48 protein-coding genes (1 of these 48 running past the window's edge) are annotated in these 56,939 nt (G+C 64.6%); 15 read left to right on the top strand and 33 right to left on the bottom strand.

The window, feature by feature from the left end; genetic code table 11:
• A protein-coding gene (locus tag WBF69_RS11515; RefSeq protein WP_424264267.1) for a TRAP transporter small permease crosses the window boundary here: on the bottom strand, nt 1-176 show its start. It extends 349 nt beyond the left edge of the window; only the first 176 of its 525 coding nucleotides appear in the window; the start codon lies at nt 174-176; its stop codon lies off the left edge, out of view.
• 190 nt (nt 177-366) lie between these two features.
• On the opposite strand from WBF69_RS11515, the gene ilvB reads away from it, so the two are divergent.
• Nucleotides 367-2,124, top strand: coding sequence for a biosynthetic-type acetolactate synthase large subunit (gene ilvB, locus WBF69_RS11510; protein ID WP_424264275.1), 1,758 nt, complete (start codon nt 367-369; stop codon nt 2,122-2,124).
• 35 nt (nt 2,125-2,159) lie between these two features.
• Here ilvB and WBF69_RS11505 read toward each other — a convergent pair whose 3' ends face one another.
• The 3 genes from WBF69_RS11505 to WBF69_RS11495 are packed head-to-tail and all read right to left on the bottom strand — an operon-like array spanning nt 2,160 to nt 5,507.
• A complete protein-coding gene (locus WBF69_RS11505; protein WP_424264265.1) occupies nt 2,160-2,918 on the bottom strand; it encodes an SDR family oxidoreductase in 759 nt (252 codons plus the stop codon).
• 22 nt (nt 2,919-2,940) lie between these two features.
• On the bottom strand, nt 2,941-4,398 hold the full coding sequence (locus tag WBF69_RS11500; RefSeq protein ID WP_424264264.1) for an aldehyde dehydrogenase family protein: 1,458 nt from the start codon (nt 4,396-4,398) through the stop codon (nt 2,941-2,943).
• Between the two features lie 29 nt (nt 4,399-4,427).
• Nucleotides 4,428-5,507, bottom strand: a complete 1,080-nt coding sequence (locus WBF69_RS11495) for a tartrate dehydrogenase (protein ID WP_424264262.1) — start codon at nt 5,505-5,507, stop codon at nt 4,428-4,430.
• A gap of 182 nt (nt 5,508-5,689) precedes the next feature.
• On the opposite strand from WBF69_RS11495, the gene WBF69_RS11490 reads away from it, so the two are divergent.
• Genes WBF69_RS11490 through WBF69_RS11480 form a run of 3 tightly spaced genes read left to right on the top strand, consistent with a single transcriptional unit; the run spans nt 5,690 to nt 8,452 of the window.
• On the top strand, nt 5,690-6,670 hold the full coding sequence (locus WBF69_RS11490) for a TRAP transporter substrate-binding protein (protein ID WP_424264260.1): 981 nt from the start codon (nt 5,690-5,692) through the stop codon (nt 6,668-6,670).
• 3 nt (nt 6,671-6,673) lie between these two features.
• The gene (locus WBF69_RS11485; protein ID WP_424264258.1) at nt 6,674-7,162 is read left to right on the top strand and encodes a TRAP transporter small permease; all 489 of its coding nucleotides are present in this window, start codon (nt 6,674-6,676) and stop codon (nt 7,160-7,162) included.
• A 12-nt stretch (nt 7,163-7,174) separates the two neighbouring features.
• Entirely contained in the window at nt 7,175-8,452 is a 1,278-nt protein-coding gene (locus WBF69_RS11480) for a TRAP transporter large permease (protein ID WP_424264256.1), read from the top strand.
• Between the two features lie 78 nt (nt 8,453-8,530).
• On the opposite strand, the gene WBF69_RS11475 is transcribed toward WBF69_RS11480, so the two are convergent.
• Genes WBF69_RS11475 through WBF69_RS11460 form a run of 4 tightly spaced genes read right to left on the bottom strand, consistent with a single transcriptional unit; the run spans nt 8,531 to nt 11,831 of the window.
• Nucleotides 8,531-9,532: a TRAP transporter substrate-binding protein gene (locus WBF69_RS11475; RefSeq protein ID WP_424264254.1), complete on the bottom strand. Its 1,002-nt coding sequence runs from the start codon at nt 9,530-9,532 to the stop codon at nt 8,531-8,533.
• 51 nt (nt 9,533-9,583) lie between these two features.
• Entirely contained in the window at nt 9,584-10,864 is a 1,281-nt protein-coding gene (locus tag WBF69_RS11470; RefSeq protein ID WP_424264252.1) for a TRAP transporter large permease, read from the bottom strand.
• A gap of 3 nt (nt 10,865-10,867) precedes the next feature.
• A complete protein-coding gene (locus WBF69_RS11465) occupies nt 10,868-11,350 on the bottom strand; it encodes a TRAP transporter small permease (protein ID WP_424264250.1) in 483 nt (160 codons plus the stop codon).
• Nucleotides 11,337-11,831, bottom strand: a complete 495-nt coding sequence (locus WBF69_RS11460) for a gluconokinase (protein WP_424264248.1) — start codon at nt 11,829-11,831, stop codon at nt 11,337-11,339. Before WBF69_RS11460 ends, WBF69_RS11465 begins: the two co-directional genes overlap by 14 nt.
• A 185-nt stretch (nt 11,832-12,016) precedes the next feature.
• On the opposite strand from WBF69_RS11460, the gene WBF69_RS11455 reads away from it, so the two are divergent.
• The gene (locus WBF69_RS11455) at nt 12,017-13,075 is read left to right on the top strand and encodes a LacI family DNA-binding transcriptional regulator (RefSeq protein ID WP_424264246.1); all 1,059 of its coding nucleotides are present in this window, start codon (nt 12,017-12,019) and stop codon (nt 13,073-13,075) included.
• A 105-nt stretch (nt 13,076-13,180) separates the two neighbouring features.
• Here the strand turns inward: WBF69_RS11455 and WBF69_RS11450 are convergent, their stop codons facing one another.
• Entirely contained in the window at nt 13,181-14,494 is a 1,314-nt protein-coding gene (locus WBF69_RS11450) for a short-chain fatty acid transporter (protein WP_424264244.1), read from the bottom strand.
• Between the two features lie 156 nt (nt 14,495-14,650).
• Nucleotides 14,651-17,293, bottom strand: a complete 2,643-nt coding sequence (locus WBF69_RS11445) for a DNA topoisomerase III (protein WP_424264242.1) — start codon at nt 17,291-17,293, stop codon at nt 14,651-14,653.
• Between the two features lie 64 nt (nt 17,294-17,357).
• Here WBF69_RS11445 and WBF69_RS11440 point away from each other — a divergent pair, with 64 nt between their 5' ends.
• Nucleotides 17,358-19,817, top strand: coding sequence for a GDYXXLXY domain-containing protein (locus WBF69_RS11440; RefSeq protein ID WP_424264240.1), 2,460 nt, complete (start codon nt 17,358-17,360; stop codon nt 19,815-19,817).
• Between the two features lie 16 nt (nt 19,818-19,833).
• Here WBF69_RS11440 and gluQRS read toward each other — a convergent pair whose 3' ends face one another.
• The 8 genes from gluQRS to WBF69_RS11400 all read right to left on the bottom strand — a co-directional run bounded on the left by gluQRS (nt 19,834) and on the right by WBF69_RS11400 (nt 29,643).
• A complete protein-coding gene (gluQRS, locus tag WBF69_RS11435; protein ID WP_424264238.1) occupies nt 19,834-20,748 on the bottom strand; it encodes a tRNA glutamyl-Q(34) synthetase GluQRS in 915 nt (304 codons plus the stop codon).
• A 20-nt stretch (nt 20,749-20,768) separates the two neighbouring features.
• On the bottom strand, nt 20,769-21,239 hold the full coding sequence (locus tag WBF69_RS11430) for a DUF494 family protein (RefSeq protein ID WP_424264236.1): 471 nt from the start codon (nt 21,237-21,239) through the stop codon (nt 20,769-20,771).
• A gap of 67 nt (nt 21,240-21,306) precedes the next feature.
• Nucleotides 21,307-23,337 (bottom strand): acetyl/propionyl/methylcrotonyl-CoA carboxylase subunit alpha, encoded by a 2,031-nt coding sequence (locus WBF69_RS11425; RefSeq protein WP_424264234.1) that lies wholly within the window; start codon nt 23,335-23,337, stop codon nt 21,307-21,309.
• A 10-nt stretch (nt 23,338-23,347) separates the two neighbouring features.
• Nucleotides 23,348-24,949, bottom strand: a complete 1,602-nt coding sequence (locus WBF69_RS11420) for a carboxyl transferase domain-containing protein (protein ID WP_424264232.1) — start codon at nt 24,947-24,949, stop codon at nt 23,348-23,350.
• 17 nt (nt 24,950-24,966) lie between these two features.
• Nucleotides 24,967-26,148: an acetyl-CoA C-acyltransferase gene (locus WBF69_RS11415; RefSeq protein WP_424264230.1), complete on the bottom strand. Its 1,182-nt coding sequence runs from the start codon at nt 26,146-26,148 to the stop codon at nt 24,967-24,969.
• 9 nt (nt 26,149-26,157) lie between these two features.
• A complete protein-coding gene (aceK, locus tag WBF69_RS11410) occupies nt 26,158-28,014 on the bottom strand; it encodes a bifunctional isocitrate dehydrogenase kinase/phosphatase (RefSeq protein ID WP_424264228.1) in 1,857 nt (618 codons plus the stop codon).
• A 4-nt stretch (nt 28,015-28,018) separates the two neighbouring features.
• The gene (locus WBF69_RS11405; RefSeq protein WP_424264226.1) at nt 28,019-29,197 is read right to left on the bottom strand and encodes an isovaleryl-CoA dehydrogenase; all 1,179 of its coding nucleotides are present in this window, start codon (nt 29,195-29,197) and stop codon (nt 28,019-28,021) included.
• An 11-nt stretch (nt 29,198-29,208) separates the two neighbouring features.
• Nucleotides 29,209-29,643, bottom strand: a complete 435-nt coding sequence (locus tag WBF69_RS11400; protein ID WP_424264273.1) for a MerR family transcriptional regulator — start codon at nt 29,641-29,643, stop codon at nt 29,209-29,211.
• Nucleotides 29,644-29,761: 118 nt separating this feature from the next.
• On the opposite strand from WBF69_RS11400, the gene WBF69_RS11395 reads away from it, so the two are divergent.
• Both WBF69_RS11395 and WBF69_RS11390 read left to right on the top strand, forming a co-directional pair.
• The gene (locus tag WBF69_RS11395) at nt 29,762-30,838 is read left to right on the top strand and encodes an MBL fold metallo-hydrolase (protein ID WP_424264224.1); all 1,077 of its coding nucleotides are present in this window, start codon (nt 29,762-29,764) and stop codon (nt 30,836-30,838) included.
• A gap of 41 nt (nt 30,839-30,879) precedes the next feature.
• A complete protein-coding gene (locus tag WBF69_RS11390; protein ID WP_424264222.1) occupies nt 30,880-32,103 on the top strand; it encodes a trans-sulfuration enzyme family protein in 1,224 nt (407 codons plus the stop codon).
• Between the two features lie 738 nt (nt 32,104-32,841).
• On the opposite strand, the gene WBF69_RS11385 is transcribed toward WBF69_RS11390, so the two are convergent.
• From WBF69_RS11385 to WBF69_RS11370, 4 genes are all read right to left on the bottom strand, one after another.
• Nucleotides 32,842-33,465 carry a thiol:disulfide interchange protein DsbA/DsbL gene (locus tag WBF69_RS11385; protein ID WP_424264220.1) on the bottom strand — a complete coding sequence of 208 codons (624 nt, stop codon included), beginning with the start codon at nt 33,463-33,465 and terminating at the stop codon, nt 32,842-32,844.
• A gap of 92 nt (nt 33,466-33,557) precedes the next feature.
• Nucleotides 33,558-34,250 carry an SPOR domain-containing protein gene (locus WBF69_RS11380; protein ID WP_424264218.1) on the bottom strand — a complete coding sequence of 231 codons (693 nt, stop codon included), beginning with the start codon at nt 34,248-34,250 and terminating at the stop codon, nt 33,558-33,560.
• Nucleotides 34,251-34,254: 4 nt separating this feature from the next.
• Nucleotides 34,255-35,937: an arginine--tRNA ligase gene (gene argS, locus WBF69_RS11375; protein WP_424264216.1), complete on the bottom strand. Its 1,683-nt coding sequence runs from the start codon at nt 35,935-35,937 to the stop codon at nt 34,255-34,257.
• Nucleotides 35,938-36,084: 147 nt separating this feature from the next.
• Entirely contained in the window at nt 36,085-39,792 is a 3,708-nt protein-coding gene (locus WBF69_RS11370; RefSeq protein WP_424264214.1) for a phospholipase effector Tle1 domain-containing protein, read from the bottom strand.
• A gap of 93 nt (nt 39,793-39,885) precedes the next feature.
• Here WBF69_RS11370 and WBF69_RS11365 point away from each other — a divergent pair, with 93 nt between their 5' ends.
• Together WBF69_RS11365 and WBF69_RS11360 are read left to right on the top strand one after the other, a co-directional pair.
• A complete protein-coding gene (locus tag WBF69_RS11365) occupies nt 39,886-40,230 on the top strand; it encodes a DUF1840 domain-containing protein (RefSeq protein WP_424264213.1) in 345 nt (114 codons plus the stop codon).
• A gap of 12 nt (nt 40,231-40,242) precedes the next feature.
• Nucleotides 40,243-40,560, top strand: a complete 318-nt coding sequence (locus WBF69_RS11360) for a hypothetical protein (RefSeq protein WP_424264211.1) — start codon at nt 40,243-40,245, stop codon at nt 40,558-40,560.
• 79 nt (nt 40,561-40,639) lie between these two features.
• Here WBF69_RS11360 and leuA read toward each other — a convergent pair whose 3' ends face one another.
• Nucleotides 40,640-42,343, bottom strand: coding sequence for a 2-isopropylmalate synthase (leuA, locus tag WBF69_RS11355; RefSeq protein ID WP_424264209.1), 1,704 nt, complete (start codon nt 42,341-42,343; stop codon nt 40,640-40,642).
• A 411-nt stretch (nt 42,344-42,754) separates the two neighbouring features.
• On the opposite strand from leuA, the gene WBF69_RS11350 reads away from it, so the two are divergent.
• Entirely contained in the window at nt 42,755-43,774 is a 1,020-nt protein-coding gene (locus WBF69_RS11350; protein WP_424264207.1) for a hypothetical protein, read from the top strand.
• Between the two features lie 18 nt (nt 43,775-43,792).
• On the opposite strand, the gene WBF69_RS11345 is transcribed toward WBF69_RS11350, so the two are convergent.
• From WBF69_RS11345 to WBF69_RS11320, 6 genes are all read right to left on the bottom strand, one after another.
• Nucleotides 43,793-44,860 carry an NAD/NADP octopine/nopaline dehydrogenase family protein gene (locus WBF69_RS11345; RefSeq protein WP_424264205.1) on the bottom strand — a complete coding sequence of 356 codons (1,068 nt, stop codon included), beginning with the start codon at nt 44,858-44,860 and terminating at the stop codon, nt 43,793-43,795.
• Complete coding sequence (locus tag WBF69_RS11340; RefSeq protein ID WP_424264203.1) at nt 44,857-45,960, bottom strand: PLP-dependent cysteine synthase family protein; 1,104 nt, start codon at nt 45,958-45,960, stop codon at nt 44,857-44,859. Before WBF69_RS11340 ends, WBF69_RS11345 begins: the two co-directional genes overlap by 4 nt.
• Before the next feature lie 3 nt (nt 45,961-45,963).
• On the bottom strand, nt 45,964-47,460 hold the full coding sequence (locus WBF69_RS11335) for a tripartite tricarboxylate transporter permease (RefSeq protein ID WP_424264201.1): 1,497 nt from the start codon (nt 47,458-47,460) through the stop codon (nt 45,964-45,966).
• On the bottom strand, nt 47,457-47,930 hold the full coding sequence (locus WBF69_RS11330) for a tripartite tricarboxylate transporter TctB family protein (RefSeq protein WP_424264199.1): 474 nt from the start codon (nt 47,928-47,930) through the stop codon (nt 47,457-47,459). The genes WBF69_RS11335 and WBF69_RS11330 overlap by 4 nt, the downstream gene beginning before the upstream one ends.
• The gene (locus tag WBF69_RS11325; protein ID WP_424264197.1) at nt 47,921-48,880 is read right to left on the bottom strand and encodes a tripartite tricarboxylate transporter substrate binding protein; all 960 of its coding nucleotides are present in this window, start codon (nt 48,878-48,880) and stop codon (nt 47,921-47,923) included. The genes WBF69_RS11330 and WBF69_RS11325 overlap by 10 nt, the downstream gene beginning before the upstream one ends.
• 88 nt (nt 48,881-48,968) lie before the next feature.
• Nucleotides 48,969-49,997, bottom strand: a complete 1,029-nt coding sequence (locus tag WBF69_RS11320) for a uroporphyrinogen decarboxylase family protein (RefSeq protein ID WP_424264195.1) — start codon at nt 49,995-49,997, stop codon at nt 48,969-48,971.
• Nucleotides 49,998-50,108: 111 nt separating this feature from the next.
• On the opposite strand from WBF69_RS11320, the gene WBF69_RS11315 reads away from it, so the two are divergent.
• Nucleotides 50,109-51,020, top strand: a complete 912-nt coding sequence (locus WBF69_RS11315; RefSeq protein WP_424264193.1) for a LysR family transcriptional regulator — start codon at nt 50,109-50,111, stop codon at nt 51,018-51,020.
• A gap of 17 nt (nt 51,021-51,037) precedes the next feature.
• Here the strand turns inward: WBF69_RS11315 and WBF69_RS11310 are convergent, their stop codons facing one another.
• Entirely contained in the window at nt 51,038-51,598 is a 561-nt protein-coding gene (locus WBF69_RS11310) for a hypothetical protein (protein ID WP_424264191.1), read from the bottom strand.
• A gap of 19 nt (nt 51,599-51,617) precedes the next feature.
• Between WBF69_RS11310 and rpoN the strand changes: the two genes are divergently transcribed.
• The 3 genes from rpoN to bfr all read left to right on the top strand — a co-directional run bounded on the left by rpoN (nt 51,618) and on the right by bfr (nt 53,813).
• Nucleotides 51,618-52,964, top strand: coding sequence for an RNA polymerase factor sigma-54 (gene rpoN, locus WBF69_RS11305; RefSeq protein ID WP_424264189.1), 1,347 nt, complete (start codon nt 51,618-51,620; stop codon nt 52,962-52,964).
• A 42-nt stretch (nt 52,965-53,006) separates the two neighbouring features.
• Nucleotides 53,007-53,258 (top strand): (2Fe-2S)-binding protein, encoded by a 252-nt coding sequence (locus WBF69_RS11300; protein ID WP_424264187.1) that lies wholly within the window; start codon nt 53,007-53,009, stop codon nt 53,256-53,258.
• 90 nt (nt 53,259-53,348) lie between these two features.
• On the top strand, nt 53,349-53,813 hold the full coding sequence (gene bfr / locus WBF69_RS11295; protein ID WP_424264185.1) for a bacterioferritin: 465 nt from the start codon (nt 53,349-53,351) through the stop codon (nt 53,811-53,813).
• Nucleotides 53,814-53,969: 156 nt separating this feature from the next.
• Here the strand turns inward: bfr and WBF69_RS11290 are convergent, their stop codons facing one another.
• From WBF69_RS11290 to WBF69_RS11280, 3 genes are read right to left on the bottom strand one after another with little or no spacing between them, the layout of a single operon-like run.
• Nucleotides 53,970-54,596, bottom strand: a complete 627-nt coding sequence (locus WBF69_RS11290) for a hypothetical protein (protein WP_424264184.1) — start codon at nt 54,594-54,596, stop codon at nt 53,970-53,972.
• Nucleotides 54,597-54,652: 56 nt separating this feature from the next.
• Entirely contained in the window at nt 54,653-56,260 is a 1,608-nt protein-coding gene (locus tag WBF69_RS11285; RefSeq protein WP_424264182.1) for a peptide chain release factor 3, read from the bottom strand.
• Between the two features lie 17 nt (nt 56,261-56,277).
• Nucleotides 56,278-56,910 carry a LysE family transporter gene (locus WBF69_RS11280; protein ID WP_424264180.1) on the bottom strand — a complete coding sequence of 211 codons (633 nt, stop codon included), beginning with the start codon at nt 56,908-56,910 and terminating at the stop codon, nt 56,278-56,280.
• Nucleotides 56,911-56,939: the final 29 nt, after the last annotated feature.

Genomic DNA, 56,939 nt, shown 5'->3' with positions numbered 1-56,939 from the left:
GCAAAGGACTCGCTGGTCAGGTAGCGCACGATCACATTGGCCATGGTGATGCAGGCCAGCGCGCCCAGACTGAGTACCGTCAACCAGTCTTCATAGTACAGCGGCACCCGCGTGGAGGGATCGGAGGGGGCGGCATCGGAAGGGCAGGCTGGACCGGCGGTGTGATCGTCTGGCATGAACTCGACAGCAATTGGAAACGAAAAACAGGGACGATAGAAGAATATTTTGCAATGAAGCAGTCATCCTACAGCGGAATCATGCGCTTGCCAGCCTGGGATATCCCTTGGGGGCGCATCAAGATAAACTGACTCTCATTCTTCAAGTTTCCATTAGGTCCTGCCCGTGAATGCCCCCGCCCCTGCGCCCGTGCGCGCCACCGCCCCTGTCGCCAGCCCTGCTTCAGGTCGTCATGGCGCCGAAGTCCTGCTGGATACGCTGATCGCCCTGGGGGTGGACACCGTGTTCGGCTATCCCGGCGGGGCGGTGCTGCCGTTGTATGACGCGCTGTACGCCGAACCGCGCATCCGCCACATCCTGGTGCGCCACGAACAGGCGGCCATGCATGCCGCTGAAGGGTTTGCCCGGTCCACCGGGCGCCCTGGCGTCGTCTTCGTGACCTCCGGGCCGGGCATGTCCAATACCACCACGGGCTTGCTGGACGCGCTGTGCGACTCCATCCCCGTGCTGTGCGTCAGCGGTCAGGTGGCCACCAGCGCCATCGGCACCGATGCGTTTCAGGAATGCGATGCCGTGGGCATTTCGCGTCCCGTCACCAAATGGAACGCGCAGGTGCGCCGGGTCGAAGATATTGCCGACCTGGCGGCCAAGGCCTTGCGTCTGACGACGTCGGGCCGGCCTGGGCCGGTGCTGCTGGACTTCCCCAAGGACTTGCAGATGGCTCTGGTGCCGCCCGGCAACGAGACGCCGGCGGCAGAACCCGACATGGGTACGGACACCCTGTCGCCTGCCGCCGAGGCTTCCATCAAGCGTGCCGCCGCGCTGATCGCCAAGGCCCGCCGGCCCGTGTTCTACGGCGGGGGCGGTTTGATCAATTCCGGCGTGGATGCCTGCCATGCCTTCCGGTCTCTGGTGCAGGAAACCGGCGCCCCTTGTACCCTGACGCTGATGGGTCTGGGCGCCTACCCTGCGGGCGATCCGCAGTTCCTGGGCATGCTGGGCATGCATGGCACGCTGCAGGCCAATCTGGCCATGCACCACGCCGATCTGATCATCTGCGTGGGGGCGCGTTTCGACGACCGCATCACCGGCAGGCTGTCGGACTTCTGCCCGCATGCCGACAAGATCCATCTGGACATCGATCCGGCCTCGATCAACAAGGTCGTGCGCGCCGACGTGTCGCTGGTCGGCGACTGCTATCCCCTGTTGCGCGCCCTGCACAAAGAACTGGGTCAGTACCCGCAGGAATCCGGCCGCCTGGACGAATGGTGGCAGCGCATCGGGGTCTGGCAGGCGCGCGACTGCCTGAAGGTCGAACCCTCTGCGGATGTCATCCTGCCCCAGGACCTGATGCAGCGCATCGACCGCCTGCTGGCGGGGCGCGACGCGGTTGTCTCTACTGACGTCGGCCAGCATCAGATGTGGGCGGCGCAGTACATCCGGATGGATCGCCCCAACCGCTGGCTGACCTCGGGTGGCGCGGGCACCATGGGCTATGGCTTGCCGGCTGCCATCGGGGCGCAGATCGCCCACCCGGATAAACCGGTGGTGTGCGTCAGCGGGGATGCGTCCGTGCTGATGAACATCCAGGAACTGGCCACCGCCATGCAGCACCGGGCGCCGGTGAAACTGATCCTGTGCAACAACGGCCACATGGGCATGGTGCGTCAATGGCAGGAACTGATACACGAGGGCCGCTACAGCCATAGCTACAACGCTTCGATCCCGGATTTTGTCGCCCTGGCCGGGGCATTCGGCTGGGGCGCGGCGCGGGTGGATCATCCGCGCGATCTGGATGCGGCGCTGGCGGCCTGCATGGCGCATGACGGGCCGTATTTCCTGGATGTGGCCGTGGTGCCGCTGCAGAACTGCTTTCCCATGATGCCGGCAGGCTACGGCCATCAGCAGGTGATGCTGTCCGAGGACACCTGGTACGTCGAAGAATAAGCGCCGCCGCGTCAGCGGGTGATGCCGGTCGGGAATTACACGCAGCGCCCGCCGTCTACTTCCAGGCAGGCGCCGGTGATGAACGAAGCCTCGTCCGAGGCCAGGTACAGACAGGCGTTGGCTACATCCTGCGGCGTGGAAAAGCGCCCCAATGGAATGCCGGCGGTGAATTTGGCGCGTGCTTCGGGGGTGTCGGGCACACCCATGAATTCGGTCAGCAGGCCGGTGGCGCCCACGACCGGATTGACGCAGTTCACCCGGATGCGATCCGGCCCCAGTTCGGCGGCCATGGATTTGCTGGTGGTGACGACGGCGCCTTTGGTGCCGTTGTACCAGGTCAGGCCGGGGCGGGGCCGGATGGCGGCAGTGGATGCGATGTTGACGAAGACACCGCCGCCACGTTGGCGAAAGTGCGGCACGAAGGTCTGGGCGCTGAGAAAGATGCTTTTGACGTTGATGGCGTAGATGCGGTCGAATTCGGTTTCCGAGACTTCCAGCAAGGGGCGGTTGCGGTGCGTGGCGCCGGCATTGTTGACCACGATGTCCACGCCCTCATAGTGGCTGATCGCCGCCGCCAGCAAATCCCGCATGCTGCCGGCGCGGGACACGTCCGTATGGGCGAACTGGGCCTGGCCCCCGGCGGCGCGAATCAGGTCCACCGTATCCTGCCCGGCGGCGTCGTTGATGTCGGCCACCACGATGCGGGCGCCTTCTCGGGCAAAGGTTTCGGCGATGCCGCGACCGAAGCCCGATCCGGCGCCGGTGACGATGGCAACTTTATTGTCCAGGCGCATAGGGTGTCTCCTGTGGGTGCATTCAATCGATCGTGCCGTGATGGATGGCGATGGTCTTGAGGGTGGTGAAGCCCAGCAGGGCCTCGAAGCCCTTTTCCCGGCCATAGCCGCTGGATTTCACACCGCCGAACGGGAGTTCGACGCCGCCGCCCGCCCCGTAGTTGTTGATGAAGACCTGGCCGCAGCGCAATTGCCGCGCCAGCCGCATTTGGCGGGCGCCGTCGCGTGTCCAGACACCGGCCACCAGGCCGTAGGCCGTGTCATTGGCCAGTGCCAGCGCCTCGGATTCCGTGCGGAAAGATTGCGCCGCCAGCACCGGCCCGAAAATTTCTTCCTGGATCAGGCTGCTGTGCTGGGGCACGTCGCGAAACAGGACCGGAGCCTGGTAGTAGCCTTGGGCGCAGGCGCCGGCTGCGACGCGGCCCCTGGCCGCCTCGGTCAGGCCTTCGGACTGCGCATTGGCCAGGATCTGGCGGACACGTTCGAACTGCTTTTGGTTGATCAGCGGCCCTAGATCCGGGCTGGCCGAGGCCGGCCCTGCGGTCAATGCGCGAAAGCGTTCCGCCAAGCGCGCCAGCAGCGTGTCGTAGCAGCCTTCCTGCACCAGCAGACGGCTGCCCGCCGAACAGGTCTGGCCGCTGTTCTGGATGATGGCGTTGAGAATCACGGGCAAAGCGGCGTCCAGGTCCGCATCATCGAAGACGATTTGCGGGGACTTGCCACCCAGTTCCAGCACGGCGGGGCAGTGATGGCGGGCAGCGGCTTCGGCCACCCGCTGTCCTGTGACCGTCGAGCCGGTGAATGAGATGTGCTGGATGCCGGGATGCTCGCAGAGCGCCGCGCCCGCCTCGTGCCCGTAGCCGGTGACGACGTTCAGCGCGCCGGCGGGAAAACCGGCGCGGGCGGCCAGTTCCGCCAGATACAGGGTGGACAGGCTGGCGTCTTCAGCGGGTTTGACCACACAGGCGTTGCCCGCTGCCAGGGATGCGCCGACGCTGCGCCCGAAGATCTGCATCGGGTAGTTCCAGGGGATGATGTGCCCTGTCACGCCGTGGGGTTCGCGCACGGTCATGACGGTGTAGCCCGTGTCGTAGGGCAGGGTTTCGCCATGCAGCTTGTCGCAGGCGCCGGCGTAGAACTCGAAATAACGGGCCAGGGCCAGCACATCGTTGCGCGCCGTCGGCAGGGTTTTGCCGGTATCGCGGGCTTCGATGCCGGCCAGTGCGTCGGCATGGCTGAGCACGGTCCGGCCCCAGTCGGCCAGCAGCCGTCCGCGATCGCGGGCGCAGGTGCGAGCCCAGGGGCCGTCCAGATGGTCGCCCATGGCGGCCTGCGCGGCCTGGACTGCGCGGTCGATATCGGCGGCGCCGCCTCGGGCGATCTGTTCGTAGACCTGGCCGTCGGACGGGTCGATGACCGGAATGATGTGCCCCTCGGCGGCGGGGTGCGGGGTGTTGGCAATGAAGTGATGGGCGGGCATGGCAGGGTTCCGTGTCGAGGCCGGCGCGTTCAGGCCTTGTCGATATGGTCGGCGATGGCCTGACCGACCTGGACGGTCGTGGCATTGCCGCCCATGTCCGGGGTGCGTGGACCGTCGGCCAGCACGGTCTCGATGGCCCGCATGACGGCCTGGGCCGCATCTGCGCAGGCCGGCTGCCCCTGGCTGAGATGGTCCAGCATCAGGGCGGCGGACCAGATCTGACCGACGGGGTTGGCGATGCCGCGTCCGGCGATATCGGGTGCCGATCCGTGGACGGGTTCGAAGAGCGATGGCCAGATGCGGTCGGGGTTCAGGTTGGCCGACGGCGCAATGCCGATGGTGCCGGTGCAGGCGGGACCCAGATCCGACAGAATGTCGCCGAACAGATTCGAGGCCACGATGACGTCGAAGCGATCCGGGTGTTGAACCAGGTGGGCGCACAGAATGTCGATGTGGAATTTGTCCCAGGTGACCTGGGGGTATGCCTGGCCGACGGCGGCGACACGCTCGTCCCAAAAAGGCATGGTGATGGAAATGCCATTGGATTTGGTGGCTGCCGTCAGGTGGCGGCGCGGTCGGCTGGCGGCCAGTTCGAAGGCATAGCGCAGCACCCGGTCCGTGCCGAAACGGCTGAACACGGATTCCTGGATGGCGATTTCCCGGTCGGTGCCGGCGAACATCCGTCCGCCCGCGTTGGAGTATTCGCCTTCGGTGTTTTCGCGCACCACCAGAAAATCAATGTCCCCGGGCGCCCTGCCGGCCAGCGGGCAGGGCACGCCGCGCATCAGCCGGGCGGGCCGCAGATTGACGTATTGGTCGAATTCGCGGCGGATGGTGATGATGGATTCCCAGATGGCGATGTGGTCCGGCACCCGGTCCGGCGCACCGACCGCCCCGAACAAAATGGCGTCGTGCTGCCCGATGCGGGCCTTCCAGTCTGGCGGCATCATGCGACCGGTGCGTTCGTAGTGGTCGCAGCCCCAGTCAAAGGTGTCGAATTGGAAGTCGAGCTGAAAGCGCCGGGCCGCCGCCTGCAGAACTCGCAGGCCTTCGGTCATGACTTCCATTCCGATGCCATCGCCGGGGATGACTGCAATCTTCTGATTCATGATCCCTGCATCCTATGGAAAACTTCAGTCATCATAAGACAGGGCAAGCGCGGCGGACATGGCCGAAAACTGGTGGATACCCCTATGATTACCCGCGTTGCGGGCCGGGATGGCTTCGTGTTAGAACTGCATGGGTCTGGAATCCGGCGGTCGTTCGGAAAGGTACATCATTGGGAGACATCATGCATCACGGAAAAAAATTGATCGGTTGGCTGACCGCTGCGGCGATCGTTGGCCTGACGGCAACAGCGCCGGTCCTGGCCCAGACCACCCTGAAAATGGCGTATGCCCTATCGGAAAACTCGCACTATGGGGCGGGCGCGACGGCGTTTGCCAAGAACCTGGAAGCCAGCATGCCAGGTGTCAAGGTCCAGCAGTTCCCCAACAGCCAGCTGGGCGGCGAACGGGAAGTGATCGAAGGCCTGCAATTGGGCACCATTGACCTGGCCATCGTGTCTACCGGCGCCACCTTGAATTTCGTGCCGCAGACCGGGGTGTTCGACATTCCCTTCCTGTTCCGTGATCTGGCTCATGCTCGCAAAGTGCTGGACGGCAAGGTCGGCCAGGACATGCTGGCTGAATTCCCCAAGCGCGGCCTGATCGCGCTGGCCTGGGGCGAGCAGGGCTTCCGTCATCTGACCAATAATGTTCGTGCGGTCAAAGAACCCGCCGACATCAAAGGCCTGAAGATCCGCACCACCGAAAACCCTATCCACATCGCGGCGTTCCGGGAACTGGGTGTGCTGGCCACGCCGATGGCCTGGCCGGAAGTCGCCACCGCCCTGCAACAGGGCACCATCGACGGTCAGGAAAATCCGCTGTCGGTGATCGTGTCGGTGAAGATGTGGCAGCTGCAAAAATACCTGTCCCTGACGGCGCACGTGTACGGGCCGGCGTTGGTGCTGATGTCGCCCTCGGTCTACAACGGCCTGTCCGATGCAGATAAGGACAAGTTCAAGGCGGCAGGCGTGGCCAGCGCCCAGGCCATGCGTCAGTTTGTCGATCAAGTCGAAAAAGACGGTCTGGAAACCCTGAAGGCCAACGGGATGCAGATCAATACGGTGGATCATGCCGCCTTCGTCAAGGCCGTCCAGCCGGTGTATCCGCAGTATTACAAACAGTTCGGCCAGGAATTGGTCGAATCCATTCGGGATACGCAGTAAAAGATGAGCGTACTGGGCCTGATCGATCGGGGACTGTCACGGCTGGTGTCCTGGGTGGCCCAGGGGCTGTTGTGGTCGTCCGTCGGGGCGGGTTTCTATCAGGTCCTGGCGCGCTTCGTGCTGGAATCCCCGTCCGCCTGGTCGGAAGCCTGGACGCGCGCTTCGATCATCTGGGCGGTCATGCTGGGCATGGCCCTGGCGTTTCGCCAAGGCGCCATGCTGGGCGTCGATCTGCTGCACAATCTGCTGGCGCCGCGCAAGGCGCGGCTGCTGGAACATCTCGTACTGTTGATCGTCGTCGGCTTTCTGGGCTTTCTGGTCTGGATCGGGGCCGACATGACCTGGCGGGTGCGGTTCCAGACCACGCCCAGCCTGGGGGTGTCGATTTCCTGGATTTACCTGTCCATTCCCACCGGCGCCTTGCTGGCCTTGTTCGGCGCCCTGGCCTATTGGGCCGAGGATTCCCGCGTCCCTTACGTTGAAACGGTCTAGGAGCCAACCACCATGTCGCAATTGATGGTTGTTTCCATGCTGCTGTTTTTTGGCCTGACCGTGCCGGTGGCGGTGTCCATCGGGCTGGCCACCATGGTGGGCGTGGGCTTCGATGGACACATGACCTGGCTGGTGATCGCCCAGCAGCTGTACGCCGCGCTGGATAAATATCCGCTGGTCGCCGTGCCGTTCTTCATCCTGGCCGGCAATCTGATGGAAGCCGGCGGCATTTCCGAACGCATGGTGGAATTCGCCAAGAGCGTGGTGGGCGGGGTGCAGGGCGGGCTGGCGTGCAGCTGTGTGCTGACCTGCATGATTTTCGCGGCGGTCGCCGGGTCCAGTGTCGCGACGACGTTCGCCGTGGGCGCGATCCTGATTCCCGCCATGGTCAAGCACGGTTATCCGGCGCCCTTCGCAGCGTCGCTACAAGCATCTGCGGCGGAACTGGGGGTCATCATCCCGCCGTCCATTCCCATGATTCTGTACGCGGTGTCCACGGATACATCCGTGGGCGAGGTTTTCATCTCCGGGATCGGTCCTGGGGTGTTGGTCGTGCTGGCCCTGATGGCGTACGTCTGGCTATACGCTCGGCGCAATGGCCTGGGCAAGCATGACGGCGATGGCCGCTTGCCGCTCTGGCCGGCGTTCAAAAAGGCCTGGTGGGCGTTGCTGATGCCGGTCATCATCCTGGGCGGTATTTATGGCGGCATCTTCACGCCGACGGAAGCCTCCGCCGTGGCGGTGGTCTATGCCCTGTTCGTGGGGGTCTTCATCTACCGCCGCCTGACGTTCGCGTCTCTGGGGCAGACCTTCCATCGGTCGGTGGTGTCCACGGCCATCATCATGTTCATCATCGCCAACGCAGGGGTGTTCGGTTTTCTGCTGAACCGGGCGGGGGTGCCGATGGCACTGGGCGAATGGCTCAGTCATCTGTTCGACAGCGAGATCACTTTCCTGCTGGGGGTGAACGTGGCGCTGTTCATCATCGGCATGTTCATCGAAACGTCCGCATCCATCGTGGTGCTGGCCCCGCTGTTGCTGCCGGTGGCGATCCAGTTCGGGGTGGACCCGGCGCATTTCGGCGTGATCATGGTGGTGAACCTGGCCCTGGGCATGGTGACGCCGCCCTTCGGCGTGAATCTGTTTGCCGCCTGCACGGTGGCCAAAGTCCCCATCGAACGTCTGGTCAGACCCCTGCTGCCCTTCGTGGGCGTGATCCTGGTCTGCCTGATGGCCATCACCTACTGGCCGGATCTGTCGCTGTATTTCCGCGACCTGGTGTACCGCTAATAAAACAGCCTGGCCCCGTGTCGGAGGCCAGGCTGTGAATCGAAGCGGCTTGCAAGCCGCAACGTCGGGACGGCTTGGTTAGCTCTTGCGGATTTCCGCCAGCTGGTCCTGCACGGCCTGCCACAGCTCGGGGCCGACTTCCTTCTTGATCTGCTCGTTGACCGGGGCGATCGTGCTGCGCATCCGCTGGACTTCTTCCGCGCTGACGGCATTGACCTGCATGCCGTCCGCCTTCAGCTGCGTCAGGGCCTTGTCGGCTTCCGCGCGGGTATCCTTGCGCTCGAAATCGCGGCTGACCTTGGCCGCCTGCATCAGGATGGTGCGCTCATCGGCGCTCAGGCTGTCCCACCACTTCTTGCTGGCCGTGACGATCCAGGGGCTGTAGACGTGGTTGGTGACGCTCAGGTATTTCTGGACTTCGTAGAACTTGCTGGACAGGATGGTGTTGTAGGGATTTTCCTGGCCGTCGACGGTCTTGGTTTCCAGCGCGGTGAACAGTTCCGAAAACGGCAGCGGCACGGCGTTGGCGCCCAGGCGCTGGAAGGTATCCAGAAAGACGTTGTTCTGCATGACCCGCAGCTTCAGACCACTGAAGTCTTCAGCGCGTTCGACGGGTTTTTTGCTGTTGGTCAGATTGCGAAACCCGTTTTCCCAATAGACCAGGCCGACCATGCCCTTGTCGCTCAGCTTGTCCATGATCTGCTGGCCGGTCTTGCCGTCCAGCACCTGGTCGGCTTCTTCGCCGGAATTGAACAGGAACGGCGTGTCCCACAGGGCCATTTCAGGCGTGATGCCCACCAGCGTGGCGGTGGAACCCACCATCATTTCCTGGGCGCCGCCGATCAGGGCCTGCTGCATCTGGATGTCCGAACCCAGGGCGGCGGCGCCGATGGCGCGGACCTTCATCTTGCCGTTGGACAGCTTGGCGACTTCGTCGGCAAAGACCTGTGCGGCCCGCCCCTGGTTGGAGTCCTGATTCAGGCCGTAGCCGAAACGGATCAGACGGGTGTCGGCGTGCGCCGCCAGTGACAGCGTGCTGGCCGCCAGGGTGGCGGCGAGGAGCAGGGTTTTCAGTTTCATGGAGATTCTCCTTGGTGGAAGAAAGCGCTGGGGGAAGCGGTGTCGTCTGTTTCAACCCAGCCAGCGGACTGGGGCGATGACGATTTGAGGAAAGGCCACCAGCAGAGCTAGCAGCAGGACGTAAGCAAGCAAGAAAGGGGTGATGCCCCGAATGACGGTTTCCATGCGCACACTGCCCACGCCGGCGGCGACGTTCAGCACGGTGCCCACCGGGGGCGTGATCAGGCCCAGACAGCCGGTGAATACGAACATGAAACCGAAATAGATCGGGTCGATGTGCGCCTTCAGAGCCAGGGGCAGGCAGACCGGTGCGAAGATCAGGATGATGGGCGTCAGGTCCATGGACGTGCCCACCAGCAGCAGGAAGATCACCATGCAGACCATGAAGAGCCTAGGGTGTTCCAGGATGGGCTGGAACAGCGCGGCCAGCTGATTGGGCAGATCCGCCAGGGTGATCATGTAGGCGGCCACCGTGGCCGCGCCGCACAGGAACATGACGATGGCGGTGGTGATGCTGGACGTCACCAGGACTTCGTAGGTGGTCTTCCAGGACAGGGTGCGGTAGATGAAACGGGAGACCAGGAAGGCGTAGACCGCCGCGACCACGGCGGCTTCGGTGGGCGTGAAGATCCCGAAACGGATGCCGCCCAGGATGATCACAGGCATCAGAATGGCCCAGGCGCTGGCCGCCACGGCCTTGCGGCGTTCCGCCGCGGTGGCGCGGGTCGAGGCCGGCAGATTTTCGCGGCGGGCGACCATGCGCCAGGCGAGCAGCAGGGCACCGCCCATCAGGATGCCGGGCACGATACCGCTGATGAACAGTTTGCTGATCGAGGTGTTGGTGGTGACGCCGTAGATGATGAAAGGCAGCGACGGCGGAATGATGGGGCCGATGATGCCGCCCGATGCCAGCAGGCCTGTGCTGTAGCCCATCGGGTAGTTCTGTTGGCGCATCATGGGCAGCAGGATGGTGGCCAGCGCCGCGGTGTCGGCGATGGCGGACCCGCTCATCGAAGCCAGCAAAATAGCCGCGAACACCGTGACGTAGCCCAGTCCGCCGGGGATATGGCCGACAAAGACGCGGGCCATGTCGATGATCCGCTGGCTCAGGCCGCCCACGTTCATCAGCTCGCCGGCCAGCACGAAAAAGGGCACGGCCAGCAGGGGGAAATTGTCGAAGCCGGCCTGCAGATTCTGGGCCAGCAGCTGCGTGTTGAAAAAATCCAATTGCCACATCAAAGCGACGCCGGATATCAGCAGGGCGACGGCGATGGGGATGCCGATCGCCATCGAAGCGAACAGCACGGCCAGGAACAGCAGGGTGGTTTCCATGGATTATTTCCCGGTGTGAGCGCGCAGGGGGTCCAGGATGGCCTGCTTGAAGATCAGGACTTCCATCGCGGCGGCCATGAACAGCGTAGCGGCGGCAGCGACCGACAGGGGGTAGCCGATGACGGGGCTGTGGCTGTGCAGGCCGGCGATCACCTGATCCCAGGCACCTTTGATCACCATGCCCAGGACGATGGCGCTGAGCAGGCTGGCCAACGCGCCCATGATGGCGCGGCTGCGGGGGCCAACCCGGTCCACCAGCAGGGTGAAGCTCAGGTGTCGGTTCTCGTGGGCGGTGACGACGGTACCCATGCAGACCAGCCAGACGAACAGCAGGCGGGACAATTCTTCGTAGATCACCAGGCCGGTGCCAAAGGCGTAGCGCAGCACGACGTTGCTGAAGACGGCGATGACCATCAGGGCCAGCGTGGCGGCCATGAAGGCCTCTGCCGCCTTGCGAATCAGCGGCTTATGTTCAGGGTTGGGCATGGGGTCTCCTTTGCAGCCAGTCGGCGGCATGTTGCAGGATATCGTCCAGGGGATGTTCGCTGTCCAGATGCAGCAGGCCGGTTTCGTCGTGGGGCGGTTCCAGCGCGGCAAACTGGCTGTCGATCAGCGTGGCGGGGAAGAAGTGGCTGGCGCCCCGGCCAGCGACCCGTCGGGCTGCCGCCTCGCGCCCGAGATCCAGCCAGATGAAGGCCAGATCAGGAACGTGGGCGCGCAATTGCCGACGATAGGCGCGCTTCAGGGCGGAACAGCTCAGGACCACGCCTTGAGCGGCATGGCGGTTCAGTTCCAGGCCCAGGGCTTCCAGCCACGAGCGGCGGTCTTCGTCGGTCAGGGGAATGCCGGCCCGCATTTTGGCATGATTCTGTTCGCTGTGGAACGCATCCCCTTCGATGAAGACCCAGCCTTGCCGTTGCGCCAACATGCTGCCGACGGTGGATTTGCCGCTGCCGGACACGCCCATGACCACGACGGCCTGACTGGCGAGAGGAGGAGGCTCTGTCGGCGACAATGAATGAGGTAGCGCTATCTTTTGCATTGAAAAAAAAGGGGCTTTCCGTAAAATTGTGGCCAACGGTGATGTTGCCGATGGCAGTGAGATGCAAAGATAGCGCTATCTTTGCGATAATGACATTAGGGAATTCCTGTATGAATGATGGTTCCTCTCCGAATTCGCGCCGGGCAGCGCTATCGCGAGGCAGCTCGCGGGCGACCGGTCGGGTGACGCTGGCGGATGTGGCGGCGCTGGCTGGGGTCAGTCCCATCACGGCTTCGCGGGTGGTGGCTGGAAAAACGACGGTGCGGGCGGAATTGGCCGAGCGCGTGCAGGCCGCCGTGGCGCAGCTGGGGTATCGCCCGGATCCTTCCGCGCGGGCCCTGGCCTCGGCCAAGAGCAGCCATGTCGTGGTGCTGATTCCCCTGTTGTCGAACACCTTGTTCACGGAATTGCTGGAATCCGTGCAGAACGTCATGTGGGAAGCCGGCTATCCGATTCTGGTCGGCATCACCCAGTATCAGTCGGCGCGGGAATCCGCACTGCTGGAAAGCTATCTGTCCCATCGCCCGGCGGGCTTGATCCTGACCGGTTTCGACCGCAGCGAATCGCAACGGCAACTGATTGCGGACAGCCGCACGCCGTGTGTGCACGTGATGGAACTGAGCGACGATCCGACGCTGTATTGCGTGGGTTTGTCCCAAAGGGCGGCGGCGCAGGCCGTGGCGCGACATCTGCTGGATCGGGGGCGGCGGCGCATCGCCTTTGTGGGCGCCCAGCTGGACCCGCGCACCCTGGAACGCGCCGAGGGTTTTCGCAGCACCTTGTCGGCCGCAGGGTGTCATGACCCGCGTCTGGAGTTTCTGGACGCCAGGCCCTCGTCGGCAGCCCTGGGGGCCGAGGCATTTCGCCGCCTGATCACGGCGCACCCCGATCTGGATGGGGTGTTCTTTTGTAATGACGACCTGGCGCACGGCGCGCTGCTGGAGGCCCTGCGCATGGGTGTTCCGGTGCCGGATCGCGTCAGCATCGTCGGCTTCAACGATCTGCCCGGCAACGAGCAGATGCTGCCCGCCCTGACCAGCCTGCGTACCCCGCGCCGGGAAGTCGGCGAGGCGGCCGCGCGGATGTTGCTGCAGCTGATTCGAGGCGAGCCTGTCGAGACGCCCGTGCTGGATCTGGGCTTCGAGCTGAAGATCCGGGCCAGCAGTTGAGGGGCGGCAAAACCAAAAAACGCCCTGACGCTTCCAGCGAAGCGGCAGGGCGCCGGTGCAAGCGTTGCCGCGCGGCGGTTTCCCCGGCCACGCGGCGCTTCAGCCTTACAGCCAGGTCAGGCCGATGGAAATCAGGATGCCGGACACGAACAGCTGGATCAGGCAATAGCCCATGATGTCCTTGGCCTTCAGGCCGGCGATCGCCAGCACGGGCAAGGCCCAGAACGGTTGCAGCATGTTGGTCCAGGAATCCCCCCAGGCCACGGCCATCGCCACGCGCGGCATGTCGGCGCCCAGCGCTTGGGCTGCGGCAATGACGACGGGGCTTTGCACGGCCCATTGGCCACCGCCGGACGGAACGAAGATATTGACCAGACCGGCGCTCATGAAGGTCCAGAACGGCAGGGTCGCCGCCGTGGAAAAGGACACGAACCATTCCGACAGACTGGCCGCCAGGCCGGAATCGATCATGATCGCCATGATGCCCGCGTAAAAGGGAAACTGGATCACGATGCCCGCGCCGCCCCGGATGGCTTCATCCAGGCTTTTCAGCAGACGTCGCGGGGTGCCGTGCAGGATGATGGCCAGGAACAGAAAGGTGAAGTTGATCACGTTCAGGTTCAGGCCCGCGCCGCGCACGATGTAGTAATCAAACAGGTAGGCCAGGCCGCCGATGCCGATCAGCCAGGACAGCAGACGGCTGGTTTCCAGGCGGTCGGCGGGCCGGTCGGTCGTTTCCGTGCCGTCTTCGGCGGCGGGCTCCAGCAGCTTGGGATCGACGTAGATGCTTTCCTTGTCGTCGGGCAGCATCAGGCGATTGATCAGCGGCACCGCGATGAACAGGGCGATGACGATGGCCAGGTTATAGAAGGAAAAAATGGTGTCCGATGTGGGAATCACGCCGATCTTGTCGGCGGTGAAGTGGCCTTCCGTGGCGATCGTCAGGGGAATGGACCCCGCCAGACCGCCGTGCCAGACCAGAAAGCCGGAATACGCGCTGGCGACCAGCAAGCGATAGTCGACGCGGACCTGCCGGGCCAGTTCCTTGGCGAACAAGGCGCCCACCACCAGACCGAAGCCCCAGTTGATCCAGCTGGCGATCAGCGACACCACCGTGACCAGGATGATGGCCTTGCCGGGGGACTTTGCCAGGGATGCCAGTCCGGTCAGCCAGCGCTTCACCAGAGGCGTGTTGGCCAGCATGTGGCCGGTCAGCAGCACCAGCAGCATCTGCATGGCGAACGTCAGCAGGCCCCAGAAACCGTTGCCCCACATGCGCGCCACTTCCATGGGGGTGCGCTGTTCGCCAAGCATGGCGGCGACCGCCGCCACCAGGGTCAACAGGATGACGAAGATGTAGGGGTCTGGCAGATATCGCTCTACCAGACGAACAGATCCGCGAGTCAACAGTTTGAACATAGCGACAGGCCCTCCTTGGCAAGTCGGATGTTGGCCTGCCTGGCGCATGGGGTGCGCAGGCGTGGCGAATGATCCAGCCTGGCGGCTGGACCTGGAAACGGGGGTGTCCGGACGCTGTCTGGACAGGGCGGGCGGCCCAGGTGCCGCCGCCGGGTTTTAGAAGGCCGGGCCGTCGTCCTCGGGCGGCGTGGCGGCGCTGCTGGTTTTACTTGTCTTGGCAGCGGTCTTTTTGGCGGGCGCTTTTTTAGCGGCGGTCTTGGTTTTAGTCGTGGTCTTGGTGGCGGCCTTGGTTTTGGCGGCGCCGGCGGCGGTCTTGCCGGCAGCGGCGGTTTTGGCACCTGCCTTGGGCGCGCGGGCTTCGAATTCGAAGCCGATCTTGCCGTCGGCCTGGCGCACCAGATATGCCTTGAACTTGCGATTGGTGCGGCTGGACACAAAGCCGTCGAACAGTTTGGTCTTGCCCTCGGCCAGCAATTGCGTCATTTGTTCGGCGGGGATTTCCTGCTGCAGAATGACTTTTCCGCTACGGAAGGTGCAAGACTTGTTCGGGCCCACGGAATGCTCGCAGACGTAGTTCATGCCGTGTTCGTAGACCTTGCCGCTGCATTTCGGGCAGGCGCCCAGCGGCGTGTGGCCGGAAAAATCCACGGGTTCGGCGTCTTCGTCGTCTTTTTGGCCGAAGTCGAATTCCAGCTTGAATTCGTCGGTGATCCGCAGGACTGCCGCAAAGGGGCGGCCCATCTTGCTGATGAAGCCGGTCAGCGGACCCAGCGTGCGCTTGTCCAGCAGTTCCTCGACTTCGGGCACTTCAAACGTGCGCCCGCCGGGATGTTTGCCGATGGAAAATTCGCAGGCCGTGCAGGCGTAGCGGCGGTAGTTTTCCTTGACCACGCCGCCGCATTTGGGGCAGGGGGTCTGCAGCGTCGCGTAATCGCCGGGGACTGTGTCGCGTTCGTATTCTTTGGCGCGTTTGACGATGACCTGCGTCATCTGCGCGATTTCGCGCATGAAGGACTCGCGGTCCAGCTGGCGCTGTTCAATCAGTTTCAGCTGATGTTCCCATCCGCCGGTCAGTTCCGGCGAGGTCAGCTCGTTGACCCCCAGGCCGGACAGCAGCGTCATCAGTTGACGGGCCTTGGCGCTGGGGACCAGATCGCGGCCTTCGCGGCGCAGATAGGTTTCGTTGATCAGGCCTTCAATAATGGACGCGCGGGTGGCCGGGGTGCCCAGGCCGCGCTCGGACATGGCTTCGCGCAGGGCCTCGTCGTCCACCAGCTTGCCGGCGCCTTCCATGGCCGACAGCAGGGTGGCTTCGTTGAAGCGGGCGGGCGGTTTGGTCGCCAGCCCGCGGGCTTCGATGTCTTCTGTGCGCACGCGCTCGCCATCGGCGACGGCGATCAGCGACGCCTCATCGCCCTGGGATTCGCGGCCATAGATCGCCAGCCAGCCCGGCGACACCAGGATCTTGCCTTCGGTCTTGAAGTGATGCCCGGAGACCTGGGTGATGCGGGTGGTGATGCGGAATTCGGCGGCCGGGAAGAACACCGCCAGGAAGCGCCGGGTCACCAGTTCGTAGATCTTGAATTCGGCGTCGCTCAGTTCGCGCGGCACTTGCAGCGTCGGGATGATGGCGAAGTGGTCCGAGACCTTTTTGTCGTCGAAGATGCGCCGATTGGGCTTGACCAGTTGCTGCGCCACGGCCTGGGCGGCAAAGGGCTGCACGGATCGCGCGACCCCGGATTCGCTGTCGGACAGGGCCTGCATGGTCTGTTGCACGGTGCCGACGTAGTCTTGCGGCAGATAGCGGGAGTCGGTTCGCGGATAGGTCAGGGCCTTGTGCCGTTCGTACAGCGTCTGGGCCAGGGCCAGCGTGGTCTTGGCGGAAAAACCGAAGCGGGAGTTGGCCTCGCGCTGCAAGGTGGTCAGATCGAAGAGCGCCGGAGACAGCTGTGTGCTGGGTTTGGATTCCTCGGTCACCGTGCCGGCTTGTTCGCGGCAGGCGCTGACCACGCTCTGGGCGGCGGTGGCCGACCAGAGCCGGGAATCGCGGGCGTCCGGGTCTTGCTCGTTCTTTTTGAAGCCGGGATCGAACCAGCGGCCTTCGTATAGGCCGGCGGCGGCCACAAAGGTCGCGTGGACTTCCCAGTAATCCCGGCTGACAAAGCTGCGGATGCGGTCCTCGCGTTCCATCACGATCGCCAGGGTCGGCGTTTGCACGCGCCCCACGGGGGTCTTGAAGAAGCCGCCGTCCTTGCTGTTGAAGGCCGTCATGGCGCGGGTGCCGTTGATCCCCACCAGCCAGTCGGCTTCGGCGCGCGACCGGGCAGCGGCTTCCAGCGGCTTCATGGTCTCGTCGTCGCGCAGATTGGCAAACGCTTCGCGGATGGCCGCCTGGGTCATGGACCGCAGCCACAGGCGTTGGATGGGCTTTTTCACGCCTGAATACTGGACGATGTAGCGGAAGATCAGTTCGCCTTCACGCCCCGCGTCGCAGGCGTTGATCACGGCGACGACGTCCTTGCGCTTGAGCAGCTTGACCAGCAGCTTCAGGCGCTCGGAAGAGCGCTTGTCGGCTGGACCCAGTTCGAATTGCGGCGGAATCACCGGCAGATGGGCAAAACTCCATTTGCCGCGCACCGGATCGTTGGGTGCGACCAGGGTGAGCAGGTGGCCCACGCTGGAGGACAGCACGAACTGCTCGCTCTCGAAGTAGTCGCCTTCGCGAGTGAATCCGCCCAGCGCACGGGAGATGTCCAGGGCAACCGACGGCTTTTCAGCAATAATCAGAGTTTTAGTCATGTGGTTCCATTGACGGTCGTTTTGCGACCGCGATAGCGCGGATCATACGAGGGGGCACCGCACCATGCAAGTCACCACACCCTGGCAAGCCGTCGAAAACCCGGCCTGGTGGCGCCAAAACCTGGCCTGGGGCATTGGCCTGCTGGCCGTCATATTGGCCGGTTCGGCGCTGGTGTCCTGGGTGGCCGCCAACTGGCCCCATATGGTGCCACAGACCCGTTTGCTGCTGGTCCAGGGGGGGCTGGCGCTGACCGTGCTGCTGGCAGCCGTTCTGGCCTGGCGTGGCAGCCGCTGGGCTGGTTTGCTGACGGGTGTGGCGGCGTTGGGGACAGGCGGTTTGCTGGCCCTCGTGGGTCAAATATATCAAACCGGTGCGGATAGCTGGCAATTGTTTCTGGCGTGGGCGGCTTTGATCACGCCCTGGCTGCTGCTGATGCGCGCGGCGCTCCTGGCGCTGTTGTGGGTGGCCTTGCTGAATCTGGGCCTCTGGCTGTATGCCGACCAGGGGGTGGCGCCCGGCCTGTGGTTCTGGACGGATGACGGATCGGGCAGCGTCTCGCTGGTGCTCTTGAATGCCGTGCTGCTGGTACTGGCGCAATGGCTGCATCCGCATCTGCGTGATCCCTGGTGTCTGCTCCGGCGGGTGCTGGCCATAGCGATGCTGGGATGGGCATTCATTGCCGCCATGGGGTGGCTGGGTTCTCCTCAGATGGTGGGCTGGGGTCTGTTCGTGGGGTTGGCGCCAGCCGCCGTGCTGTATGGCGTTTATGGCCATTGGCGGCAAGATCTGGCGGTGGCGGCCTTGTCCTTGCTGGCCGGCATCGGGGTGATCGGGGCATGGCTGATCTGGAAACTGGATTCTCTGAGCGGCTTGTTGGGTATCAGCCTGGTGCTGCTGATGCTGACCGTGCTGGCCGTGCGCCATGTGGTGCATCTGCGGCGGACGCTGCGCGGGCCGCAGGCGGCTGCGGGCACTGCCGAGCCGGATCTGGATGCGGCGATGCCCTGGTATCTGACGACGTTGCGGCTGGGGGCGCTGATCCCGGCCCTGGGGTTGCTGGTCGTGTGGGTGGCGCTCAGCTTCGATCTGGATTCCGCGGCGGATGCGCTGGGGGCCGGTGTATTGCTGATGCTGCCGGGTTTGCTCATCGACCGGGTGGCGGCGCGCGCATTCTGGCGGGAAATCGGCGCGGCGCTGACCGTGCTGGGGCTGCTGCTGTGCGCGGGCGGCGCTGCATGGCTGATGGAAGACGGTGGGGATAGGGCGACGAGCCTGGTGACGTTGACGGTGTCAGGCGCCGCCGCCTATGCCATCAGCCGGCAGTTTGCGGTGCGGCTGCTGGCGGCGGCGCTGGTGCTGGGCCTCGGGTTCTGGCTGACGGCTCCGGGTAACTATGGTTTTGCTTGGCCGTCCGATTCCTGGGGCGGCGGCGCACCGCAACTGTCCTGGCGACTGTGGGTGTTGCTGGCGCTCGGGGCGGGTCTGTGGGCCTGGTCGGCGCGGGCAGCCCACAGGGCGGCCTGGCGGCCTTTGGCCTGGGCCTTGCTGGCCACGGCGGCAGGCGTGGCGCTGCTGCTGACGCAGGCCATGCCTGCGCCTGTGCGGGAATGGCCGGGGCTGGACCAGGCCGCCATGTTTTTGTGTGCTTTGCTGCCGGGGCTGTTGTTGGCGGCCTGGATGGCGGCGATCCGCCCCGCGCTGCCTGCGAGCCTGCGCGTGGGGGCGCCGCTGGCCTGCTGCGTGGCCGGACTGGGTTGGGTGGATGTCTCCGCCTTGTCGGTGGCCTTGGTCTGGTTGGTGCTGGGTCGCCTGACCGGGAACCGGGTGCTGCAGGTGCTGTCCCTGCCGCTGGGCCTGGCGGGCCTGCTGCTCTATTACCTGGACGTGCAGGCGGGCAGTCTGACGGACAAGGCGGCGATCCTGGGGGTGACGGCGGCCTGGCTGGCTGCGCTGGCTGTGTTGCTGGTGGTGCGGCATCGACGCGGTGTCGCGGCGCCCGCGTCGGCGCGTCGTCGCTGGCTGCCGGCGGGCGTGCTGGCCGGCGGTCTGTTGGTGCTGGGGCTGGCGCAGGCGCAGGTCCGGCACTATGACGCCATTCTGTCGCAGGGCCGGCAGGTGGTGCTGACCTTGGCGCCTGTCGATCCCCGGTCGCTGATGCAGGGTGATTACATGGTGCTGAATTACGCCGTGCGCCGCGCTGCGCTTGACTGGCTGATCGGACACCAGGAGGTCCTGCAGGCGGTCGATGACGCGGGTCGCGGCTGGCTGTTGTTGCAGCCTGACGGCCAGGGGGTCTGGCAATTGCAGACCGTCGTAGCGGCCCTGCCGCCTGCCGCGCCGGACACCGTTGCGCTGGCCTTTCGCTGGCGCCATGACGGCGTGGTTTTCGGGGCCGACAACTGGTTCTTTGCCGAAGGTCGGGGCGAGCACTTTGCCAAGGCGCAGTATGGCGCCCTGCGGGTCGCTGCGGACGGCACCGCCTTGCTGGCGGGGCTGTTGGACGAGAGGCTGCAAGCTCTGTGATCGGGGCTGGGCCGGGTCAGGCGAACCGTTGCGCCCACTGCGCAGTCGCCAGCGGCCAGAACGCTTCGGTGCGGGCGACGGGCAGGGTGGCGAAGCCCAGGGCGGTCCAGGCCTGCTGCAAGGCATCCAGGGGCCGTGCCAGGTCCAGCGCGGGGGCATGGTTCTGCTTGGACAGCTTGCGCCCTTGCTGGTCGCATACCAGCGGCACGTGCAGGACCCGCGGGCAGGGCAGGCCCAGCGCCCGTTCCAGTTGGCGCTGCCGGGCGGTGGAGTCCAGCAGATCGATGCCGCGCACGATGTCCGTGACGCCTTGCTGACCATCGTCCACGACCACGGCCAGTTGGTAGGCCCATAGGCCGTCGGTGCGGCGGATGATGAAATCGCCGACCTCGCCGGCGACATCCTGAGCTTGCTCGCCCAGCCAACGGTCCTGAAAAGTCTCGATGCCCGGCTCGACCAGAAAGCGCCAGGCAGGCCTGCGCGGCTCGGATTCTGACAGCAGCGTCGGGTCGGCGTCCGGCTGCGGGTCGAGCAGGCCGGTTTGCATCGCGTCGGGCCGGGGGCGGCAGGTGCCGGGATAGGGGCCGGCGTGCAGTTCGCGCCGGGTACAGCGGCAGGCATAGACGCGGCCCGAAGCCCACAGCTGGTCGCCCGCCTGCTCGTATAGCGCTTGGCGCCGGGTCTGCCAGACGGGATCTTCGTCCCAGTGCATGCCCAGCGCCTGCAGCTGGGTCAGGATGATGCGGTCGGCGCCGGGCACGGTGCGCGGCTCGTCGATGTCTTCGATGCGCAGCAGCCAGCGCCCTTGGTGGGCGCGGGCGTCCAGATAGCTGGCCAGGGCCGTCGTCAGGGACCCGGCATGCAGCGGGCCGCTGGGGCTGGGGGCGAAGCGCCCCCGATAGCCTGGGTGTTCAGGATGTGCTGCTGGCATGGGTGGCAGCCCGCATTCGTTCAGTGGGACAGTCGGCCTTCGTCGTCGGTCAGCAGTTCTTCGAACACCAGGTGGTCGACTTCGGCTTCCTGGCTCCAGAGCACCATCAGCGCCAGCACCTTGATTTCAGCTAGAGACAGCGGGAAGTGGTCTGCCGCCTGAGCGGCTTCGATCAGGATTTCCCGCAGAGCAGGGGGCAGGCTGTCGGAATGTTCCAGGAAACTGATGAAGCCGATGGCCTCGGTACCCAGGATCGCGTATTCCTCGTCCGTGTAGATGCGGGCGGCGTGGGGCTGCGCATCATCGCGCTGGATCGCCAGAGGCAGGCAGCGTTCAGTCGTGCTGGCCAGGCCGCGCAGCCATTTCAGCGCGTCGTCGATGTCCTCGTGCTCGAACCCGACAGCAGCCAGTTTGCTGGCCAGGATTTCGGCACGCGGACACGCCTGAGGCGTGTAGTAGTTCTCAAACAGGTAGACCAGGATATCGTACATGGCAATGGGTAAGGCAGTGTTCTTCCATAGTGTACTTGGCTTGGCAGGAAGAATTCCATGGCCGGTGTCAGGTTCGGGTGGGCGCCGCGTCGAGGGCAATCAGCGTGACGCCTTCGGTGACTTGATCGCCCACGGCGTAGAAGACTTCCTGCACGATGCCGTCGTGGGGCGCGTCGATCGTGTGTTCCATCTTCATGGCTTCCATGACGACCAGGGGCTGACCCTGCTGCACGGTGTCTCCGACGGCGACGGCGACGGACAGGATCTTGCCGGGCATGGGGGCGGTCAGGCCGCCGCCGGCCTCGTCGGTGCGTCCCGTGGCCAGGGCGATCGGGTCCTGCCAGTCCAGGGTGTAGCGTTGGCCATGGGTGAAGATGTCCAGGCGCAAGCCTTTCAGATAGGCTTCGCCGCGATATTCCTCGTCGCCCAGGCGCACCAGCAGGTGGCGGGGGCGCTGGGATTCCGCTTGCCAGTAAAAGGGGCGCTCAGGGCCGCCGTCGCCGAACGTCAGGCGCCAGTTTTTCTCTTGGCCATGCAGTTGGACGGCGTGGACGCCCTGTGCGTCTTGCAGATGCAGAGCATAGCGGTAGGCGCCGCCCACCCGCCAGCCATCGGCCTGTTGCCAGGGGGACACCGCGCCGGGGGCTGCCGCGTCTGATCCGTTCAAACCGCTGTGTTGCTGCACGGCGGCCATGGCTAGCGCCAGGACGCCGTCCGGCACGGCCTGGGTGCTTGGGAACAGACGCGCGTGTTCGCGGGGGATCAAGCCCGTATCCAGGTCTGCCGCCACGAAGGCGGGGTTATCCATGAGCCGTCCCAGAAAGGCGATATTGGTGTGCAGGCCGGTCGCCCGCACGGCGCCCAGTGCGTGCAGCATGCGACGGCGCGCTTGTTCGCGGTCGTCACCGTGCACGATCAGCTTGGCGATCATAGGGTCGTAATAGGGCGTGATGGTGTCGCCTTCGCGCACTCCGCCGTCCACCCGCACCGGGCCGACTTGAAAGCCGACGTGAGCCGGCCATTGCAGCGTCTCCAGGCGACCGATGCTGGGCAGGAAGTCTTTGTCCGGGTTCTCGGCGTAGATGCGGGCCTCGATGGCGTGGCCCTGGATCTGCAGGCGATCCTGGGACAGCGGCAGGGGTTCCCCCGCCGCCACGCGCAGTTGCCATTCGACCAGGTCCTGGCCGGTGATGGCTTCCGTGACGGGGTGTTCGACCTGCAGCCGGGTGTTCATTTCCATGAAGTAGAAACGCCCGTCCGGTTCGGCGATGAATTCCACCGTGCCTGCGCCCACGTAGCCTACGGCCTGGGCGGCAGCCACGGCGGCCTGCCCCATGGCGGCGCGCCGTTCGGGTGTCATGCCGGGCGCCGGGGCTTCCTCGATGACTTTCTGAAACCGCCGCTGCACCGAGCAGTCGCGCTCGAACAGGTGGACGCACTGGCCGTGCGTGTCGGCGAAGACCTGGATTTCGATGTGGCGCGGCTTTTGCAGATAGCGTTCGACCAGTACCTGCGGGTTGCCGAAGCTGCTGGCGGCCTCGCGCTGGCAGGATGCCAGGGCGGCGGCGAATTCGGCATCGGATTCGACGATGCGCATACCTTTGCCGCCGCCGCCGGCGCTGGCCTTGATCAGTACCGGATAGCCGATGGCGCGGGCTTGTTCCTGCAGAAAATCGGCTTCCTGGCGATCCCCGTAATAGCCGGGGACCAGGGGCACGTCGGCGCCCGCCATCAGGGTCTTGGCTGCAGATTTGCTGCCCATGGCGGCGATGGAGGTGGCGGGGGGGCCGATGAACACCAGCCCCGCGTCGGCGCAGGCCTGGGCGAATTCGGCGTTTTCCGACAGAAAACCGTAGCCGGGATGAATGGCCTGCGCGCCCGTGCGCCGGGCGGCGTCCAGGATGGCATCGGCGCGCAGATAGCTGGATTTGGGTTCGGGGCCGCCGATGGGTACGGCCACATCGCAGGCATGCACATGGCGGGCCTGTGCGTCGGCGTCGGAATAGACGGCGACGGTGCGGATGCCCATGCGGCGGGCGGTGGCGGCGATGCGGCAGGCGATTTCGCCCCGGTTGGCGATCAGGATGGTATCGAACATGGCGGCTTCCTTACATTCTGAACACGCCAAAGCGCGTGGCTTCGGTCGGGGCATGGCGGGCGGCGGCCAGGCCCAGGCCCAGCACCCGCCGTGTGTCGGACGGCGCGATGATGCCGTCGTCCCACAGGCGCGCCGTGGAATAGTAGGGGTGGCCTTCGTGTTCGTACTGCTCGCGGATGGGCGCCTTGAAGGCGGCTTCTTCCTCGGCGGACCATTGCCCGCCCTTGCGTTCGATGTTGTCGCGGCGCACGGTGGCCAGCACGCTGGCGGCCTGCTCGCCGCCCATGACCGAAATGCGGGCGTTGGGCCACAGAAATAGCAGCCGGGGGCCGAAGGCGCGCCCGCACATGCCGTAGTTGCCGGCGCCGAACGACCCGCCGATCAGCACGGTGAATTTCGGCACGGCGGCGGTGGAAACCGCCGTGACCATTTTCGCGCCGTGGCGGGCGATGCCTTCGTTTTCGTATTTGCGGCCCACCATGAAGCCGCTGATGTTCTGCAGGAACACCAGGGGAATATTGCGCTGGCAGCACAATTCGATGAAGTGCGTGCCCTTTTGCGCGGCTTCCGAAAACAGAATGCCGTTGTTGGCGATGATGCCCACCGGCATGCCATAAATGTTGGCGAATCCGGTCACCAGCGTCGTGCCGAAACGCGCTTTGAATTCCTGGAAGTCGGAGCCGTCCACGATGCGGGCGATGATTTCGCGCACATCGTAGGGTTTGCGGGTGTCTTGCGGGATGATGCCGTCCAGTTCGGCGGGGTCGTGCAGCGGTTCTTCCCAGGGGCCGCAGTCCGGCAGGGCGGGCCGGTGCAGGCGCGCGACCGCTTCGCGGGCCAGGCGCAGCGCGTGGGTGTCGTTGTCCGCCAGGTGGTCGGCCACGCCGGACAGACGCGTGTGCACATCGCCGCCTCCCAGGTCTTCGGCGGTGACTTCTTCGCCGGTGGCGGCCTTGACCAGGGGCGGGCCGCCCAGGAAGATCGTGCCCTGGTTGCGCACGATGATGGATTCGTCGCTCATGGCCGGCACATAGGCGCCGCCTGCGGTGCAGGATCCCATCACGACAGCCAGCTGGGCGATGCCCATGGACGACATGACCGCCTGGTTATAGAAGATGCGCCCGAAATGGTCGCGGTCCGGAAAGACCTCGTCCTGGTTGGGCAGGTTGGCGCCGCCCGAGTCCACCAGATAGACGCAAGGCAGATGATTTTGCTGGGCGATTTCCTGCGCCCGCAGGTGCTTTTTGACGGTCAGGGGGTAGTAGGTGCCGCCCTTGACCGTGGCGTCGTTGCAGACGATGACGCATTCGGTTCCGCTCACGCGGCCAATGCCGGTGATCAGGCCCGCCCCTGGCGAGGCATTGTCGTAGACGTCGTGCGCCGCCAGGGGGGAGAGTTCCAGAAACGGCGTGCCGGGATCGAGCAGGCGTTCCACCCGCTCGCGCGGCAGCAGCTTGCCGCGCGCCAGATGCCGGGCGCGGGCCGATTCGCTGCCGCCCAGCCCCGTGCGGGCGATCTGCTGGCGCAGGTCGTCGATCAGGGCGCGCATGGCGCGGGCGTTGTCCTGGAATTCCTGTGACCGCGGATTGACGCGGGTGTCGATGACCGGCATGTCGTATCCTGGAAAAATTACAGCATTTCGATGGCTAAAGCCACGGCTTCGCCGCCGCCGATGCACAGCGAGGCAATGCCACGCTTGCCGCCTGTCTGGCGCAGGGCGCCGATCAGCGTGGTCAGCAGCCGCGCGCCCGAGGCGCCGATGGGGTGGCCCAGGGCCGTGGCGCCGCCGTGGACGTTGACCCGGTCATGCGGCAGATTCAGTTCCTTCATGGCGGCCATGGTGACGACGGCAAAGGCTTCGTTGATCTCGTACAGATCGACGTCTTCGGCCTTCCAGCCGGTCTTGGCCAGCAGCTTCTGGATGGCGCCCACCGGGGCGGTGGTGAACCACTGGGGTTCCTGGGCGTGCTGGGTGTGGGCCACGATGCGGGCCAGCGGCTTGGCGCCCAGTTCCTGAGCCTTGGAGGCGCGCATCACCACCAGCGCCGAGGCGCCGTCGGAAATGGACGAGGAATTGGCCGCCGTGACCGTGCCGTCCTTCTTGAAGGCGGGTTTCAGGGTGGGGATTTTTTCCGGCATGGCCTTGAACGGAGCCTCGTCGGTGTCGACGACGGTGTCGCCCTTGCGTCCGGTGATCGTGACCGGGGCGATTTCCCATTTGAAGCTGCCGTCCTCGGATGCTGTGCGGGCGCGTTTCAGGGATTCCAGGGAAAAGGCGTCTTGTTCTTCGCGGGTGAAGTGGTATTTCGAGACGCAGTCCTCGGCAAAGACACCCATGGCCGTGCCGCGCTGATAGGCGTCTTCCAGGCCGTCCAGGGCCATATGGTCGTAGACGGTCGAATGTCCGTAGCGGTAGCCCTGGCGACCGCGCAGCAGCAGATAGGGGGCGTTGCTCATGCTTTCCTGGCCGCCCGCCACCACCACGTCGGCGGATTCCGCCTTGATGATGTCGTGGGCCAGCATGACGGCCTTCAGGCCCGAGCCGCAGACCTTGTGCAGCGTGCTGCAGGCCACGCTTTTGGGCAGCCCGGCGCCGATGGCGGCCTGGCGGGCGGGGGCTTGGCCCTGGCCCGCCTGCAGCACGTTGCCCATGATGACTTCCTGGACGGCCTCGCCCGCGATGCCGGCGCGCTCGACGGCGGCGCGGATGGCGATGGCGCCCAGTTCATGGGCGGACAGGTCGGACAGGCTGCCCATCATGCCGCCCATGGGCGTGCGGGCGGCAGAGACGATGACGATGGAATCGGACATGAGGTGCTCCTATGGCTGCGGGGCCGGGCCCAGGCTGGGTCCGGCTGTTTTCAGGGATTGCAGACGCCGTGCGGGGTCGTAGGGAAAGATGTCTTCGATGCGGCCTTGGGATGCGCGCGTGCGGCAGTCTTGCCACCATTGTGCATCCAGCAGCGCTGCATGGTGTTTCAGAAAGGCGGTGCGGACTCTGGGATCGCCCAGCAGAAAGTGGCCGAATTCCTCGGGGAAGACGTCGTTGACGCCGACGGGGTACCAGGGTTCCCCGGACATTTCGGCCTCTTCGTTGGGGGCGGGCGGGATGCGGCGGAAATGCATTTCCGTCATGCGCTGAATTTCGTCGTAGTCGTAGAACACCACGCGTCCCAGACGGGTGACGCCGAAGTTCTTGTACAGCATGTCGCCCGGAAAAATGTTGGCGGCGGCCAGTTCGCGGATCGCCTGGCCGTACTGGCGCACGGCGGCTTCCAGGGCGGCGTCGGATGCGCCGGTCAGGAAGATGTTCAAGGGCGTCATGCGCCGTTCGATGTAGACGTGCTTCAGCACCACCAGATCATCGGTTTCTTCGAGCAGGCTGGGGACTTCGGCTCGCAGGCCCGCCAGCAGGCGGGCGGAAAAGCGGCTGCGCGGCAGGGCGACCTGCGAATATTCCCACGTATCGGCCATGCGGCCCACGCGATCGTGCTTTTTCACCATCTGGTATTTGCGCCGCACGGTGGCTTCGTCCATGCCTTCTTTGGCGATGCGGTCGCGGATCAGTTTGAAGACGTAGGGATAGGACGGCTGGTTGAACACCGTCATCACCATGCCCTGAATGCCGGGGGCGTAGTCGAAATTGTCGCGCGAATGGGCCAGATGGTGCAGAAAATCCCGGTAGAACAGGGTCTTGCCTTGCTTTTGCAGGCCGATCGTCGTGTAGATCTCGGCCTTGGGTTTGCGCGGGAACAGAGACGACAGAAATTCGACATAGGCGGCTGGGGCTTCCATATCCACCAGGAAATACGCCCGCGTGAAGCTGAACAGCGTGCTGAGATCGTCGCTGGTGTGCAGCAGGGCATCCAGCTGAATATGGCCGGACGGCGTATGCAGCAGCGCGATGGCAAAGGGGTGGATGGCCGTCTGGTTGATCAGACGCCCGACGATGTAGGCGCCTTTGTTGCGAAAAAACAGGGTGTTCAGCACCTGGATCTGGCAGTCGGGCGCCAGGCGCTTGCCCAAGCCGCGCGGCAGGGTATTGCGCAGATGGCGCAGCCCCATGCGGGCCAGCTTGCGGGCGTCTGCCGGCAGATCCTGGTAGGGGGCGGCCAGGCCGAAATCGGCGGCCAGGCGCACCAGGCAAGGCATCAGGCCTTCGGTCAGCGGGTAATAGGACCGATACGTGGACAGCGCGCCGTCGATGTATTCGGTCGCCACCGCCGGGCGCACGAACAGGAAATCATTGTTGAAATAGTCGCGATGCAGGATGCGGCAGGAGACCGAATTGAAGAAGGTTTCCGCGCATTCGGGCTGCAGGTGGCTGGACAACAGGCCGATATAGCAGGCTTTGGCGGCCTGCCAGAATTCCAGTTGTTCAGCCGTCAGGGCGGTGTCGGGGGCCGTCTGCGCCGGCGTTGTGCCGCGCAGCGCCTGACCCAGGGTGGTGGCGCATTCCCGTACCCGTGTGTCGTAGTATTCGATGCGTTCGCGCGAGAGCTGCTGGATGCCATGCCAGTCGCCGGATTCGAACAGGGCCTTGGCCCGCTGGGCGCTATAGCGAAACAGCGAGTAGTGGCGGTCGAATCCGGCCAGGATGATGCGGGCCACGGCATCCGGGGACTGCCCCCGTGGTGTGACCGGTTCGATGCGCTGATGGTCGCCGTCGCCGCGCATGATGTCAGGCCGTTTCGTTGAACAGTTCGCGACCGATCAGCATGCGGCGGATTTCGCTGGTGCCGGCGCCGATCTCGTATAGTTTGGCGTCGCGCCACAGGCGTCCGGTGGGGTTGTCGTTGATGTAGCCGTTGCCCCCCAGGATCTGGATGCCTTCGCCGGCCATCCAGGTGGCTTTTTCCGCGCAGTACAGGATGACGCCCGCGCAGTCCTTGCGCACCTGGCGCGCGTGCTGAGCGCCCAACTGGTCCAGATTTTTTCCCACCGTATAGCAAAAGGCGCGACTGGCCTGCAGCGTGGTGTACAGGTCGGCCAGTTTTCCCTGGATCAGCTGGAATTCGCCGATGGCCTGACCGAACTGATGACGTTCGTGCACATAGGGCACGACCACGTCCATGACCGCCTGCATGATGCCCAGCGGGCCGCCGGCCAGCACGGCGCGTTCGTAGTCCAGGCCGCTCATCAGCACGCGCACGCCGCCGTTGACCTCGCCCAGCACATTGCCCGCCGGGACTTCGCAGTCCTGGAAGACCAGTTCGCCGGTGTGCGAGCCGCGCATGCCCAGTTTGTCGAGTTTTTGCGCGACGGAAAATCCGGGAAAGGATTTTTCGACGATGAAGGCAGTGATGCCGCGCTGGTGAGCCTGGGGGTCGGTCTTGGCGTAGACCACCAGGGTGTCGGCGTCCGGGCCGTTGGTGATCCACATTTTCGTGCCGTTCAGGATGTAGCGGTCGCCGCGCTTTTCGGCGCGCAGCCGCATGCTGACGACGTCGGACCCGGCGCCGGGTTCGCTCATGGCCAGGGCGCCGATCTGTTCCCCCGACAGCAGGCCGGGTAGATATTTGCGTTTCTGGGCCTCGGTGCCGTTGCGGTGGATCTGGTTCACGCACAGATTCGAGTGCGCGCCGTAGGACAGAGCAATCGAGGCGCTGGCCCGCGAGATTTCTTCCATCGCGATCATGTGCGCCAGATAGCCCAGGTTGGCGCCGCCGTAGGCCTCGGACACCGTCACCCCCAGCAGGCCCAGGTCGCCGAATTTGCGCCAGAGATCCATGGGGAACTGATCGTCGCGGTCGGCGGCGGCGGCGCGCGGCGCGATTTCCGACTGCGCGAAGTCGCGCACGGCATCGCGCAGCATGTCCAGATCGGGGCCGAGATCGAAATTCAGGCCGGGTAGATCCATGGATGTCTCTCCTAGTTGATCGGCAAGTGGGGGGCGAGTGTGTCAAGGTCGGGGCGGACGCCATTGCGCCGGTCGCGCAGCAGTGCTTCGCAGTCGGCCTGCTGGCGGCGGATTTCTTTCAGCGTTTCGTCCAGATCGCGGCGCTGCTGTTCCAGTTTCTGGCGGTGGGTGTCCAGCACGTCGGCATAGTGCTGCAGCTGGGCGGTGGTGCTGCCGTGGTGGCGGTCGTACAGATCGATCAGGGTGAGGATTTCCGCCAGCTGCAGGCCCAGGCGGCGGCCCCTGAGCGCGAGTTTGAGGCGCACGCGATCGCGCGCTGCGTAAATGCGGTTGCGCCCGGCGCGGCTGGGGCTGACGATGCCCCGGTCTTCGTAGAAACGTAGCGTGCGCGGCGTCACGTCGAATTCACGGGCAAGTTCGGAGATGGTCCAGGTGGCTTGGCTCATGGGACGCGGGTGAGGATTCAGCAGGTTTCCATTATGCATGCAGTTTACGTTAACGTAAAGATGAGACTCTGACATAATACGGAAGACACGGATCAGCCGGGTGCACAGGAGAGGCGGGATGAATCAGCAGGAACAGGAATTGCAATACCCTTGGGGACAGACGCTGCCCGACCCCGGCCAGGCCCTGGCGGTGGCCGATGGCGTGCGCTGGATCCGCATGCCTTTGCCCTTTGCTCTGGATCACATCAACTTGTGGCTGCTGCGTGATCGCATCGATGGCCGGGATGGCTGGACGGTGGTGGATTGCGGCATCGACCGTACCGAGGTCCGCGACATCTGGGAAACCATTTTTGCTCAGGCGCTGGATGGTTTGCCGGTGCTGCGCGTGATCGTCACGCACATGCACCCCGATCACGTGGGACTGGCGCATTGGCTGTGCCAGCGCTGGCAGGTGCTGCTGTGGATGTCCATGACCGATTACGCCTTGGCGCGGCTTTGGGCCGGTGCCGCAGTCTCCGATACCGCCCAGGAAGGCGGCGGCCCGGCTGGGGATAGCGCCGCTCGTCATTTCGCCCGTCATGGTCTGACAGACCCCGATGCCCAGGCGCTGATCCGCAAGCGACATGATTATTACGCCCGCCTGGTGCCCGATGTGCCCAAGCGTTTTCATCGTCTGCTGCATGGGCAGGATGTGCAGATCGGCGGACGCCCCTGGCGGGTGATCGTCGGCTACGGTCATGCGCCGGAACACGTGTCCCTGTGGAGCCCGACGTTGGATGTGCTGATTTCCGGCGACATGGTGCTGCCGCGCATTTCCACCAACATCAGCGTGTTTGACCTGGAACCCGAGGCCAATCCCCTGCCGCTGTATCTGAATTCCCTGAAAGCTTACGACGACTTGCCGGACGGTGCGCTGGTACTGCCGTCGCATGGCCGTCCTTTTCGGGGATTGCACCAGCGCGTGGCCCAACAGCAGGCGCATCACGACGAACGGCTGGCGGAAGTCCTGGCCGTCTGTGCGCAGCCGCAAAGCGCCCACGATCTGCTGCCCGTGCTGTTTCACCGCCAGCTGGATCTGCACCAGCTCGGTTTCGCCATGGGTGAGTCCATTGCCCATTTGCACGCCCTATACTTTCAGGGGGCCTTGACCCGCACCCTGGACGCCGATGGGGTGTACCGCTTTCAGCAGGCCTGAACCGGCGTTCCGCAACGATTTTGACGACATAGGACACAGACATGAGCAGCGCCGCAAACGGTCGCCCCGATGACCGCATCGATACTCTGTTGCAACATATCGGCCAGGCGTCGCTGGATCCTGCGACGGGTTCGGGGCCGGTCGCTCTGCCGTCGATGCGCACCAGCACGGTGCGGTTCGCTTCGATGGACATGCTGGACCGCGCCCAGGACGCCAAGCAGCGGGGTGAACGCGCCCCCACGTATGGCCGGGTCGGTTTGCAGACCCATGAAGCCTTGGAAACTCTGCTGTGTCGGCTGGAAAACGGCCAGCGGGCTTTTCTGGCGCCGTCCGGCATGGCGGCCATCAGCATGGCGCTGATGGCCTGCCTCGGCCAGGGCGATCACGCGCTGGTGGTGGATTGCGTCTACGGGCCGGTGCGCTATCTGCACAAGACCATTCTGTCGCGTATGGGCGTCGGCATGGATTTCGTGCGCCCCGATCTGGACAGCCTGCAGGCGGCGTTGCGCCCCGAAACCAAGGTGCTGTACCTGGAATCCCCGGGTTCCCTATTGATGGAAATGCTGGACCTGCCCGCTTTGTCGCGCTGGGCGCACGGTCACGGTCTGACGGTGATCGCCGACAACACCTGGGGGTCGGGCTATATCTACCGGCCTCTGGCGCTGGGGGCGGATGTTTCCGTGATTGCCGCGACCAAATACATCGGTGGACATTCCGATCTGATGCTGGGCGCCGCCGTGGCCAGCGATCCGGCACTGGTCCGCAAGCTGCACGAAACCCACTACGCGCTGGGCAATACGGTCAGCGCCGACGACGCTTGGCTGGCACTGCGCGGCGCGCGTACGCTGGGTTTGCGGATGCGGGGGTGCGGCGAACATGCTTTGGCGGTATGCGAATGGCTGGCGGCCCAGTCACAGGTATCCCGGATTTTCTTTCCCGCCTGGCCTCAGGATTCCGGCCATGCGCTGTGGCAGCGCGATGCCACCGGGTCCAACGGTCTGCTGGCCGTGGCGGTCGATTTCACCGAACCGCAGGTGCGCCGCGTGATCGATGGCTTGCGGCTGTTTGGCATCGGGTACTCCTGGGGGGGGTATGAAAGCCTGGTGACGCAGGTGGAACCGTCCGCCCTGGCGTCGCACGGCTACTGGGCGGCGGTGGCGGATGATCGGATGAAGGCCGGCACGGTGCTGCGTTTGCATATCGGGCTGGAGGATCCGGCGGATTTGATTGCGGATCTGGCGCAGGCGTTTGCGGCGGCTGTGTAGTTGCGTGTTGGGTGCTGGCAGGGACTTTGGTTGAGGGATCGTCCTCATGCGCAGGCGGGGTGCGCCGACTGCCTGGCCGCAGGCCTTGCCCGGTTTCGGCTGCGCCGAAACTTCCCGCCTATCCAGCCATCATCGGGGCGTTCGCCAAACTCGCGGGGCAGCCAGTCCCCCGGACTGGCTGCAAGCGTCCCGCTCAAACAGTGGCTCGCTTGCACCCCCGCTGATGGCTTCCTAGCCGGCGGGCGCGAAGCCTTTGCCAGGCAGCCGGCGCACCCCGCCTGGGGTGTGTCATGCGGGTGATGGGGGTGTTTCTTGGTGGAGCGCACGCCAGGGGATGTTAGGCCCGCTTGTCGCGGCGTTACCCGACAGATGATCTGCAATCTCCACAAGATGCCAGCGTGGCAAAGCGCGATTTATTGTCACATGAGGTGGAGTGGAAGCACCGTTCGTTTGCCCCGGTGGCATGAACATCCCCCGGCTGTGGCGCATAGGCTGCCTGGCAAAGGCTTCGCGCCCGCCGTCCAGTAGGCCATCAGCGGGGGTGCAAGCGAGCCACCGTTCAAGCGGGACGTTTGTGATCAGTCCGGGGGACTGATCACCCCGCGCGTTTGGCGAGCGCCCCGATGATGACCGGATGGACGGGAAGTTTCGGCTGCGCCGAAACCGGGCAAGGCCTGCGGCCAGGCAGCCTATGCGCCACAGCCGCGTTAAGACAAAATCAGCCCCGCAAGAACAGATTTACTTCTGCTTGGCCAGCAACTGCTTCACCAGCTTGTCGGCCTCGTCGACCGCGCCCTGGTAGCTGCCTGTCTGCGCCGGTGACGTCACGTATTGCCCGCCGATCGCCAGCGACGGTGTGCCGTCGATGTGATAGGCCTTGGTCAGCTCGTCGGCGCGCGTGATCTTGGTCTGCACGCCGAACGAATTGAAGGCATCCGTGAATGCCGTGCGATCCACGCCCTGGGCGACCACCCAGTCGGTGATCTCGTCTGCCTTGAACAGTTGCTGATTGTCCTGATGGATCGCCTTGAAGACCGCGTCGTGCAGATCCAGACGGCCCAGCGCATCCAGCGTGTAGTACAGCTTCTGCAGATCTTTCATGCTGGCATTGAAGGCGACCGGTACGCCCTTGAACGCGACCGTGTCAGGCAGCGTCTGGCGCCATTTTGTCACCAGCGGTTCGATCTTGGCGCAGTGCGGGCAGGTATAGGAAAAGAATTCCAGGACTTCGACCTTGCCCGGAGAGTCGGACGGTTGCACCGGGTCCAGCGTGTCGAAAGGCGCTGCGTGCGCGGGCGACATGGCCAGGGCGGCCAGGCCCATCAGCAGGCCGGTGGCAAAACGGGAAAACAAGGCGCTCATGATCGTAAAACTCCAAAAAATCGACAGGGAACAGGGTCTTGGATCGCGCTCGGCAGATCTGGTTCCCTGTCGTGTGAATCCGTGGCTTGGCCTCAGGGACGGATGACCGAAGATTCGATCTTCTCATCCCCGAGCTTGGCGCGTGCGCGGTTCATTTCGTCGATGCCCTTGAAGGGGCCGACACGCACCCGGTTGATGGCGGCGCCGTTCGATTCGCCGGGTTCGATGCGCACCGGCAGACCCAGCAGAACCACGCGGGCCAGCATCGCTTGAGCCTCGGAGTTCGAGCGGAACGCGCCCGTCTGCAGGAAATACGTGGTCTGGGTATTGGCGGCGGGTTTGTTGGGCGGCGGCGCGGGCGGTGGCGGCAAGGACAGCGCGGCGCTGGGCTTGGGCGCGGCGGCGACAGCCGGGGGCGGCGTTGCCGGCTTGGCGGCAGGCTGGTCGAGCTCGGAGATGATCTGGCCGATGGCGTCGGACAGCGGATTGTCTGGCTGGCCGGGGGCGGGTGCGGCGCCAGGCGGGTTCAGGGCGCTGCCGCCCTGGGCCGGCGTGCGCGTACCGGCGGGGCCGTCCTTGCCGTATAGGGCAATATTCGGATCGGGCGCGTTTTGCACGTCCGGCAGCAGGGTGGTGGGCGCGTTGCGGCTGGCCTTGTCCTTGAAGGGCATGGGCGCCTGGGTGACGAACAGCGCCACCGCCACGGCGGCGGCCACGCCCAGGACCATGCCCAGGATCAGACCGAACCAGCCGCTGCCGGAGGATTTTTTCTTGCGTGTGGCCATGAATTTACATCCGTTCGGGGGCGTTGACCCCCAGCAGGCCCAGGCCGTTGGCGATGACCTGGGCAGTCGCCCGAGCCAGGCGCAGGCGGGCGGCCCCCAGCGCGGGGTCGTCCACCAGGATACGCTCGGCGTTATACCAGGCGTGGAAATCCGCCGCGCAGTCGCGCAGCCAGAATGCCAGCTGATGGGGGGCCAGTTCTTGGGCGGCCTGAGTCAACACGCCGGGATATTCCGCCAGGCGCTGCAGCAAAGTGATTTCGGTAGGCGCCGTCAGCAAGGATGGGTCTGCCGATTGTGCTTGTTGCGCTGTATCGTGCTGGCGCAGCAGCGAATGGATGCGGGCATGCGCGTATTGGATGTAATAGACCGGGTTTTCCTCGCTGCGCGACAGGGCCAGGTCGATGTCGAAAACGAATTCGGAATCCGCCCGGCGCTGCGCCAGGAAGAAGCGCACCGCATCGCGCCCCACCCAGTCGATCAGGTCGCGCAGGGTGACGTAGCTGCCGGCGCGCTTGGAGATTTTGACTTCGGCCCCGTCGCGCATGACGCGCACCATCTTGTGCAGCACATAGGCCGGGTAGTCCGCCGGGATTCCCAGGCCCAGGCCCTGCAGGCCGGCGCGCACCCGCGCGATGGTGCCGTGGTGGTCGGTGCCCTGGATATTGATCGCGTGATGAAAGCCGCGTTCCCATTTGGCGACGTGATAGGCCACGTCCGGGACGAAATAGGTGTAGCCGCCTTCGGATTTCCGCATCACGCGGTCTTTGTCGTCGCCGGTCCCCAGTTCAGTGGTGCGCAGCCATAGGGCGCCGCCCTGTTCGTAGGTGTGACCGGCGTCGATCAAGGCCTGCACCGTACGATCCACCCGACCGCTGGTGTACAGCGAGCTTTCCAGGTAGTAGTTGTCGAAACGCAAGTCGAAGGCCTGCAGATCCAGATCCTGTTCGCGGCGCAGATAGGTGACGGCAAAGCGGCGGATTCCATCCAGGTCGTCCAGATCGCCGCTGGCCTGGATAGGTTCGCCATCGCTGGCCTGCACCGTCGCGCGGGCCAGGTAGTCGCGGGCGATATCCAGGATGTATTCACCCTTGTAGCCGTCTTCGGGGAAGGCGGCAGCGTCAGGTTCGATGCCGCGTGCGCGTGCCTGCACGCTGATGGCCAGATTATGGATCTGGTTGCCGGCGTCGTTGTAATAGAACTCGCGTGCGACCTGGGCGCCCTGGGTGGCGAACAGGCGGCAGATGGAGTCCCCCAGGGCCGCCTGGCGGGCGTGGCCCACATGCAGCGGCCCGGTCGGGTTGGCCGACACGAATTCGACCAGAATGCGGTCGTCCTGGGCGGGGCGGTGGCCGTAGCGCTCGCCCTGCGATTGGATCACGTCCAGCACGGCCTGATGCGCGGCATTGGACAGCCGGAAATTGATGAAGCCGGGGCCGGCGACCTCGGCCTGTGCGATCAGGGAGGCGGCATCCGGCTGGGCCAGGACCGCGTCGATGATGGCCTGCGCCAGTTCGCGCGGATTGCGGCGCGCGCTGCGGGCGGCCTGCATGGCGACGTTGCAGGCCACGTCGCCGTGGGCGGCGACTTTGGGGCGTTCCAGGGTGATGTCCAGCGTCAGGTCCGGGATCAGGGAATCCAGGGCGGTACGCAAGAGGGTAATAAGCTGGGCGGTTTGCTGTGGCAGCATGACGGAATGGTGCTAGGTGACGGCGGCATCGAGCGTGGTCCGCCCGCCATGCCGCCAAGAATATCCTGAAATGATAGCCCGATTTCAGGGCATTCGTGCCGGAGTCGCGGCCTGCGCTCCCGGTGCGGCCTGTGGCGGGTGCCAGGTTCAACGCATCCCTGGCAGGCCCAGCTGCGTTTCCAGCCAGGCGCCATAGCCTTGCATATCCACCTGCCCGACGACATGACCGGCGTTCAGTTCCCAGTGGCTGATGCGCTGGATGAAGGTCTCGAATGCTTGGCGCTGGACCGCCCCGATCCGGGGGTCGGCGCCCTGAGGGCCCAGCGATCGAGTGTCGCTGTCTTGCAGATCGCGGTCGCCCGCCAGCAGACGCTGGACGGGGCTGCGTTCGTCGTGCAGCCAAGGTCGCGTCACCTGCTGTTCTTCGGCTGTCGGCGCTTGCATGGGCACCAGGGCAGCCAGCGCCTGCCAGCGCATCCAGTTCAAGGCCACGTCCGACAGATCGCCGCCGTCCTGCGCGTGACCGCGCTCGTCCAGCAGCAGGCCGCCGCCGATGTCGGCATGCGCACCGATGAAAGGGGCTTCGACGGTGTTGGCGGGGGCGCTTGCGCGGGCCGAGACCAGGGGGAATAGTGTGCGCAGCTCGTGCAGGGCGACGGCGTGAGCCACCCAGCTCCAGGCTCCGGCGATGCTCAGGTCGAAACCGGCGTTGGCGGCGCCTAGCAGTCCGAACTGGGCCACGGTGTCGAACAAGCCCAGAAAGCGCAGATCCACGCATAGGCCGATCGTACCGCGCAAAGGATCGTCGTAGGAAAACCAGCCATTGCGGGTCTGGCGGGCGATGCGATTGGCGAAATCGCGGGCCAGGGCGGCCCCCCGCGAATAGCCCAGGATATCGATGGGCACCGACGTAGCGGAACCCTGCGCCTTGTGTAGCGCATTCATCAGCGATTGCCACTGATTGCGCAGAATCTGGCCGCTGTCGGCGGCAGTGACGGCATTCCAGTCCAGATAGAGGTTGTTGCCGGGGCCCGCATGGTAGTAGGCCGGGCCGTCGTCATAGGCTTGCGTCAGTTTCCAGACATTGCTTTGGTTGGCGCGGCCATAGCGGGTGCCATCGAAAGCCAGCAGAATCAGCCCCAGCGGATCGATATGGCGCAGCGGCTGCTGAGCGGCGTAGCCCAACGCCTGCTGCCCTGGCGCTGGTCCCAGGGGATCGGGTTCCAGATAGTGCCCCCGATGCGGCAGGTAGGTGCGAAAGACATTGTCGTGCCAGCCGGTGAACGGATCTTCGTCCTGCCCAGGCCTGCGCAGCGGCAAGGACAGGTCGCCGGACAGGCGGCGCGCCCGACCCAGGGTGTCATAGTCGGCGGACCAGCGGACGGCGCGCGTCTCGTCCGTCATCAGGACCGGCGCGCCCAGCAGGTCGGCATGAATGAAGAACAAGCGGGTGACGCCATGGGCGTCGGTGCGCAGCAGGCCGACCGGCACGTCCTGGGCATACAGATAGCGTTCGCTGACGCCGAAGCGGGGCGCGGCTCCGCTGGTTGCGATGGGACGAACCCAACGGGCCGCCAGGCGGTTGTCTATGTAGTAGCGTTCGATGTCCTGTGAATCGGATTGCTGGCGAATCTGCTGGCCGCGTGCGTTGTAGGTATAGCGGACCAGCAGGCGACCGTCCTGGCGGACGTCGGCCAGGCGTTGCTGGGCCTGATACCGCACAGAGCGGTCGTCGATTTGCAGGGGCAGACCGGCGACATCGCGGCGGATGGCGGGCAGGCGCGGTGTCTGGGCGGCTGCAGAAAAGACCGGGCCGGTGAGCCGGGACGGGGCGACATCGGATGCGCTGTCCGGCGCGCCCAGACCGATCAGGCTGCCGTCCTCGGCCCAGGCCAACCAGTTCAGGACCGCGGGGGCGGCGGGTTCGCGCTGTTCGTGGATGCCGATCACACGCCCCTGGGCATCATGCGCGTAGCGGCGCCGTGTCCGGCGATCCGGGGCCAGCAGGTTTTGCTGCAGCACCTGGCCGTGGGCATCGTGCAGGCGATGCTCGCCCCATAATACGTGTTCGTCGTGGCTCAGCATCAGCCGATCGGCGCGCCCTTGATGGTCCGCGCCGGCTTGCAGCTGCAGGCCGTTGCCGTAGCGGTAGCCGGCCAGGCCGGCGATCGTTTCGATCACGGTATGCCGGACCCCGTCGCGGGTTTCCCAGATCAGTCCGGTCAGCCGATGATCGGCGGACCAGGTGTAGTGCAGCGCCCCGCCTTCGGGCAGGTCGTGGCGCAACAACCGGCCCGTCTCGTCGTAGGCAAAGGTTTCCCGATAGTGCAGTGTGCCGGATGCGTGGGGCCGCCGGATGGTGCGGGCCAGGACTTGCCCGTCGGGGTTGTGATCCAGATATTCGATTTCCTCGGGGTGTTCCAGGCGGCGCGGATGGCGGCCCCGCCACTGCAGCGTCACGGCGACGTCTGCGGCGGTCGTGCCGGCATAGCGCAGGTGGATGGGACGACCTGCGGCATCCCGCCGCAGTGTCAGGGTGTCGCCGTTGGCGTGGGTCAGCGCGTGCAAGCGACCGTGGCCGTCGTAGCGCAGTCGGGTCTGACCAGTCAGCGTGCTGCGCCAGGCGCTGCGCCGTGCCTGCGCGTCGTAGTCCATGCGCAGGCCGGGCCATCCGCCTTGGGCTTGGCTCAGGCTGCGGATGCGCCCATCCGGTGTGCGTTCGATGCGCAGCGCGCCTAAGGCGCTCAGCCGCCCCTGTTCGTCGCGCGCTACCGGATCCGCGCCGTCCAGCGGATAGCGCAGGCTCAGGCGGCCCGCATTCTGTTCCGGCGGTCCTGGAATCGCGTGTTCGACCCGACCCTGGGCGTCGTAGGTCCAGCTGCGTATCCGCTGGGTGTGTCCAGCGCGATCCCGTAGCGTGACACCGGTGATGACCGTCGCGTGACCGGCTTGCCGTTCCGGTTCGTAGTGATAGTGGCGTTGCATGCCGTCCGGGCGCGTGACGGTGCGCAGCCGGGGGCGGGCGAAGGCGTCGGAATTGCTGTCAGCCTTGAGAGCGCTGGCCGGTCTGTCGTATTCATAGCGAAAGACTCCCAGCGGCGTCTCCAGTGATCGCAGCAGGGGGCCGGGCAGCTCATAGTGCGGCGTCAAGCGCCGATCCCCCTGCTGGATTCGGGCGATCAGGCCGGGGGCATCCGCGCGGTAATCGATCTGTGTGGCGGGCTGCCCAGGCTGGATGATGCGGCGCAAGCGGCCCTGGGTATCGAAGGCCAGGCGGCGGGTATCCGGCCCGATCCACACGTGCGTGATGCCGTCCATGTTCGAACCCTCCTGGCCTGTCGCGGGCTTGAACGCCTGCGCCGCCTGGATGCGGCCATCGTCCGCCTGCGTGGATTGGCCTAGTTTGTCGTAGCGCACGACCCGGCCATCGGCCAGCTGCAGCCGCCAGCCCTGAGGGCTGCGCCGTAGCGTCACGTCATAGTCGCTGGTCCAGCCCGCGCCCAACGCGCCGGCCTGGGTGGATCCGGACCGGTACAGGCGGACGAAGCCGGGGCTGGCGCCGTCCAGGGATGCCGGCAGATCGGCGTCCCGCAGGAATTTTTCCCCGGTGATCCGGTGAACGGGGTTGCTGATGCCCGTATCCAGGTCCGGTTCGCGGGTGGGACCCAGTGCCGCGGCGGCGCCGCAGGGCGGGTGTTGTTCGGGGGTGGCCGGGGTGGCTCTGCAGCTGAGGGCGGCGTGCGTGTCCGCCATGACGGACCCCGGAATGATCAGGCCGATCCACAGACAATGGCGCATTGTCGCCCGGCGCAGGGCGATCGTTGAAAAGCAGCGGAGGGTGCGGGTTTCGGGCATGCTTCGGCTCCTGTCGATGCCCGATAGTGTCCGACTTGGCAGGGGGCTGAACTTGAGTTAGTGTATGTTTATGTCCATTGCGGAAGACCCATCATGCTCATTTTGTTTCAGTCCAAATCGGCAGCCGAGGTCCTGATGTTCGCGCAACACGCCAGGCCCATCCTGGTCGCCGCAGGCAAAAAATTCGACACCCCGGATTTACCGGAACGAGGGGTCATCACACGGGCCCAGTTGGATGCCGCCATCGCGGGGGTCGAAGCCCTGGTGGAAACCGATACCAGTCACAACGACCATGCCGATGAACACGACGACGCGACCGAACACCCCATTGCCCAGCCGGTGGGTATGCGCCGTCGCGCCTGGCCGCTGCTGACCATGTTGCGCCTGGCTCGCGCCAAAGGCGAAGACGTCACCTGGGAACCCGCCCCTATCTGGTAAGGAAACCATGTCATGCAGGGTCATGTGATCGTAGTGTTTGATGCGCACCAGTCGTTGGAATTCGATGTCGACACGCCTGTCGATGCGGAACTGGCGCGCGCGGCGCGCGCGTGGTTTGAACAGCGCTGGGAAGCGCTGGAATGCGAACCTTTGCGGGTCAGCGGCAAAGTCCTGCTGCTGGACAAAATCCTGGGGGTGGCCGATGCGCTGGGCTATCGCGCCCTGTCTTCCCAGGCCGGTCTGGCGCGGGAATTCGCCGCTTATGCCGTGCAGGCATTGGAAAAGCCCCGGATCACGGTTGATCTGCCGGGGCTGGCCATCGTGTATTGATGGGATCTGACCGCCGCCGCCCTGGCCGGATAGGCTAGGGGGCGGGTCTGGCCAGACGGGCGGAAAGATATTCCTGTGATCAGGCCGCTGCGGATACCCGCACCGGCAATGTCTTGTGGGCCGCGGCATAGCGGTTGACGGCGCTCAGGATCGCCAGGAACGACGAAGTCACGATATCTTCGTGGATGCCGACGCCATAGCCGTTGGCTTCGTCTCCGATACGGACTTCCACGTAGGATGCCGCGCGGGTGTCCGTGCCGGTGCCGATGGCGTGTTCCTGATAGTCCATGATGCGGGCCTCGATGCCCAGCGCATCGATAAAGGCGGAAATCGCGCCGTCGCCCTGGCCCGACAGCTGCCGGGTCTGGCCGTCCGTCTGGATTTCGACCTCGATCATGAATTGTTTCTGGCCGGTGGTCTTGGGGCTGCCGGTGATGCGGTGACGCACCAGTTCCCAGGGCGTATCCCGTTCCAGGTATTCGCTGGAAAAGATTTCGTAGACGGCCTGAGGCGTGACTTCGCTGCCGGTCTCATCGGTGACGCGCTGGATGGCGCGGCTGAATTCGATCTGCAGGCGGCGCGGCAAAATCAGGCCGTGCTCGTGTTCCAGCAGATAGGCGACGCCGCCCTTGCCGGATTGGCTGTTGACGCGGATGACGGCGTCGTAGCTGCGGCCCAGATCGGCAGGGTCGATCGGCAGGTAGGGAACTTCCCATACCGCGTCGGGCTGCTGGATGGCGAAACCCTTTTTGATGGCATCCTGGTGCGAACCGGAAAAGGCGGTGAACACCAGGTCGCCCACGTAGGGGTGGCGCGGGTGCACGGGCAGCTGATTGCAGTCTTCCACGCAGCGGCGCACTTCGTCGATGTCGGAAAAATCCAGACCGGGATGGACGCCCTGGGTGTACAGGTTCAGGGCCAGCGTGACCAGGTCGACGTTGCCGGTGCGTTCGCCGTTGCCGAACAGACAGCCTTCGATGCGGTCGGCGCCGGCCATGACAGCGAGTTCGGCGGCGGCCACTGCGGTGCCCCGGTCATTGTGCGGGTGCACGCTGACCACGATCTTGTCGCGCTGCGCCAGATTGCGGTGCATCCATTCGATCTGGTCGGCGTAAAGATTGGGCGTGGTGGCTTCGATGGTGGCCGGCAGGTTCAGGATGATCTTGTCCTGCACGGTCGGCTGCCAGGTATCGACCACGGCATTGCAGACTTCCAGGGCGAACTCGGGTTCGGTGGTGCTGAAGACTTCCGGCGAATATTCGTAGCGCCAGTGGGTCTGGGGGTATTTGGCGATTTCGGCCTTGACGGTTTTCGTGCCTTCGATGGCGATGGCGCGGACTTCGTCGCGGCTCATGTTGAAGACGATTTTGCGAAAGGCCGGGGCGCAGGCGTTGTACATGTGCACGATGGCGTGCTTGGCGCCGGCCAGCGCCTGTACGGTGCGCGGGATCAGATCATCGCGCGCCTGGGTCAGGCCGATGATGGTGACGTCGTCGGGAATGCGGTTTTCGTCCACCAGCTTGCGCACGAAGTCGTAGTCGGTCTGGGATGCAGAGGGAAAGCCGACTTCGATTTCCTTGAAGCCGATCTTGACCAGTTGGTCGAAGAAGCGCAATTTGCGATCGACGCTCATGGGTTCGATCAGCGCCTGGTTGCCATCGCGCAGATCGGTGCTCATCCAGATCGGTGGGGCGGAGATACGGCGGCTGGGCCAGGTGCGTTCAGCGTAGTCGCGCGTGAACGGGGCGAACGGAATATATTTCGAAGAGGGGTTCTGAATCATGGCAATACCTGTCTGGATCTGGGGCCCGGATCACGGGCGGACAATCATCGCGGGGTCGCGAAGATGTGGCGTAGGAAAGGCTGCCGAACTGCCACGCGGCGCTAGGCCCGGCAACCGATCGCTAGCAGTAGACCCAGTAGGACAGGAGAGCACCGCACCAGAGTTGGCGCGGGAGCGCGCACGGACGCGTCGGCAGAGGCCTGCCGGACAACATCAAAAGGTGCGCGTGAAATAGTCATAGACTGAAGTCGAACATATTTTTCGCCATAGCGCAAGTGTCAGAGGCGGTCTGTCTTGGCACAATGTGCGCTTTATCCAACATGATCTATGTGTCCGCCAGACTTATCCGGCCTGCTGCGGACGAGTGAGAGCACCATGAATCGACAGGTTCTTCAGTTGGCTTCCGCCTATATGAGCGTCATCATCGGGGGTGGTTTTGCCTCGGGTCAGGAAGTGCTGCAGTTTTTCACCCACTTCGGCCTGTGGGGGGTGGCAGGCACGCTGATTTCCGGCCTGCTGTTCGCCTTTCTGGGCATGCAGGTGGCGCGCATCGGCACGCGGTTGCAGGCGCATTCCCACAAGGTGGTGCTCAATGCGATCTTTGGTCCCAAACTGGGATCTCTGGTCGATCTGGCCCTGATCTTCTTCCTGTTCGGGGTGGGGGTGGCCATGCTGGCCGGCACGGGGTCTTTGTTCCGGGAACATTTCGGTCTGCCGCTGATCGCGGGCGGGCTGTTCATGACCGTGCTGGTGGCGCTGACGCTGTGCCTGAACGTGCAGCGCATTGTCGACTTGATCAGTTCCGTCACGCCGCTGCTGCTGTGTCTGGTGGTCGTGCTGGTCATCTACGCCCTGTTGCGCAGCGATGCCGACATCGCCACCCTGAACACCCTGGCCGAGGCCCAGCAGGATCGCGCCGCGCCCAACTGGTTCCTGGGCGGTGTGCTGTATGCGTCTTTCAATATCTCCGTCGGCTTCCCGTTGTTGGCGGTGCTGTCGGGCAGCAGTAAAAACATGCGCAACACCACGCGCGGCGGCGTGCTGGGCGGCCTGGGGCTGGGATTGTTGATTCTGCTGCTGAATATCGGTCTGTTTGCCAACCTGGATCAGATCAGCGGTGCAGAGATGCCCACGGTGTTGCTGGCTAAAAGTCTGAACCCCTGGCTGGGCTGGCTGATGATGGTGTCGCTGTGCTGCATGATCTACAGCACGGCGGTCGGCATGTTCTTTGCCTTCAGCGCCCGTTTCGCCGATCCGGAAACGCCGAAATTCCGCCTGATCAGCGTGGTGTCCAGCTTTGTCGGTCTGGGGCTGAGCTTTGCCGGTTTCACGACGCTGGTGGGCACGGTGTATCCCTTGCTGGGGTACCTGGGCATTGCCCTGATCCTGGGGGTGACGGTGTATTGGTGGCGTCACCGGCACCACGCCTGATCGGGCGTGGCGCGGCGATCAGGCGGCGGGCGTTGACTGGGCCAGGATGTCATCCAGGCCGCAGCCGTCGATCAGGTCATTCGCGGCGGCGAAGTCCTGCCCGCACAGGCTGCCGAGCAGCGTCAGACCGGCTTCGTGCAGCGGCAGCCGGATGCCTTGAAGCTGGGCGGCGCGGATCATCGGCCATATCCCGAAGGGCAGGTCCTCCGTCAGGAACCGGGTGTTCAGGCTGGTGGGGCCCGGCGGGCCGCCGCGCCGACGCCGGTGCAGTTCGGCGGCCATTTCAGCGAGCGTCAGGGTGTCGGGCAGGTCGAAGCTGCGATGAAAATGCTGACGGACACTGCGCACATTCAGCCCGCAACGGGCGGCCAGATCCAGCCTTTCCTGGTCCAGGTCTTCGATCAGGCGGGCGACGGCGGGCGTGATGCCGTCGTAATTGCCCCAGGCTTCCGCCTTTTCGATGCGGGTGATGTTGCACAGGGCATTGGCCATGTGGACGGGGGGATTCAGATTGCCCAGCAGAATGGCCAGAGGTTCGGCAGCCGTGAAACCGGAGCCGAACAGCTCGCTGCATAAGGCAATGGCGCGGTCGCTGGCGGAAACAGGCAGGACCGCCATCGGCCCGACGGGGCGAATGCCGCCCACCAGAACCTGATGGGGGGACAGGCGCCGGCCCATGACGGCGGTCGTGGACCAGGCCGCCACGTCGGCGGCGATCCCGGCGGCCGTCAGTTGGCGATGCAGATAACAGCCGCCCAGCGACAGGTCCCCGCTGATGATGAGGGTCTGGCCGGGGCGGATCATGGGCAGCAGGCGGTCGAACAGCGGGCGTCTGCCATTGGCGGGTACGGCCAGCAGGATGACACCGGCCTGTCCCACGACCGCCGCCAGATCGCTGTCGGCCTGAACGGCGAACTGACCTTCCAGGACGCCCTGGGCGTGAACACCCTGAGCCTGGATGGCCTGGACGGCAGAGGCATGGCGGGACCACAGGATCGGCGTATGCCCCCTGTGCGCTAGCAGAGCGGCGCTGGCCAGGCCCACGCCGCCCGCGCCCAGGATGGCGACGCGGACGGGCGCGTTCATAGCAGGACGCCTTCGCCGGTGTCCAGGAAGGTCTCGATCCGGCGGCGCCAGTCGTCGATGCGGATGTCCTGGGCTTTCAGCCACTCGTCGTTGTAGTAGGTGGTGGCGTAGCGGTCGCCGCTGTCGCAGATCAGCGTCACCAGGGACCCTGCCTGGCCGCGCTGACGCATGATGGATGCCATGCAGAGCACGCCCATGAAGTTCGTGCCGGTCGAACCGCCGACGCGGCGGAACAGCCGGTCGGACAGCACATGGGCGGCGGCGATGGATGCCGCATCGGGGATGCGGATCATTTCGTCGATCACGCCGGGGATGAAGGACGGCTCGACGCGCGGGCGACCGATGCCCTCGATCCGCGATCCGCTGGCGGTGGTGTCCAGGTCGCCGTTTTGCCAGGCATCGTAGAAGGCCGAGCCTTCGACGTCGACCACGCACAAGTGGGTGTCCAGGTTGCGGTAGCGGATGAAGCGGCCGATCGTGGCCGACGTGCCGCCCGTGCCGGCGCTCATGACGACCCATTCCGGGATGGGGTGCGGTTCGCCCGACATCTGGCGGAAAATGCTTTCGGCGATATTGTTGTTGCCCCGCCAGTCGGTGGCGCGCTCGGCGTGCGTGAACTGATCCAGATAATAGCCGTTCGCCTCGTCCGCCAATGTCTGCGCGGCGTCATAGATTTCGCCGGCATGGTTGACGAAGTGGCAGCGACCACCGAAGCATTCGATCGCCTGGATTTTCTGCTGGCTGGTGGATTTCGGCATCACCGCAATGAAGGGCAGGCCCAGCAGCCGGGCGAAATAGGCCTCGGAGACCGCCGTGGACCCCGATGAGGCCTCGACCAGGGTCGTGCCCTTGCGGATGCGACCGTTGCAGATGCCATAGAGAAACAGCGATCTGGCCAACCGGTGCTTCAAGCTGCCGGTCGGGTGGGTGCTTTCGTCTTTGAAGTAGATGTCGATGCCGGTCAAACCGGGGAAATCCGGCTTGACCATGTGGGTGTCGGCTGACCGTTTGCCGTCCGCTTCCAGGATGCTGATGGCGTGCCGGGTCCAGTCACGGTCGGCCGGGGACAGGGCGCTGGGCGCCTTGGTGCAGTATTCCACGAATTATTTCTCCTGTGTTTTGCGGTTTTTCCACATGCCGCGCAACGGAATGAACAGGATGACTGCCGTAAGGAACACGAGAATCATCGACACCGGCGAGGCGATCAGGGCCATCGGGCGTCCCCCCGAAATCGTCAGGGCCAGGTTCAGCTGGCTTTCGGCGATGGGACCCAGGATCACGCCGAGAATGATCGACACGCTGGGATACCCCAGACGGTCCAGCACATAGGCGACGATGCCGACGATGAGCAGGGTGCTCAGGTCGAACAGCGAGTTGTTGACCGCATAGACGCCGATCGTCAGGAAGAGCAGGATCATGGGAGCCAGCACCACGGGCGGCAGGCGCAGGGCCTGACCGAATATCCGGGTGGCGGCCAGACCGCCCAGGATGATCAGGAAGAATGCCGAGATCAGCATTTGCAGCATGAAGCCGTACACGATGTCCGGGTGATCCGTGAACAACTGCGGGCCGGGACGCAGGCCATGCACCAGCAGCCCGCCCAGGATCACGGCGGCGACGCCCGATCCCGGAATCCCCAGCGACAGGGCGGGGATCAGCGAGGCGGCATTGTCCGCCCCGTTGCCGGCTTCCGAGGCAGCGACGCCTTCCGGATTGCCCTTGCCGAAGGTTTCCGGTTCTTTCGAGCGTTGCTTGGCGTCGTTATAGGCCAGATAGCAGGAAATGGAACCTCCCGCGCCGGGCAGGATGCCGACGATGATGCCGATCGCCGAGGACCGCATCCAGACCGGCAGGAACCGGCGCCAGTCGCGCATGACCGAGCCTTGGCGTTTGAGCTTCAGCAGTTCACGCGGCATGCCTTCGCGGCTGGCCTGCTCGATCATCTCCAGCACGGGCGGGATGGCGAACAGACCGGTGAGCAGCACGACCAGGTCGATGCCTTCCGCGAATTCCAGCCGATCAAAGGTGAACCGTTCGATGCCCGACGAGATGTCGATGCCCATGGTGCCGATCAGCAGGCCGATGACGGCCGCCAGCAGCCCCTTGAGCAAGTCGTTGCCCAGCAGCGAGGCCACGGTGGCCAGGCCCAGAAGCGCGACCCAGAAATACTCGGCGGGTCCAAACAGCAGGCTGACCTTGGCCAGGGTGGGTGCAAAGGCGATCAGGGACAGCGCCGAGAGCACCGAGCCGATGACGCCGGAGACCACCGCGATCTGCAAGGCATAGGCCGCGCGGTTCTGTTTGGTCATCTCGTAGCCGTCGAGGATGGTCGCAACCGACGCCGGCGTACCAGGCACGCGCAGCAAAATGGCCGGGATGGCGCCGGCATAGCTGCCGCTGTTGTACATCCCCGCCATCATGCCCAGCGCGAACAAGGGGTCCATGCCGAAGGTCAGCGGGATCAGGACGGCGATGCCGGTCGTCACGGTCAGACCGGGCAGCGCGCCGACCACCAGGCCCGCCATCGAACCCAGCAGCACGGCGAACAGGTTAGTGAGCGAAAAGACGTGCGGCAGTGCGTTCAGGAGAGCGTCGATCATCGCACCATCTCCAGGATTGGATTCAGGAGGTCAGGCGGCATGGGGCGGCCCAGAATCGTGTAGAACACGAGAACGATGAAGACGATCGTTCCCAACGTGACGCTCAGGGACAGGCTGATCTTGCGATAGCCCAGGCACCACGGCAGCACGACGCCGATGGCAAGGCTGGGCAGCAGGTAGCCCACCAGGCTGATGGCCGCCACATAGGCAATGATGGCGGCCAGGCCCAGCGCGAAGCGGCCCGCGTGCAGGAACAGGCGGGGTTCGTCTGCCTGTTCCGCGGTCCTGAGGCGCCGCACGATCACGAGTGCGGCCCCGATTGCCAGCAAGATGGCCAGCACCCGCGGATACGTGCCGCTGGCGCCCGGGTAGTCGCTCGTCCGGGCGATCACCCAGACGGCGACCACCAGCAGGATCGCCGCAAATCCCAGATCGGCCTGTTTGCCGCTTGGATTTGTGTTTAACGCCACGGCATCACCTTCCAGGTGGCGGTCAAGCCAGCGTAGATTTTGTTGATGAGCGCGGTGTAAGAGGCGGAATCCATATACGCCAGCGGGATTTCAGCCTGTTGCGCCGTCTTCACGTATTCCGGATCTTCCATGGCCGCCTTGAGCGCGCTTTCCAGCTTGGCGACGATATCGTCAGGCACGCCCGCCGGAGCCGCCAGTCCGCGTGAGGCAGTCACGATCAGGTCGTAGCCGTTTTCCGCAAAGGTCGGCGCATCGGGCAGATAGGGCGAGCGTTCTTCGGACATCACGCCCAGTACCCGGATGTCGCCGCTGCGCGCCAGGGTCAGTGCTTCGGACAGGTTCATGGTCGCTGCCGGCACGTGTCCGCCCAGCAGAGCCTGACGGGCCGGCGCGGTTGCGCCGAAGAAGGCCGGGGTGAAGGTCACGCCTGCCGTGTTGTTGAGGGTCAGCAGGCCGATATGCTCGGATGAACCCGCAGCGCCGGACGTCCCCACGACAATGGCGCCAGGACTGGCTTTGGCCGCGTCCATGAGGTCTTTCAGCGTTTTGTAGGGGCTGTCTTTATTGACGACCAGGATGCCGGGATCCAGCACGATGTTGCCGATGGGCTTGAAGCTGTCCATCGTGTATTTCGCCTTGCCTTCGACAGCCAGCGCCACGAAAGCCGGCGGATTGATCATGCCGATGGTGTAGCCGTCGGGCTTGGCTTGCGCCAGCGTCGTCCAGCCGATCTCGCCGCCCGCGCCGGGCTTGTTGATGACGGCGACCCGGGCGCCGTTGCCCAGTTTGGCTTCCATGAAGCGGGCGATGGAGCGTGCCGCCACGTCGGTGCCGCCGCCGGGGCCGAACGCCACGATGACTTCGATGGGTTTTTCGGGGTAGGCCGCCAGGGCCGGTGTGGCGATGGTCGCGGACAGGGCCAAGCACACAAGAGGAATCAAGCGTTTCATGTCTTACCTCACTTTTCCTGAAATGGAAGAATTTTGTATTGATTTAATGAAAGATGCCGGGCGAGGCCCGGTCCGGGGTGCTTGCAGGCTATACGCCGGAAAGCGGAGCGGTGGCGCGTTCCTCCTCTGGCGCATAGGGATTGCGGATGAAGTCGCGCAGGGCGATGATGGTGTTTGTATCAAAGCCGGCACGAATGGTACAGCTTGGCGCCAGGATCAGGTCGCCGATGTTTTCCATGGCGCTCAGTGCAGTCGAGATCTGGCGCCGGATCGCTGGAATGTCGTTGCGGGTGACGGATCGGCGGTCGATGCCGCCCAGAATGCATTTGCCGGATGTGAGCGCGCCGGCAATGACGCCAGGGTGGGTTTCCCAACTGTGCCAGTTGATGGCATGGACAGGATAGTCCTGCAGTTCCCGGAAACGGATGCGTTCGCCGTGGATGTGCAGCACGTTGAAGCGTCCGGCGGCGGCGCCGGTCAGGACTTCGATGTCATACGGCGCGACGTATTCGCTGAAGGCATCGTAGGACAGCAGGTGCCTGCCGGTGTCTTGGTGGGCGAGAAACACGCCGTCGGCGCCGGCTTCCAGGGCGGCCTGGGCATAAGCGCTGGTGGTGTTGGCCAGTCGGTTCAGGGCGGCATGAATGCGGGGGCCATCGGTCCCTGCCGCGATCTGGCCGTGGATACGTCCTTGGCTGAGTTTCGAGGCGATCGTCATGGGGCTGAAGATCGTGAAGACGATGGGCACATCCGGCAGCGCCTGGCGTACCAGGCGCAAAGAATGCAGTTCACGCGCCAGAGCGCCCTGGGTGATGTCCCCTTCGGGCAGCTTGTCCCAATCAGACGCTTGTTGGTAAGGGGTCGATACGATACGGGCCACGCCACCCAGGGGCACCTGGGAAAAATCGATCTCTACGCCCAGATCTTCGACTGCATACATGCCATTGGGGGCTGTTTTCACCAGATCGCACTGAAACTGGTGTTGCAGGCGGATGGTGGCCTCGGCGAGGCACTCCGCATCCAGATCGGCGTCGGGAAAGTGCGTCCAGAAGGTGAACAGCGGTCCACGGTCCGCTTTATCGCCAAAGACGCCCTTGATGGCCTGACTGTATTTCAAAACGCTCCCCTTGAGTCTTGTGATGTGTCCAATGAACTATAGCGAGCTATTTGCAATCGTGAAAATAGTATGTGAGGATAATTGCTATCGCAAAATACGATAGGTGAATCCATGCGTCTGGATCAGCTCACATTTTTCATCGCCGCCGCCGAAAGCGGCAGCATCTCGGGGGCGGCCCGCCGGGTGCATTTGGCGCAGCCGGCTTTTTCCGCGCACATCAAGGCCCTGGAACAGGATCTGGGGGTCACGCTGTTCTTGCGCAGCACCCGTGGCGTGTCCCTGACGGCGGCGGGCAAACGGCTGTACAACGGCGCGACGGCATTGTTCCGCCACGTCGAGCAGGTCCGGCAGGAAACCTTGTCGACCGGCAACGAACCGTCGGGCGATGTGCGGATCGTGCTGGCCGGTTCTCTGGCGCCGTTGTTGGCGGGGCGGGTGTTTTTTGATGTCCAGCGGGCTTATCCGGAAATCCGCCTGTCCATTCTGGATCTGTTGCGGGTATCCGGAGAAAACCTGGTCACCGCCAGGCTGGTGGATTTCGGCCTGTTGCCGAATGCCGCGACCTTGGCGGGAGCTGCCTCTGAAGCGGTGCTGTCACAGGAACTTTATCTGGTCGGACGCACCCTGCCGGGCGCCGAAATACCGTTCCGGGAATTGCATCGCTATCCCCTGGTCATGGGAGGGCGTCACAATCAGTTGCGCATCGATCTGGAAAATACGGCAGCCCAGGGAGGCTACCGGATCAACGTCGTGTCCGAGCAGGATTCACTGTCCATCTACCGCAGCATCATCATGCAGGGGGAGTTCTACACCGTCGTGCCCTATTCGGCCTATGTGACCGATATCGAAAGCGGTCGCCTGACGGCTGCCCGCATCGTCGAGCCCACCGTCGAACGCACGGTGTCGCTTGTCTGGCATGCCCATTCCGATCTGTCGGTGGCTGCCCGCGCCGTGATGGATCGGCTGCGGGCCAATCTTGCCGAGACCATCCGCAGCAACAGTCTGCGGGGACGCTTGCTGTGACCGGGGCAGGCGGCGGCTTATGCCTGGTCCGGCGTCCGTTTTTGCGCGCGGGCGTTTTCCAGCGCAGCGAGTTGCCGGGCGGCCTGCTGCAGGCGGCGGGACCGGCCAGAGGCCAGTTCCTGGCGAGCCAGTTGCAGATCGCCCACGCGCAGCGGTTCGTCTCGCGGCTGCCACGCCCATAGCACCACGTCCAGCGCGGGAGCGCTCAGGTGATTGCTCAACTGCTCGAAAGAGGCCTCGTCCACCTGCTTCAAGCGGGCGCGGGCCAAGATGGTGCGCACGACCAGATACACCACCCAAGCTACGATGAGCGTGCACAGAATGACCAGTGCCCCCCAGAAGTACGGGTTGTAGCGTTGCAGCAGGGCGGTGGCTTCCGCTCCCATGATGTGGTTTCCGGCATAATCAATGCCATTGCCAAACGCCAGCAGGCGGTTCAACAGGTCATACCAGGTAAGTGCCGCCAGCACGACCAGTGCTGCAGACAGGATCTTGGAGGTAGCCGTCAGCGTCAGCGTCAGCTTGCGCAACAGGGCGAAATCCTGCCGGCTTGGGGTTTGGAATGATTCCTGTGTCATGGCCTTCAATGAGTTAAATATGCGTTCGCAACCGTCCCTGGAACTGGGTCAGCATCAGCAGCTGGCGCTGACGCCGCAGCTGCGCCAGGCCTTGCGGCTGTTGCAGTGCTCGACCCAGGAACTGGAACAGGAGATCGCCCAGGCGCTAGCGGACAACCCGCTGCTGGAACGTGAAGACGTCGCGCCGGATGCCGCATCGGCGTCAGCCGAGATGCTGGATCGTCACTGGTCGCAACCATCGCGCCAGGCTGTGACGGATGATATCCCGGAATCACCTGCCTCGCAGAGCCTCGCCGACCATTTGTTGCAACAATTGCACACCACCCGGGCCAGCGACAGAGACCAAGGCCTGGTGACGATTCTGATCGGCGAACTGGATCAGCAGGGTTATCTGGACTTCGATCCACAGACTTACGCCGCATCCCTGCCAGAGCTGGATATTCAGGATGAAGAGTGGTCCGCCGCCTTGCGCCTGTTGCAGTCCTTTGACCCGGCCGGTGTCGGTGCGCGGGATGTGGCGGAATGTCTGCGACTGCAGTTGCGGGCGCGGGCCGACGAATGGCCATCCGGCGTCCTGGATTGCGCATTGCGCCTGACCGGCCTGCTGGAAGATCTGGGCGCGGGGCGCTGGGGGCGTCTATGCGAGGCCTTGGGATGTGATCGGGTCCAGCTGGAAGCCGCGCATCAGGCCTTGCTCAGCCTGGACCCGCATCCGCTAGGTCTCTGGCAGGACGAGGCCACATACTACGTGGTGCCGGACATCCTGTTTTATCGCACGGGTGACGGCTGGCAAGTCAGCTTGAATCCGGCGCTTGAGCCCCGTTTGCGGGTGGCCCCTGATCTGGCGGAGCAGCTTGAGACCGCGTCGACGCCTGCGCTGCGCGAGCAGATGACGCAGGCCCGGCAACTGATCCAGCAGCTGGGTCAGCGCCGTCAGACGATCCTGCGGGTGGCGGAATTCATGACCGTGCATCAACGCGCGTTTCTGGACCAGGGCGCGTCGGCCTTGCGCCCTTTGGCGCTGCGCGATGTGGCGCAGGCGCTGGAGCTGCACGAATCCACGATTTCCAGGGCGACACGTCTCAAATACGCGCAAACGCCCTGGGGGGTGATCGAGCTGAAGCAATTCTTCGGCAATAGCGTGCAGACCGCCTCGGGCGAGGACACCTCGTCCAGGGCGATTCAGGCCATCATGCGCACCTTGCTGGATGCCGAGGCGGCAGACCAGCCCCTGTCCGACATGCGTCTGACCAAGTTGCTCGCCGACCAAGGCATCGTCATCGCCCGCCGCACCGTGGCCAAGTACCGCGAGGTGATGGGAGTCCCCCCCGCCAGCTTGAGAAAGCATCGTCGCTCAGCGAACTGAAATTGCTTGCGCTCCCGATTAAGAAGGATGATAATGATTCGCATGTATATTTGTGTATGTAATGCGATCAGCGAGCGGCAAGTGCAGGAAGCCATCGCCCAGGGGGCGGCGGATCTCGGCGACTTGCAGGCCCAGCTTGGCATCGCCACCTGCTGCGGCCAGTGCGCCGATACCGCCACCGACTATCTGCCGGGCGGGCGGTATGCAGTCGAACACGTATCAGAGGCGGTAGCGCCTGAGCGCGTCGTTCAGGCGCCCCTGCTGTCCAGCGTGGAAATTCGCCGCGTCGCCTGACCGACCGGCGCTTTCTTTGACGGGGACCTGCGTGTTAGCCTAGGGATCTGTAGCCCGCACGCCTGCGGGCCGTGTCTCAGGAGCCAGGCCATGAAGGGCGACAAGACTGTCATCAAATATTTGAATCAGCAGCTGAAAAACGAACTTTCAGCCATCAACCAGTATTTTCTGCATGCGCGCATGCTGCGCCACTGGGGCTACGAAAAACTGGGCAAGCACGAATACGACGAATCCATCGGTGAAATGAAGCACGCGGACATGCTGATCGAACGCATCTTCATGCTCGACGGGCTGCCCAATCTGCAGGATCTGCATAAACTGCTGATCGGCGAGACGGTGCCGGAAATCCTGTCCTGTGATCTAAAGCTGGAAACCGCTGCCCAGGCGACCGTCAAGGAAGCCATGCAATATTGCGAATCGGTACAGGACTATACGTCGCGCGACTTGTTCCAGACCATCCTGAACGATACCGAGGAACACATCGACTGGCTGGAAACCCAGCAGGGTCTGATCGAACAAGTCGGTCTGCAGAATTATCTGCAATCGCAAGTCTGATCCGGTCCATATCCATACGAACAGGCCGCCATCCTGGCAAGGATAGGCGGCTTTTTTACCGCTGGGCCGTCCCAAGGTAAAAGCGCCCCCCTGGGGGGCAGCAAGCCGAAGGCGCAGCGTGGGGGTTTTTTTACGGGACGCGGAGCATGGCTGCGTTCAGGGTTTGGCGGGGCAGTCTTTGGCTTTGCCCCAAGCCTGGTGCGCCTCGCAGTATTTGTTGCGGGCGGCCCAGGCGCAGGACGGGCGGGAAAAGAAGCCCAAGGCCTCGCAGGCTTTGAGTTCGGCCTGGAAGGGGGCCTGCCAATCGTTGCCGCCAACGACCTGTGTATCGGCGGTGTTGGGGGGTGGTGGCATCGACGGGACATCGATGGGCTGCACCGACTGGCTGGAGATCAGCGTACCCAGGTCGGCAATGCCTTGCAGACCGCCGCCCTGCTGGTTCTGAGCCGCCAGGGCGATGGCCTCATCCATGCTGATGGTGGTCGTGGCCAGCGCGATGGGCCGGTGTTCGTCCATCAGCGGGGTGGTCTGGATTTGCCAGTCAACGGGCGGTGGCAGGCTGGGGACGCCCAATCGTCCATCCGCCAGAGGCTGAGGCGCCGAGGCGATGAAGGGTTTGCCGTTGGCATCCAGGATCGGCGTATCGCTCAGTTCCACCGGGGTTTCGGCGGGCTGCACCTGGGCCGGGCTATGGATGATCAACCAGTCGCCCAACTGCAGGCCGCCCCAGGCGGAAGCCCCGGCGGCAAGCAGCAAAACGGCGAAAATCAGACGCCAGGACATGGGCGGGTTCCTTCGTCAGTCAATGCGTTCGATCATTCCATTGTATCGGATAGGGCTTAGACGCCGCTGCCGAATACCCGCCCCGCATGTTCGCGCAGGGCGTGGAATTCGATATCGGGGTAGCGTTCCTGGGCGACCCGCAGTTGCGCGGGCGACGTGGCCAGGAATGCGACGGCATCGACCACGTCGTGGGCGATGTTGGCATGGTTGGCGTCCATGAATTTCTTCAGTGCCTTGTGATCCTTGCTGGTGATCCAGCGGGCCAGGTTGTAGCGCGACGGCATCAGGCGGGCGTCGACGCCGTATTCGGTCTTCAGGCGGTGGGCGACCACCTCGAATTGCAACTGGCCGACCGCGCCCAGCAGCAAGGCGCCGCCGGCGGCTTCCGGGCGGAACACCTGGATGGCGCCTTCTTCGCCCAGCTGGGTCAGGCCGGTGCGCAGCTGTTTGGTGCGTAGGGGGTCCTTGACTTCGACCGCCTGGAAAAGCTCGGGGGCAAAGAACGGCAGGCCGGTGAAGGTCAGGGATTCGCCCTCGGTCAGCACGTCGCCCAGCTGCAGGATGCCGTGGTTGGGGATGCCGATGATGTCCCCGGCAAAGGCTTCCTCCACGATCTCGCGGCGCTGCGACAGGAAGGACACCACGTTGTTGGGGCGGATTTCCTTGCCGTTGCGAGCGACCTTCAGGCGCATGCCGCGCTGGAAATGCCCCGAACTGACGCGCACGAACGCCACGCGGTCGCGGTGCGCCGGGTCCATATTGGCTTGCACCTTGAAGACCACGCCGCTGAATTTGGGCTCGTCGGGCTCGACGGATCGTTCCAGTGCCGCGCGGGGTCCGGGGGCCGGGGCCAGTTCCACCAGGGCATCCAGCACTTCGCGCACACCGAAATTATTGATGGCCGAGCCAAAGAACACCGGCGTTTGCCGCCCGGCCAGGAAGGCCTCGTGATCGAAATCGGGGACGGCGCCTGAGATCAGTTCGATTTCTTCGTGCGCTTTTTCGTAAGCGTCGGTAAAACGTTGCTTCAGGACGGGATTGTTCAAGCCCTCGATGGTCTCGTCATCGTGCTGGTCGCGCTCCGCGCCGGGGCGGAATACGCGCATATGATCGTGACGGATGTCGAAGACGCCGCCGAAATGCCGCCCCATGCCCACGGGCCAGGAAAAGGGGATGGCGTCCATGCCCAGATGGCCTTCGATCTCGGACAGCAGCTCCAGCGGCTCGCGCACTTCGCGGTCCAGCTTGTTGATGAAGGTGATGATGGGCGTGTTGCGGGCGCGGCAGACTTGCAGCAGGCGGATGGTCTGGGGTTCCACCCCGTTGCCGGCGTCGATCACCATCAGGGCGGCATCCACGGCGGTCAGCACGCGATAGGTGTCTTCCGAAAAGTCCTGGTGGCCCGGCGTATCCAGCAGATTGATGACGCAGTCGCGATATTCCATCTGCATGACCGAGGAGGCCACGGAAATGCCGCGCTGCTTCTCGATTTCCATCCAGTCGGATGCCGCATGTCGACTGGCCTTGCGGGCCTTGACGCTGCCGGCGATCTGGATGGCGCCTGCGAACAGCAGCAGCTTTTCCGTCAAGGTGGTCTTGCCGGCGTCAGGGTGGGAAATGATGGCGAACGTGCGTCGGCGGGCGACTTCGGCGGTCAGACTCATGGTAGTGATCGGTGGATTCAGCTTCTGTGGCTGAAAGAGGCCAGGACGGTGCCGGCCAGGATGAACAGGGATCCGAAACAGCGGTTCAGCCAACGAATGTGGCCGGGACGGCGCAGCAGACCCAGGATGCGCGAGGCCAGCGAAGTATAGCAACTCATGGCGACCACGTCGGTCAGGCTGAGCGTGGCGCCGATCAGCACGTATTGCAGGGCCAGCGGGCGGTTCAGGTCCAGGAACTGCGGCACGACGGCCAGCAGGAACATCGTGCCTTTGGGGTTGCTGATGTTGACCAGATAGCCGCGCAGCAGCTGATCGCGGATGGGATGGGTGCCGGGGTGGGGCCGGGCCTCGACGGCAACGGGCGCCGCATCCGTCCGGAATTGCCGTATCCCCAGGTAGACCAGGTAGGCCGCCCCCGCCCATTTCACGGCGGTGAAGGCCAGTTCGGACGTGGCCAGCAAGGCGCCCACGCCGATGGCGACAATGAGCAGCTGGCAGAGGATGCCGGCCTGCAGCCCCAGGACGGTCCAGAAACCGTGCCGAAAGCCGTACTTCATGCCGGAGGCCATCGAGCAGATCGCACCTGGCCCCGGCGAAAAGGAAATCGCCCATGCCGCAGCAAAAAAAGCGAGCCAGGTCGACAGGGCCATGAGGGTCTCCGGATCAGTCGGCCTTGTTC

The organism is Castellaniella sp. (assembly GCF_049673105.1).
Lineage (GTDB): Bacteria > Pseudomonadota > Gammaproteobacteria > Burkholderiales > Burkholderiaceae_B > Castellaniella.
Note: the sequence above shows the minus strand (reverse complement) of the source record. Positions and strands in the feature narration are given on the sequence as shown.

Bases quoted from the DNA above. Each gene is read 5' to 3' on its own strand.
- argS (WP_424264216.1), bottom strand. From the start codon at position 35,937: ATGCTGCCACAGCAAACCGCCCAGCTTATTACCCTCTTGCGTACCGCC.
- WBF69_RS11350 (WP_424264207.1), top strand. From the start codon at position 42,755: ATGAGCGTCATCATCGGGGGTGGTTTTGCCTCGGGTCAGGAAGTGCTG.
- WBF69_RS11285 (WP_424264182.1), bottom strand. From the start codon at position 56,260: ATGAGTCTGACCGCCGAAGTCGCCCGCCGACGCACGTTCGCCATCATT.
- WBF69_RS11280 (WP_424264180.1), bottom strand. From the start codon at position 56,910: ATGGCCCTGTCGACCTGGCTCGCTTTTTTTGCTGCGGCATGGGCGATT.
- WBF69_RS11495 (WP_424264262.1), bottom strand. From the start codon at position 5,507: ATGAATCAGAAGATTGCAGTCATCCCCGGCGATGGCATCGGAATGGAA.
- WBF69_RS11445 (WP_424264242.1), bottom strand. From the start codon at position 17,293: ATGACTAAAACTCTGATTATTGCTGAAAAGCCGTCGGTTGCCCTGGAC.
- bfr (WP_424264185.1), top strand. From the start codon at position 53,349: ATGAAGGGCGACAAGACTGTCATCAAATATTTGAATCAGCAGCTGAAA.
- WBF69_RS11335 (WP_424264201.1), bottom strand. From the start codon at position 47,460: ATGATCGACGCTCTCCTGAACGCACTGCCGCACGTCTTTTCGCTCACT.
- WBF69_RS11470 (WP_424264252.1), bottom strand. From the start codon at position 10,864: ATGGAAACCACCCTGCTGTTCCTGGCCGTGCTGTTCGCTTCGATGGCG.
- WBF69_RS11290 (WP_424264184.1), bottom strand. From the start codon at position 54,596: ATGTCCTGGCGTCTGATTTTCGCCGTTTTGCTGCTTGCCGCCGGGGCT.
- gluQRS (WP_424264238.1), bottom strand. From the start codon at position 20,748: ATGCCAGCAGCACATCCTGAACACCCAGGCTATCGGGGGCGCTTCGCC.
- WBF69_RS11325 (WP_424264197.1), bottom strand. From the start codon at position 48,880: ATGAAACGCTTGATTCCTCTTGTGTGCTTGGCCCTGTCCGCGACCATC.
- WBF69_RS11490 (WP_424264260.1), top strand. From the start codon at position 5,690: ATGCATCACGGAAAAAAATTGATCGGTTGGCTGACCGCTGCGGCGATC.
- WBF69_RS11365 (WP_424264213.1), top strand. From the start codon at position 39,886: ATGCTCATTTTGTTTCAGTCCAAATCGGCAGCCGAGGTCCTGATGTTC.
- WBF69_RS11380 (WP_424264218.1), bottom strand. From the start codon at position 34,250: ATGGCCACACGCAAGAAAAAATCCTCCGGCAGCGGCTGGTTCGGTCTG.
- WBF69_RS11425 (WP_424264234.1), bottom strand. From the start codon at position 23,337: ATGTTCGATACCATCCTGATCGCCAACCGGGGCGAAATCGCCTGCCGC.
- WBF69_RS11405 (WP_424264226.1), bottom strand. From the start codon at position 29,197: ATGGATCTACCCGGCCTGAATTTCGATCTCGGCCCCGATCTGGACATG.
- WBF69_RS11390 (WP_424264222.1), top strand. From the start codon at position 30,880: ATGAGCAGCGCCGCAAACGGTCGCCCCGATGACCGCATCGATACTCTG.
- WBF69_RS11460 (WP_424264248.1), bottom strand. From the start codon at position 11,831: ATGGGCGTGTCCGGCAGCGGCAAATCCACCGTCGGCAGCATGTTGGCG.
- WBF69_RS11385 (WP_424264220.1), bottom strand. From the start codon at position 33,465: ATGAGCGCCTTGTTTTCCCGTTTTGCCACCGGCCTGCTGATGGGCCTG.
- WBF69_RS11310 (WP_424264191.1), bottom strand. From the start codon at position 51,598: ATGACACAGGAATCATTCCAAACCCCAAGCCGGCAGGATTTCGCCCTG.
- WBF69_RS11370 (WP_424264214.1), bottom strand. From the start codon at position 39,792: ATGCCCGAAACCCGCACCCTCCGCTGCTTTTCAACGATCGCCCTGCGC.
- WBF69_RS11300 (WP_424264187.1), top strand. From the start codon at position 53,007: ATGTATATTTGTGTATGTAATGCGATCAGCGAGCGGCAAGTGCAGGAA.
- WBF69_RS11505 (WP_424264265.1), bottom strand. From the start codon at position 2,918: ATGCGCCTGGACAATAAAGTTGCCATCGTCACCGGCGCCGGATCGGGC.
- rpoN (WP_424264189.1), top strand. From the start codon at position 51,618: ATGCGTTCGCAACCGTCCCTGGAACTGGGTCAGCATCAGCAGCTGGCG.
- WBF69_RS11360 (WP_424264211.1), top strand. From the start codon at position 40,243: ATGCAGGGTCATGTGATCGTAGTGTTTGATGCGCACCAGTCGTTGGAA.
- WBF69_RS11440 (WP_424264240.1), top strand. From the start codon at position 17,358: ATGCAAGTCACCACACCCTGGCAAGCCGTCGAAAACCCGGCCTGGTGG.
- WBF69_RS11420 (WP_424264232.1), bottom strand. From the start codon at position 24,949: ATGCCGGTCATCGACACCCGCGTCAATCCGCGGTCACAGGAATTCCAG.
- WBF69_RS11395 (WP_424264224.1), top strand. From the start codon at position 29,762: ATGAATCAGCAGGAACAGGAATTGCAATACCCTTGGGGACAGACGCTG.
- WBF69_RS11345 (WP_424264205.1), bottom strand. From the start codon at position 44,860: ATGAACGCGCCCGTCCGCGTCGCCATCCTGGGCGCGGGCGGCGTGGGC.
- WBF69_RS11485 (WP_424264258.1), top strand. From the start codon at position 6,674: ATGAGCGTACTGGGCCTGATCGATCGGGGACTGTCACGGCTGGTGTCC.
- WBF69_RS11465 (WP_424264250.1), bottom strand. From the start codon at position 11,350: ATGCCCAACCCTGAACATAAGCCGCTGATTCGCAAGGCGGCAGAGGCC.
- WBF69_RS11430 (WP_424264236.1), bottom strand. From the start codon at position 21,239: ATGTACGATATCCTGGTCTACCTGTTTGAGAACTACTACACGCCTCAG.
- WBF69_RS11480 (WP_424264256.1), top strand. From the start codon at position 7,175: ATGTCGCAATTGATGGTTGTTTCCATGCTGCTGTTTTTTGGCCTGACC.
- leuA (WP_424264209.1), bottom strand. From the start codon at position 42,343: ATGATTCAGAACCCCTCTTCGAAATATATTCCGTTCGCCCCGTTCACG.
- WBF69_RS11500 (WP_424264264.1), bottom strand. From the start codon at position 4,398: ATGCCCGCCCATCACTTCATTGCCAACACCCCGCACCCCGCCGCCGAG.
- WBF69_RS11455 (WP_424264246.1), top strand. From the start codon at position 12,017: ATGAATGATGGTTCCTCTCCGAATTCGCGCCGGGCAGCGCTATCGCGA.
- WBF69_RS11315 (WP_424264193.1), top strand. From the start codon at position 50,109: ATGCGTCTGGATCAGCTCACATTTTTCATCGCCGCCGCCGAAAGCGGC.
- WBF69_RS11400 (WP_424264273.1), bottom strand. From the start codon at position 29,643: ATGAGCCAAGCCACCTGGACCATCTCCGAACTTGCCCGTGAATTCGAC.
- WBF69_RS11475 (WP_424264254.1), bottom strand. From the start codon at position 9,532: ATGAAACTGAAAACCCTGCTCCTCGCCGCCACCCTGGCGGCCAGCACG.
- WBF69_RS11415 (WP_424264230.1), bottom strand. From the start codon at position 26,148: ATGTCCGATTCCATCGTCATCGTCTCTGCCGCCCGCACGCCCATGGGC.
- aceK (WP_424264228.1), bottom strand. From the start codon at position 28,014: ATGCGCGGCGACGGCGACCATCAGCGCATCGAACCGGTCACACCACGG.
- WBF69_RS11450 (WP_424264244.1), bottom strand. From the start codon at position 14,494: ATGTTCAAACTGTTGACTCGCGGATCTGTTCGTCTGGTAGAGCGATAT.